We start from the raw sequence: 55,513 nt of genomic DNA, 5'->3' as shown, positions 1-55,513 counted from the left end.
CTTCAGCGAAATCGCGCACTTCTGTTTGCTTTGGTCGGGCAGAATTACCGCATTGTTGCCTTTTCGGCAATTCCTTCAAATGACTTCGTGGAGCAGTGTATGTATATGGTGTATTGGACAATAATTGAGGAAACGGATGACCGTCCGCACGCGCAGGGTTTCGGCACCGAGGAAATGGTGAAGGCGATGGGCTTCATGGAAGACTTGCGGCGCCGCCAGCGCGGCGGCGAGGGAATCCGCTTCATCACGATGTGTTCCGAACACCCGGAGTCAGTTGGGCATCCGGGGGTGGATGTGACGGGGGCGGATTACGACTGGAAGAAGCGGCGGCGGTGAAGCAGGGCGTGCCTTCATTTCATGCCTTTGCGACTTGCCGCTGGATGGGACGGTTCCCAGAGCATCGGGTCTCCCAGTTTCGATCCGAAAACATCGCGACCGATACCCACGTCGATGAGGAATCGATAGGGCGGTTCACGCTTCCAGCAGCCTTCGGTGCACTTAATCCGAAAGACCATACCGTACAGATTGGGAACGCGTAGGCTCGTCTCCTGGGCGTAGCCCGGCTCGAACATCCGGGCATACAGCCGCTTCTTGCCCTCAACCGTCAGGTCGAACCAGGTGCTGTCGTTGTCGGCCCATGGTTCCCAGCCGCCAGTCTTGAACTGGGTTTGCAAGTGTTCAAGGATGGCGACGGACTCGTCGAAGGGCAGCGTGTCGAGCATGGGCGAGGTTGCCAACGTGGAGGCGACGTTCCGCTGATAACTCAGTGCCGCAAACTTTGTCAGCGGCAAGGTGAACCCATGTTCGGAATCGTTGAGGCGAATGATGACTGCCGGCTCCGTCACCCAGGTCCCTCCCCAGCCGGTCTCGGGGTCGGGGACGTTTGACTTCTCCAGGACCGGGAAGGTTGAATCCTTGACTACCCCCTCGAAGGTTTGGCCAGGCCGAAACGATAGAATGGTTGGCTCAGGTGTTCGCAAGCTCCCCCAAACAACTACTAAGACGCAGCCCGCCAAGATGGCAAGGAGAAAGTGTCGGTCTCTCATTTGATACCTCCTCCGGCGGCAATCGCACGGATCGATTCCTCCACGCGAGGCCGCTCGGGACTGTTGAGGAGCTGGTTGAATTGTCTTGCGGCCTGGTTCACGAATAGCATGCGCTCTGCAGCCAACCAAAGCTTCGCGCCCTTGTCCCGGGAGAACCAGGAGGTGAAGCCAGTCTTGGCTTGGCACTGGGCCGACAGAGTCAGCTGTATCTCCTCATAGGCACCCGATGGAAATCTAGTCGCCCACGCGTACTGGTTCATGGCAAGCAACTTGCGCAGCACTTCGTCGTCATACATGATCTTTTGAAGAATGTTCACCTGCTCATGCTGAGCCAGCTTTTCAACGCTGTCAGCCAAGTTCCCTTGCTCGATCAGGTCAAACGCGTCACGAATCTCTACAAAAGGTGTTCCAAACCGTAGCTTGTTCCTGTTAACCGCCCAGTGCACCGAGTGTTTCTCGCTATGTCTCTTGTCCAGATAAGCACTGAACTCCTTCCACCCCCGCTCCATAAAAAACCTGTGCAGCGGATAAATATCCAAAAACAGATGCGCATTCCCGAAACCCAGCTTCTTGACCATGTAGGCCGCGCCGGCCTCGGTAGCCGCCTGCATGCCAACTGCCGCCTCGAACCCCGGCATGGCGCTTGCAATCGACCGCTGCAAGAATTCCCGTTGGCTCCGGTTCTTTTCGATCGTCTCCGCCGAGTGCAGCAAGCCGCACCCCACCTGCTTCGACGCAAAAGCCGCCAGCCCCGCCCACTGGAAACGGTGATCGGCCAGCCATAACTTCGCGTACGCCGCATTGATACGCTTGTTGCGTTCCCGATCGTTGCCTTCGAGACTGCCGTTCACCATGAGGATATGTTCGGCCTCCGCCTGGAAAGTGCCCCACAGGTGTTCGGGCGTGAGGATGGGAACGCCGATGGCTTTTTCCACGGTCGCAGCCGGGCCGACGCAGTGGTGCAGCTTGCATTCCCGAATCGGTGTGATGTTCCGGTTGACCGGGATGCCGTGGTATTTGTGCTTCGCGAACCAGGGATTCGGCGCTCCGGGTACATAAGGGGCCAGCATCGGGCGCTCCTCAGGTGACGGCGTCGTCCACCTGCCAGCGCACGGCGCCGGTCCGCTGCGCGGCGGCGAGCGGCTCGGTTCGCCCCTTGTCGTCGAGCATGTCTTCGAGCGGCCCGTCCGGCAGGTCGAGCCGGTAGGCACCGGTTCCCAATGGTTCGAGCGTGTCCGGATCGAGCAGCACGAGGGGAAGCCGGTCGGCCTCCTGGGCATCCATCGCGGCCGCGTTGGCGAGCGCTGCCGTCTCGGCTGCGGCGGCCACTTTGCCGGCATACCATTCGCTGTCGACCGACTGGCACATGACGTTTTGCGCCGCGACCAGGCGTGGCGGCGGACTGCATGTGCAGACGCACAGGTCGTCGTGCAGGGCGAGCAGGCGGCCGTCGACCGTCTCGTCCAGGCGCGGCCCGTCGGGCACAATGACGCCTTCCGCAAAGCAGGCGGGGCACCAGCAGGTGTCGCCGGCCAGCGCCACCGGCACTCCGTTGATCGTCCTGAAGCGGCTGCCCGACGTAACCTTGCCGCCGGCCGTGGTCGGCGCGCCGAGCGTGATGAAATATCTGTCGATCATGGTGTCCCCGTCAGTCCTGCCCGTTCAGGCAAAGACTCCAATCTAGCGACGGACGAGGCTGCTCAGTTGAGGAAGCGCAGCAGTGGCATGACGAACGTGAAGGGATAACGCCTGCGCCCCGCACAGCGAGGATGCGCGGAAACGACACTTGCGCTGCGCGCGGCTTACGCCCGCGACTAAAACGCGTCCGCGATCGAGACCAATTCCCCCGTGCCGGTGGCGTCGTAGCCGGGCAGGGCGGCCACCAGGCGGTGGTAGGACGGGTCGCGCATCAGGGTCAGCAGCTGCTGCATGGGCGGCTCGTCGACGGCATCGATGCGCAACGCGAAATAATAATCTTCGCGCACCAGCGGCAGGAAATCGAGTTTGAACTGGGCGGCCGCGGCGCGCATGCCGATGCCGGCGTCGGCCATGCCGCTGGCGATGTAGGCGGCCACCGCCGAATGGGTGAACTCGGCGCTGTTGTAGCCGTTGATCGATTCCAGCGGCGGGCCGTCCGCTGCCAGCATCATCTCGAGCAGCATGTGCGTGCCGGAGCCGGCCTGGCGGTTCACGAAGCGCACTTCCGGACGCGCCAGGTCGGCCAGGCCGCACAGGCCGAGCGGGTTGCCGCGCGCCGTGATCAGGCCCTGCTGGCGGCCGGCCACGCGGACCAGGCAATGCTGGTTCGGATCGAGCCAGCGCAGGTACCAGGCAACGGTTGCCGCCTCGAAGCGGCCAAGCGGAATGTGAAATCCTGCCAAGTCGCACTCGCGCCGCGCCAGCGCCGCCACGGCATCGGTACTGGTGCGGTAGCGCAGGTCGAGCGGCATGGTGTCGCGGTCGATGCGGTTGATCAGCGCCGCCACGGCGAAGCCATGGCTGGCGTCCATGCGCAGGGTGCGGATCTTGTTGACGGCCATGCGCCCGAGTTCGCCTTCCAGTTCCGAGGCCAGGCTGTGCAGCGTCGGCGACAGGCGTGCGGCAATCCGGCGGTCGGCCCAGACCAGCTTCTGGGCCAGCGGCGTGAGCGTCGTGCCGCGTCCGCGTCCGGTCTGCAGCAGTTGTTCCTCGAACAGGGTTTCGGCCGCGCGCAGCAGGCCCCACGCATAGCGGTAAGACAGGCCGACGCTTTTCGCGGCCTGGGCGATCGAGCCTGTATCCTGGATCGACAACAGCAGTCCAAGCAGGTCAGCCGTGTCGAGCGGCTTCTCTCCCTTGACGCTGATTTCCCAGTGTGGGCGAATGTGAACTTTGAGCATATGCTTAAAATAGCCTATTTCTATGCAAAAAACATCATGATACCCTCCGAAGGCAATAAAAAATGCCTGATAGATATGCTGTAAAAAGCATATTCAGAAACTAAAATACCGGAGGGGACACATGGGTTTGTTTGATTTTCTCAGTAAGGAGCGCACGATCGCGGGGCCGGGCTTCAACCGCTGGCTGGTACCGCCCGCTGCGCTCGCAATTCACCTATGCATCGGCATGGCCTATGGCTTCTCGGTGTTTTGGCTGCCGCTGTCGAAGGCAATCGGTATCACGGAATCGCTGGCCTGCTCCGCCGACATGGGCTTCATGGCCCAGATCTTCTCGACCAGCTGCGACTGGAAAATCTCGATGCTGGGCTGGATGTATACGCTCTTCTTCGTCTTCCTGGGCCTGGCCGCCTGGCTGTTCGGCGGCTGGCTCGAACACGCCGGTCCGCGCAAGGCCGGTATCGTCTCGGCGGTGTGCTGGTGCGGCGGCCTGGTGATTTCGGCCTTCGGCATCTACACCCACCAGATCTGGCTGATGTGGCTCGGTTCCGGCGTCATCGGCGGTATCGGACTGGGCCTGGGTTATATCTCGCCAGTCTCGACCCTGATCAAATGGTTCCCGGACCGCCGCGGCATGGCGACCGGCATGGCCATCATGGGCTTCGGCGGCGGCGCCGTGATCGGCGCCCCGCTGGCCGACAAGCTGATGAAGCACTTCGCCACCGCCAACTCGGTCGGCGTCTGGGAAACTTTCCTGGTCCTGGCCGCGATCTACTTCGTCTTCATGGTCGCCGGTGCGCTGACCTACCGCGTCCCTGCCACCGGCTGGAAGCCGGAAGGCTGGACCCCGCCTGCCAAGTCGGCCAACACGATGATCACCGCGAAGCACGTGCACGCCAGCCGTGTCTGGGGCATTCCCCAGTTCTGGCTGATCTGGGGCGTGCTGTTCCTGAACGTCTCGGCTGGTATCGGCATCCTGGGCATGGCCTCGCCACTGCTGCAGGAAATGTTCGGTGGCCGTCTGATCGGCGTCGACCTCGGCATTAACGACCTCGATGCGGCCCAGAAAGGCCAGATCGCTGCGATTGCTGCCGGCTTCACCGGTCTGTTGTCGCTGTTTAACATCGGCGGGCGCTTCGTGTGGGCATCGTGCTCCGACTACATCGGCCGCAAGGCAACCTACTTCATTTTCCTGATCCTCGGGTTTATTCTGTATGTATCGATCCCGTCGCTGGCAGCAGCCGGCCAGCTGGCCCTGTTCGTCGCCTGCGCCTGCGTCATCCTGTCGATGTATGGCGGCGGCTTCGCCACCGTGCCTGCTTACCTGGCCGACCTGTTCGGTACGCAAATGGTCGGCGCGATCCACGGCCGCCTGCTGACGGCCTGGGCTGTCGCCGGTGTCGCCGGTCCGCTCCTGATCAACTACATTCGCGAGTACCAGATCGCCAATGGCGTGCCGAAGGCGCAAGCGTATGACGTGACGATGTACGTGCTGGCCGGCCTGGTGCTGCTGGGCGTGCTGCTCAACACGATGATCCGTCCGCTTGCCGACAAGCACTTCATGACCGACGCCGAACTGGCGGCCGAGAAGAAGCTGGCGCATGAACGCGACATCAGCACCATGACCGGCACCCGCGCCGGCGGCAGCAACGGCGGCGTCGCCACCAGCCCGATGTTGACCGCTTTCGCCTGGCTGGCGGTCGGCATCCCGCTGATGTTCGGCATCTGGGTGACGCTGCAGAAGGCGTCGGCGCTGTTCAAGTAATCGCTGTTCGCAGTTCGTACCGCGTGGGCACGAGTGCCCACGCGGTACATCCGTTAAAACACCGCACCGCATCAACAAACCAACGTAACACAGAATACCGGGACACCAATCATGAACCATCCCATCATCCCGATCGCCATCGCCGGCGCGACCCGCCAGCGCAAACGCGAAGCCCCGAAGGGCCGCCGCGTCGATCCGCAGGCACTCGCCGACGTCCAGGCCTTGCTCGGCAGCGAATCGCGCCAGCGCGACCTGCTGATCGAACACCTGCACAAGATCCAGGACCACTTCGGTTGCCTGTCGAGCCTGCACATGGCCGCACTGGCCCAGGAAATGCGCATGGCGCAGACCGAGGTCTACGAGGTCGCCACCTTCTACCACCACTTCGACGTGGTGAAAGAGGGACAAGCCGCCCCGGCCGCGCTCACCGTGCGCGTCTGCGCCGGCCTGTCGTGCGAGATGGCGGGCGCGCGCGACTTGCTGGACAAGCTGCCGGCGCTGCTCGGGCGCGAGGTACGTGTGCTGGAAGCGCCGTGCATCGGCCGCTGCGAGCAGGCGCCGGCCGCGGTGGTGGGACAGCATGCCATTCCGAACGCCACCGTCGAGACGGTCGTGGCCAAGGCCAGCGCCGGTGAAACGACGGACGCGGTCACCGACCACGTCGGCTTCATGGACTACCGCGAAAAAGGCGGCTACGCGCTGCTGCGCGCCTGCGTCGCCGGCGAACATGACGTCGAGCGGGTCATTGGCACGCTCGAGGCCTCCGGCCTGCGCGGCCTGGGCGGCGCAGGCTTCCCGATGGGCCGCAAGTGGCGCATCGTGCGCAATGAAGCGGGCCCGCGCCTGATGGCGATTAACATCGACGAAGGCGAACCCGGCACGTTCAAAGACCGCGTATATCTCGAGCGCGATCCGCACCGCTTCCTGGAAGGCGCCCTGATCGCCGCCTGGGCGGTCGGCATCGAAGCCATCTATATCTACCTGCGCGACGAATACCACGGCTGCCGCGCCATGCTGGAGGCCGAGCTGGAGAAGTTGCGGCTCGACCCGCCGGTGCAGGGCATGCCACCAATTCACCTGCGCCGCGGCGCGGGCGCCTATATCTGCGGCGAAGAGTCGGCCATGATCGAATCGATCGAGGGCAAACGCGGCATGCCGCGCCTGCGTCCGCCGTACGTGGCGCAAGTGGGCCTGTTCGGCCGCCCGACGCTGGAACACAATTTCGAATCCTTGCACTGGGTACGCGAGATCCTCGAACGCGGCGGCGACTGGTTCGCCAGCTTCGGGCGCAACGGCCGCCGCGGCCTGCGCTCGTTCTCGGTCTCGGGCCGCGTGAAGCAGCCGGGCGTGAAGGTGGCCCCGGCCGGCATCACGATCACGGAACTCATCGAGGAGTTCTGCGGCGGCATGCAGGATGGCCACAGTTTTTACGCCTACCTGCCGGGCGGCGCTTCGGGTGGCATCCTGCCCGCATCGATGGGCGACATTCCGCTCGACTTCGACACGCTGCAGCCGTATGGCTGCTTCATCGGCTCGGCCGCTGTGGTGGTCTTGTCGGACCATGACAGCGCCACCGCCGCCGCGAGGAATACCCTGGCCTTCTTCAAGGACGAGTCTTGCGGGCAGTGCACGCCCTGCCGCAACGGCACCGCCAAGGCGCTCGACATCATTCGCAAGCCCGTATGGGATGTGCCGCTGCTCGGCGAACTGTCGCAAGTCATGCGCGACGCGTCGATCTGCGGTCTCGGCCAGGCCGCACCGAATCCCTTCGACTGCGTCATCAAATACTTCCCGCACGAGCTAGCTCGGTAAGCTCAGTTAAGGTAAAACCGCCATGAACGCAATGACTCCCACCGTCGCCTTTGAACTCAACGGCCGCCAGGTAGCGGCGCTGCCGCACGAGACCATCATCGAAGTCGCAGCCCGCGAGGGCATCGAGATCCCGCGCCTGTGCTACAAGGAAGGCTATGAAGCCGTCGGCAACTGCCGCTCCTGCATGGTCGAGATCGACGGCGAGCGCGTGCTCGCCCCATCCTGCTGCCGCCATCCGAGCCAGGGCATGAAGATCAGCACCGACAGCCCGCGCGCGATCGCGTCGCAAAAGATGGTGCTCGAACTGCTGCTGTCGGACATGCCGGAAGCAGAATACACGCGCAAGAACGAAGTCGATGTCTGGGCCGAAAAGCTCGGGCTCGGCCTGTCGCGCTTCCCGCGCACGCGCGCCCAGCCGCAGCGTGACGACACCCATGCCGCGATCACCGTCAATCTCGACGCCTGCATCCAGTGCACGCGCTGCGTGCGCGCCTGCCGCGACGAGCAGGTCAACGATGTCATCGGTCTCGCCTTCCGCGGAGAGAATGCGAAAATCGTGTTCGACCAGGACGACCCGATGGGCGCCTCCACTTGCGTGGCGTGCGGCGAATGCGTGCAAGCCTGCCCGACCGGCGCCCTGATGCCGGCGCGCGACGTGGCGTTGAACGTCCCGGACAAGCAGGTCGATTCGGTCTGCCCGTACTGCGGCGTCGGCTGCCAGCTGACCTACAACATCAAGGACAACAAGATCCTGTACGTGGAAGGGCGCGACGGTCCGGCCAACCTGGGACGCCTGTGCGTCAAGGGCCGCTACGGCTTCGATTACGCGCACCACCCGCACCGCCTCACGAAACCGCTGATCCGCCGCGAAGGCATGCCGAAAACCGGCGACTTCGTCATGGATCCGGACCGCGTGCTGGAAGTATTCCGCGAAGCGACCTGGGAAGAAGCGCTGGCGCTGGCCGGCGGCAAGCTCGCGCAGATTCGCGACACCCATGGCGGCAATGCGCTGGCCGGCTTCGGCTCGGCCAAGGGCAGCAACGAAGAGGCGTATCTGTTCCAGAAGCTGGTGCGCACCGGCTTCGGCACGAATAACGTCGACCATTGCACCCGTTTGTGCCACGCCTCGTCGGTGTCGGCCCTGCTGGAAGGCATCGGCTCGGGCGCCGTCTCGAACCCGGTGATGGACGTCACGCGCGCCGAAGTCATCGTCATCATCGGCGCCAATCCGACCGTGAACCACCCGGTGGCCGCCACCTGGATCAAGAACGCCGTGCGTACCGGCGCCAAGCTGGTCGTGCTCGACCCGCGCCGCTCCGAGCTGGCGCGCCACGCGCACCGCTACCTGCAGTTCAAGCCGGACACCGACGTCGCGCTGCTCAACGCGATGATGCACGTGATCGTCACCGAAAAACTGGTCGACGCCGACTTCATCGCCTCGCGCACGATCGGCTACGAACAGCTGGAAGCGAACGTCGCCGAGTACAGCCCGGACGCGATGGCGCCGATCTGCGGCATCGACGCCGAAACCATCCGCTACGTGGCACGCCTGTACGCGACCTCGAAAGGCTCGATGATCCTGTGGGGCATGGGCGTCTCGCAGCACATCCACGGCACGGATAACGCGCGCTGCCTGATCGCGCTCGCGCTGATGACGGGCCAGATCGGCCGTCCCGGCACGGGTTTGCATCCGCTGCGCGGCCAGAACAACGTGCAGGGCGCGTCGGACGCCGGCCTGATCCCGATGATGCTGCCGGATTACCAGCGCGTCGACAATCCGGTGGCGCGTGCGAAATTCGAGGCCGCCTGGGGCGCCACGCTCGACCCGACACCGGGACTGACGGTCGTCGAGATCATGGGCGCGATCGATGCAGGCCAGATCCGCGGCATGTACATCATGGGCGAAAACCCGGCCATGTCCGATCCGGACGCGAACCACGCGCGCGCCTCGCTGGCCGCGCTCGAACACCTGGTGGTGCAGGACATCTTCCTGACCGAGACGGCGTATCTTGCCGACGTGATCCTGCCGGCCTCCGCTTTCCCGGAAAAGACCGGCACGTTCACCAACACCGACCGCCTGGTCCAGCTGGGCCGCCAGGCGATCGACCCGCCGGGTGACGCGAAGCAGGACCTGTGGATCATCCAGCAGATGGCGAACCGTCTCGGCCTGCCGTGGAACTACGGTCACGTGTCGGACGTGTTCGACGAGATGCGCCGCACGATGGCGAGCATCGGCGGCATTACCTGGGAACGCCTGGAACAGAACGGCGCCGTGGTCTACCCGTGCATGAACGAGGGCGACGTCGGCCAGCCGGTCGTGTTCACCGAGCTGTTCCCACGCGAAGGGGGCAGGGCGCGTTTTGTTCCGGCCGATATCATCCCGGCCGACGAGCGGCCCGATGCCGAGTACCCGTTGGTGCTGATCACGGGCCGCCAGCTCGAGCACTGGCACACCGGCAGCATGACCCGGCGCGCCACGGTGCTCGACGCGATCGAGCCCGATCCGGTGGCGCTGGTGCACCCGCTCGATCTGGAACGCATGGGCATCACGCCGGGCGCGCCGATCACGATCGCGTCCCGTCGCGGTGAGGTCGTGCTGTATGCGCGTGCCGACGACAGCTCGCCGGTGGGCGCGATCTTCGTCCCGTTCTGCTACTACGAAGCGGCGATCAACAGACTGACTAACGCCGCGCTCGACCCGTTCGGGAAGATCCCGGAGTTCAAGTATTGTGCGATCAAGGTGACGGCGGGCGGGGAGGTCGCACACCAGAGCAGCTACGGTGGCGGCCAAATCCTGGCCGGTATGGCACAATTGGCAAGATGAACCGTCCCGACCATCCACGCTACCGCCCACAACTCTCCGATGCGCACGCCCACCTCACGCACGAGGTAAGTTCGCTCGACGAACGGGGTCGCGCCTCGACCATCTCGATTCCGGCCGAAAGGCCGCTGACGGTGTATGTCGACAAGCGCGAGCTGGTCACCCTGATGACGCTTGGCGGCGCGCCGGAAGCCCTCACTTTGGGTTACCTGCGCAACCAGCGCCTGGTGCGTTCGATCGAGGACGTGGTGTCGGTGCAGGTCGACTGGGCCGTCGATGCGGTGGCGGTCGTCACCCGCAGCGGCATCGCCGATGTGGAAGAGCGCACGGCGAAGAAGGTCGTCACCACCGGTTGTGGTCAGGGGTCAGTATTTGGCGGATTAATGGATGAGGTCGAGACTATTTCGCTGAGTGATACTGCGAAACTGTCCCAGTCGGTCGTCTACCGCATCGTCGACACCATCCGCACCCAGCAATCGATTTATAAACAGGCAGGCTCGGTGCACGGCTGCGCGCTGTTTTCGAACACGGGCGAGCTGCTGTATTTCGTCGAAGACGTGGGCCGCCACAACGCGGTCGATGCGATCGCCGGCCTGATGTGGCTGGAGGGGATCGATGGCGCCGACAAGGTCTTCTATACCACCGGCCGGTTGACGTCCGAAATGGTCATCAAGGGCGCCCAGATGGGTATTCCCTTCCTGCTGTCGCGCTCCGGCACCACGCAGATGGGGCACATGGTGGCCGGTAAGGTCGGCATGTCGCTGCTGGCGCGCTGCAGCGGCAAGCACTTCCTGCTGCTGGCCGGGCAGGAGCGGCTCGTGTTCGAGCCCGAACTGCTCGACCTGCCGCACCTTCCCCGGACCGCCTGACAGGCGGGAGCGCATGTCCCTGTTCGACGCCACGGCGCACGCCTTCGCGCTGCTGTTTTCCGGTGATGCGGCGCTCTGGCGCATCATCTGGGTGTCGCTCAAAACCAGCATCATCGGCCTGCTGCTGGCCACGCCACCCGCGGTGCTGCTCGGTTACGCGATCGCCATGCACCGTTTTCCGGGTCGCCGCATCGCGATCTGGCTGGCGCAGTGCGCCTTATCCTTGCCGACCGTCCTCATAGGCTTGTTGCTCTACCTGCTGCTGTCGCGCCGCGGCCCGCTCGGCTCCCTCGAATGGCTGTTTTCGCAGTCGGGCATCATCGCCGGGCAGTTCGTGGTCGGCTTGCCGGTGCTGCTGGCGTTCACACTGGCGGCGGTGCAGGGGCTCGACGCGCGCTATGCCGAGACCGCACGGGCGCTCGGCGCCTCGCGCTGGCGCGTGATGACCACCGTGCTGCATGAAGCGCGCTACGGCGTGATGGCGGCCGTGATCAGCGGTTTCGGACGCGTGATCTCGGAAGTCGGCTGCGCCCTGATGGTGGGCGGGAACATCGAAGGCGAGACGCGCACCATCACCACCGCCATCGCGCTGGAAACGAGCAAGGGCGAGTTCGCGCAGGGGATCGCGCTGGGCATCGTGCTGGTCGCCCTGGCGCTGTTGATGAACGGCGCCCTGATGCTGTTGCAGGGCGAAGCGCATACGGCGGGAGGGCGCGTTTGAGCCCCTTGCTGACGGTACGCGGTTTGAAGAAGCGCCACGGCGAACGCCTGCTGTTCGATATCGAGGCCTTGACCCTGGATTCTGCCAGCGCCTATGTGCTGACCGGCGCGAACGGCGTGGGAAAAAGCACGCTGCTGCGCGTGCTGGCCGGCCTGGATACGGCCCAGGTCGAAGACCTCAGCTTCGAGGGCAAATCCGTGTCCCTCCACCCTTATCCGCAGCTGCTGCGCCGCGCCATCGTCTACGTGCACCAGCATCCGATCATGTTTTCGACCAGCGTCGCGCAGAATATCGGCTATGGATTGGCGGCGCGCGGCGAACCGAAGGCGCGCGTGGCGCAGTTGGTCGCGCAGGCGATGGACTGGGCCGGCGTGGACTATTTACGCGATACGGACCCGACCCGTTTGTCGGGTGGCGAGAAGCAGCGCGTGGCACTGGCGCGGGCCCGCGTGCTGCAACCGCGCCTGCTGCTGCTGGACGAACCCACCGCCAACCTCGACGGCGCCGCGCGCGAACAGGTGATCGCCCTGATTCCGACGCTCGTGCAAGAGGGCAGTACGGTGGTCATGGCCTGCCACGACCGCGACCTGATTGGATTGCCCGGCGTGCGGCGCCTGAAGCTGCGCGACGGGCATCTCGAAGTCCGGGCCGGTAAAATTGAAGCACAAGGAGAACCTGATGAAACGCCGTAATCTACTCGCCGTGCTGCTGTGCGCGACGCTCGCCTCGCCGCTGGCGTTGGCCCAGAACGCGATCCGCCTGTCGACCACGACCAGCACCGAAAACTCCGGCCTGCTGGCGGTCCTGCTGCCGGCCTTCGAAGCGAAGACCGGCATCAAGGTCAATGTCATCTCGGTCGGCACCGGCAAGGCGCTGGAACTGGGCAAGAATGGCGACGTCGACGTGACCCTGGTGCATGCGCGCCCGCTGGAAGACAAGTTCGTGCTTGACGGCTGGGGCATCGAGCGGCGCGACGTGATGTACAACGACTTCATCGTTGTCGGCCCGGAGCGTGACCCGGCCGGCATCAAGGGAAACAAGGACGTGCTCGCCGCCTTCGGGAAGATCGCCGCCAGCGGGACCCGCTTCATTTCGCGCGGCGACAACTCGGGCACCGACCTGATGGAGAAGGGCTACTGGCAGGCGGCGGGAACCAGGCCGGCAGGCACGAATTATGTGTCGGCAGGCCTGGGCATGGGCGAAGTGCTGAACATGGCCGCCGAAATGCGCGCCTACACGCTGACCGACCGCGCCACTTATGGTGCCTACAAGGCGAAGACGGGCCTGGCGATCCTGGTCGAAGGCGACAAACGCATGTTCAATCCGTACGGGATCATTGCCGTCAACCCGGCGAAACACCCGGGCGTCAACTACAAGGGCGCCAAACAATTGATCGAGTGGATCACCTCGCCGGAGGGCCAGGCGCGCATTGCCGCTTTTAAACCAGCCGGGGAGCAGCTGTTTTTCCCGAGCGGGTCACGCTGACCGGGTCACGCTGATCACGTAAAAAAAGCGGCCCAGGCCGCTTTTTTCGATCCGGTGCTGCTTATTTCAACAGGGCTTTACGCTTGCGCACCGTCGCGCCGGCGGCGAGCAGGGCGATGCCGAACAGGGCGAACGAACCCGGTTCCGGTACTTGCGCGCCTTCGGCCAGCTTGAACTGGCCATTCGAACCGATGAAGAAATACTGGCCCGGACGGTTGCGGTAGGTGCCGCCAGTGCAGCCCGGCCCCTTGAAACTGGCGAACTGGCAAGCCACTTCGTTGACCAGATTGCCGGTTGGGCTGCCGATTGTATTCGCATTCGTAAACGCAAACGACAGGATCGACTCGGTCGACAGGTCCTTGCCGGCGCCGTCGAAGAAGTAGCCGGCGTCGAGCATGCCGGGCGCCGCCTGGGCGAAGACGCTGACCTGGCCATTGCGGGTCGGGACGCCGCTTTCATCGACCAGGCCACCACCGCCGAGCACGCTGAACTCGGCGATCATGTTGCCCAGGTTGGCGCCGTAGAGGCCGTTCGTGCCGCCGTACTGACCGCCGTTCGGGTTCTGGTACATGCGCACCGTGCCCTTGCTGAAAGCGAAGCTGCCGCCGAAATTGCCGGTGCCGGTTGCTTCGAAGGTCGCGGTGATATTCCCGCCCTGGTAGTTCAGGGGGAACAGCTTGCCCTTGCTGTCGGCCTGCACGATGTTAAAGACTGCGGTTTCCGTGATGTCGAAGGAAGTGCCGCCGGTTGCGGTCAGCTGGATGAACGCATTACCGTTGATGTCCAGGTATTCATTGACGACTTGACCCTTTGCAAAGCCGCCACCGTTTGGATTGAACACCCAATTGTTGAGGACCGGACTCGCGATTGCGGTACCGGTCGTGCCCACAGCAATTGCTGCGGCGCACATAAGTTTCGTAAGGGAATTCATGGTTAATCTTTCGACAAATAGTCGTCAGGGTGGGTGAACTTTTGGTAAAGCAAAGGTCATGCCAAAAATAAATCTTCTTTTAAATCAATTGCTTAAAGTAATTATTTCTACATTCGTCCTTACGTGTAAAGAATCTCGACAGTCTGCTATTTCTACGTGGAATAAGTTGATGTCAGGATAGCTTTACATTTGTAAAGCTGCGAACGAAATACCGGGCGGCCTAATAAAAACGCCAGCGCGAAGGCTGGCGTTATCAGGTCAGGCGCGCTATTCCGTCACGGCTGCCTTGACTGCAAACCTCCCAACAACATCCCGTGGTATGGCGCCGGCCCGTCGCCGATGACCACGCCTTCATCGGTGATGTCGAAGGTGCGGAACTGGCGGCTGTGCCTGGCTCCCCTGACTTTGATGACGGAAACGACGGTGCGCAGCTCGGCCTGGTGTTCGACATAGCGCAGCATGATCACGGCGTCTGCCAGCACCACGCTGCCGTAGGGGCTGAAGCTGAGGCGGTCGAAGCGGTCTTCCGTCTCGTTCGTCATCAGGAGAGTGACCCCTTTGCTGCCGAGTATGGTTGCCATGCGATACAGCGATTCATTGAAGTCTTCGCGCGCGTCCTGCGTCAGCGACATCAGGAAGCCGGGAATCGAGTCCAGCACCACCCGCGTCGCCTTGATCCGCTCGACGCTGACGAGCAGGTTGTTCAGTATTTCGTCGAACGACAACTCGACCGCGCGGATGCTGGTCAGCACCACCTGGCCGGCCTGCACAAGTTCATCGAGCCGCACGTTCATCAGCTGGGTCGGATTGCGCTCGAACAAGGCAATGACACCGGTTTCGCCGTTGCGTGCACCATTTGCACAAAGGATCGGAAAGAATCGATAAACACCTGGCCGGCGCGTAGAGGCGCACCTGCTCGAGAATATAGTAGAACACCGGGCAGTAATCGGCTTCTTCGACCTTGGCAGCGAGGCTGATGAAATTGACGGAATCGCCAACCTTGTTGAAATCAAAGAAACTGAATTGTTCCTGGTAACGCAGCATCTCAACCGTCGGCTCACCCATGGCGGTAACCAACAGTGCCTTGCCTGTGGGGAGGCGAGGCTGAACATGATTTGCTGGGACAAAGTGGTCTTGCCGCTACCCGGAGCGCCGCCGATGATATTGAACAACAGCTCGCGCAGGCCGTCTCCGAGGATGGTGTTGAATCCGGTACACCCCTCGCTAACTGGCGCAATTCAACGTTGTCGGTCATGATGCAAAACGGCTAAATATTTTTGTTGGTGGCATCATGTGCAAATGCCGCGGCCAGAAATTTGCCTGCCAGCCTCGTGCCGATCAGTTCGGCAAGGATGTCGGTATACGTCGACAGTAATGCACGATTGGCGGCGACGATCTCTTCAACGCTACGGCCGTCGAGGCTTCGTTCGAAGGCCGGAAATGCCGTCCGCACCGAAGCCGGGGCGATCCGCGGCAGCCAGGGAAAGACGGCTTCGTGCATCGACAGGCTGCGCATGAACAGCAGTTCGGCGCTCAAGGGGCCGATCAGGGGGCTGAATTTATCGAATAGCGTCTGCCAGAGACGGGTTGCCTCCAGGGCAGCATCGGCAGCGCTCGTCGCGTCAAGACGTTGCATGATTGTTGCGAACAGCTCGGTCGGTATTGGCATAGCGTTCAGGCAACGGGGACATGGCCGTCAGCGTTGATGGCGCCAATGGGTCAGGTGAATGTGTTGAAGATATCCTCCTATCCGATTGCAGGTCGGCCAGGCTCATTGCGCAGCCGTGGCCCGATGGGAATGTTCACCACCACTTCGGTCCCGTGCGTGTGTGCACCTTTCACGACGAGCTCGCCGCCATGCGCCGTCAGCCGCTCGTGCAGGTCGAGCAGGCCAAAGCTGCTCGGTTTGCGTGGCGTGGTGGGGTCGAAGCCGATCCCATTGTCGACGATGCGCATCGTCAGCCGGTCGGTGCTCCCGTCCAGGCGCACATTGACCCGGCTCGCCAGCGAATGACGGAACACATTGTTGAGGCATTCCTGCAGCACCCGGTAGATGGTCAGCAGTTCTTCTTCGCCGAGCGCGAGGGCGTCGACGGCGGGACTCCCACTGAGCTCGCAGGCAATGCCGCTGGCCCGCGTAAATTTGCGCAATTCCATGTCGACCGTGGCCTGTAAACCCAGTTCGAGGCAGGACGGACGCAATTCGCCGAGCAATCCCTTCACCGTGCGCAGCGTGATATCGACATTGTCGAGCGCAGCGCCGATGCGGTCGCGCAGGCGGTAGTGGCGTTTCGTGGTGTGCTGGTGCAGCATGACGATGTCGATGCGCAGTGCCAGCAGGTTCTGGGCCAGCGAATCGTGCAATTCGCGCGAAATGCGCTTGCGCTCGTCTTCGCGTGTGGCCAGCTGGTGCGCAAGGAGATCGTGCAGTTGTTGCTCGGAAGCGCGCAGGGCCGACTCGGCCCGTTCGCAGGCAAAGATCTTTTCCACCAGCGCCTGGTTGACCATCATCTGTTCATGCGTCAGGCGCAGCATCGCGCGCTCTTGCGCGTCGCTCCCGCTGTCGGTTGCATAAGCGCGTCCGTCCCGCGGACCCATTTCATGCTGGCTGAGCGGCGCATGGTGGCGGCCGGATGATTGTGTGACCATTTTCAGAAGCCCGTTGATTCGCCGCAAAGAACGCTGTGATTTAAACAGCTACCTGATGCAGACGCTAGGGAATTTCAGGTGGCAAGTCAAGGGAATATGACGAATTCGATATAAATGATTCACATGCAGGATGAGGCTGGCGTGGCCTTTCGCGACGGTAGTACAGGTTTGAACATGGTGCGCCGGATGGTTCACCCATGCGTTGCATCGCAGGCGGCTACCGTTCGCCTGCCTGCGCCCCTTCAACGTATAGCCGAGACCCTGCGGCGAGCTCGCCGTTTCAACTGACGCTGATTACCTGTAGAGCGAGCAAATGAACGAACACATTCTGGAGCACAGCTCTTCCCGTATGGTCGAGAAAGTAGCGGGCTAAGCAATTTTTCTCTTCGACCGGGACGGTTCATCCAGACCTGGAACCCGGCAGCGGAAGTCATGATGGGCCGCTGGCGATCAAACTGGCGGCCCCCAAAGGCCCACGTCATGGGCGACGAAAAGCGACTGGTTCAGGTGCTTGCGAATCTCCTCAACAACGCGGCGAAATACACCCCGCTTGACGGGATCATCAGCGTGGAGATGTCGATTACCGACAGTGAGGTGTGCGTCGAAGTCATCGACAACGGCATCGGCATCGCCGTGGGCATGCAAAAGACTGTTTTTAGCTTGTTCGAGCAAGCCCGCGATACATCCGACCGCACCCTGGGAGTCTGGGTATCGGTTTGGCGCTGGTGCACAGTCTGACTATCCGGCATGGGGGCAGGGTGACGTGCCAAAGCGCAGGTCTTGGCCACGGCAGCCGTTTCACGGGGTGCCTGCCAAGGCCCCAGGCGTAGCAGTACCGGAACGGCGTAACGTGGAACGCCTGGTTGAACTGCCGGTGGGGAATCCCAAGCTGTCGTTGCTGGTAGCTGACGACAATATTGATGCGGCCGACATGTTGCAGTTTTTCCTGGGGCCGATGGGATGCGAGGTCAGGCTAGCCCATACGGCCAGCGCTGCCCTGGAAGCGATCGCATTCGCGATGCCGGACGTTTGCATTCTCGGCATCGGACTACCGGACAGTTTGTGAAACCTGCCGACCTCGACGCATTGTGCGCAACCTGGCCGGCGTGCGGCCCCGGAATGCTGACCACTGAACGTGATCAGCGTTGGTCAAACTCCGGTCAGAGTACCTTGCGTCCGGTGATGACGCGCACCAGGATGACAACGACGGCCACGACCAGGAGAATGTGAATCAGACCACCGGCAACCGTGGAGGTGACCATTCCGAGAAGCCACAAAATGATGAGTACAACAGCGAGGGTATAAAGCATTTTTTACTTTCTGATTGTAGGGATAAGGTACAAGAACGCTCGGTGTCTGGCGTTTGCAACCGATGAGTCATCTTGCCTGAACCCCTACGGTTCTTCCGTTCGGCAACACACATAAAATTATTATTTTGTTAATAATTTACATGAGGATGACGTCGTACTGCTCCTGGTGATACCCCTTTTCCACCTGCAGCGAAATCTTCTTGCCGATGAAGTCGCCCAGCATCGCCAGGTGCTGCGATTCTTCTTCTAAAAATAGATCGACCACTTCCTGCGAGGCGAGGATGCGAAATTCACGCGGGTTGAACTGCTTCGCTTCGCGCAGCAGTTCGCGCAGGATTTCATAGCAGATCGTGCGCGAGGTCTTAACTTGTCCCTTGCCGGCGCAAGCCGGGCAGGGCTCACAGAGGATGTGGGCGAGCGACTCGCGCGTGCGCTTGCGCGTCATTTCGACCAGGCCCAGCGCCGAGAAGCCGCTGACCGAGACCTTGGTGCGGTCGCGCCCCAGCGTTCTCTTCAGTTCGGCAAGCACCTGGTTGCGGTGCTCGTTGTTTTCCATGTCGATGAAATCGAGGATGATGATCCCGCCCAGGTTACGCAGGCGCAGCTGGCGCGCAATCGCATGCGCCGCTTCGAGGTTGGTCTTGAAGATGGTATCCGCGAAATTGCGTCCGCCGACATAGCCGCCGGTATTCACGTCGATCGTCGTCATCGCCTCGGTCTGATCAACGATCAGGTAGCCGCCGGATTTCAGATCGACACGGCGGCCCAGCGCGCGCAGAATTTCCTCTTCCACGCCATACAAATCGAACAGCGGGCGCTCGCCGGTGTAGTGCTGCAGGCGCGCCAATACGCTCGGCGTGTAGACCTGGGCGAATTCGACCAGCTTGACGTAGTTTTCGCGCGAATCTACCTGGATCGTCGCCGTCTCGTCGTGCACGAAATCGCGCAGCACGCGCTGGGCCAGGTTCAAATCCTGATACAACAGGCTCGTGGCCGGACGGGTACGTGCCCCGTTCTGGATCGCGGCCCAGGTCTTGCGCAGGTAATCGATGTCGGCGGCCAGGTCGGTGTCGGACGCTTCCTCGGCCTGGGTGCGGACGATGTAGCCGCCTCTTTCCTCGGTCGGCAGTAGTCCCGCCATGCGCGTGCGCAGCAGTTCGCGGTCGGCTTCGCGTTCGATCTTTTGCGAGATGCCGATGTGATTGTCCTGCGGCAGATAGACCAGCATGCGGCCGGCAATCGAGATCTGGGTCGACAGGCGGGCGCCCTTGGTGCCGATCGGGTCCTTGATCACCTGCACCGTCAGCACCTGGCCGTCGAACAGCAGCTTTTCGATCGGCGTGGGCGGGGTGTTGGTGTTGTCGTGGGGGCGCGCTTCCCAGATGTCGGCCACGTGCAGGAAGGCCGCACGTTCCAGGCCGATATCGATGAAGGCCGACTGCATCCCCGGCAGCACGCGCACCACCTTGCCCGAATACACGTTTCCAGCCAGGCCGCGCGTCAGCGTGCGTTCGATGTGCAACTCCTGCACCGCGCCCTGCAGGACCAGCGCCACGCGCGTTTCCTGCGGAGTGATATTGATGAGGATGTCTTCGTTCATGGCACGCTGGGCACAGGATATTGTTCAGAGTGCCATGATACACGCTGGGCAAGGGAGAAGGCGGGGAAGTACGGGCCCACCCGACGGTAGGCCCCGGTCAACGCTTAAATCAACACGCCCGCCCGGCGCAGCAATCCTGCCGTCTCAAATAACGGCAAGCCCATGATCCCCGAGTGGCTGCCCTCGATATGCTCGACAAACAGCGCCGCCAGACCCTGGATGCCGTAAGCACCGGCCTTGTCGTAGGGTTCAGGCGTGGCGCAATAGGCGCGGATCGCTTGCGGGCTCAAGCGGGCAAAACGCACGTTTGACACCTGCGTGACGTGCTCGGCCATGTCGGTGAAATGCACCGCGACCGTCGTCAACACCTGGTGCGTGCGGCCCGACAGGCGCTCCAGCATCGCTGCCGCCTGCGCCGGATCGCCTGGCTTGCCGAGGATCTCGTCCTCCAGCGTCACGGTCGTGTCGGCCGTGAGCACCGGGCGCAGCGGCTGGCGGCGTTGCTGCAGCACCTTCCAGGCGAAGGCGCCTTTTTCGAGCGCGACGCGCACCACGTAGTCGTGCGCCAGCTCGCCGGGGCGCACGTCCTCGGTGACGTCGACGCCGCGCGCCGGGTCGGTGCGCAGCATCAAGAGGTCGAAGTCCACGCCGACCTGGCGCAGCAGTTCGCGCCGCCGCGGGCTTTTCGAGGCGAGGTAGATTTTTTTATCAAGCACTTTCATGGGAGACCTGGTGTCAGACGCGGTGATACGGATGATTCTGGGTGATGGACCAGGCGCGGTAGAGCTGCTCCGCCAGCATGACCCGCACGACACCATGCGGCAGCGTCATGCTGGAAATACGGATCAGGCCCTCGGCGCGCGCTTTCAGTTCCGGGTCGAGGCCGTCGGCCCCGCCGATCAGGAAAGCCGTATCGCGGCCATCCTGCTGCCAGCCCAACAATTGCTGGGACAGACCGACACTTGTCAGGTCCTTGCCGCGCTCGTCGAGCGCGATGATGCGCACGCCTTTCGGCAATGCGGCTTCGATGCGCTCGCGTTCGAGCGCCATCGCGGTGGCGGCCGTCTTGCTGCCGGAACGTTCGACCGGCTTGATTTCCTTGAGCACGATGCGCAGCTCGGGCGGCATGCGCTTCGTGTACTCGGAAAAACCGGTGTCGATCCAGGCCGGCATTTTATGGCCGACTGCGGCGATGATCAGTTGCATTCAAACTTACTGGTAAATTACTCGGCAGCCTTCTTGACGACGCGCTTGATGACTTTTTTCACCGGTTCGGCGTTCGCTGCTGCTGCGGGTGCTGCTGCGACCTTGCGCTTTGGTGGCTTGGCCTTGGTCGCTTCGACGGCGGCGATCTCGGTCCTGCTTGGCGCGACCGTGATGGTCTTGCCGATGGGTTTCGAGACACGCTTGGCAACTGCTTTCTTGGCAGGCGGCTTGCCGGCGGTGGCGCTTGCCTTGGCAGTGGTCGCGCGCTTGGCGGCAGGCTTGCGCTCGTTGACCGGCTTGACTTCCGGCGCGTCCTGATTCGCGGCCAGGTGCTTCGACTTGGCCTTCGGTTCGGCAGCCTCAAGCGCTTCGACGGTCGACTTGCGCTTGGCGGCGCCCAGCTTGACCGGCTTCTCGCCCCAGATTTCCTCGAGGCGGTAGTACTGGCGGATGGCCGGCTGCATGATGTGGACGATCATGTCGCCGAGGTCGACCAGCACCCATTCGCCGGTGTCCTCGCCTTCCATGCCGACGATCTGGCCGCCTGCTTCCTTGACCTTGTCGCGCACCGAGGCGGCCAGCGCCTTGGTCTGGCGGTTCGACGTACCGGAGACGACCGCAATCCGGTCGAACAGGCTGGTCAGCCCGGTGGTGTCGAACACCGTGATTTCCTGGCCCTTGACGTCTTCGAGGGCGTCGACGACGAGCGTTTGCAGTTTTTTGATATCCATTAGCTCTTGTATAAATTATGTTGTTGAATATAGTCTAGCACTACCGGCGAGACGAGCGAGTTCGCGTCCGTGCCCGGCGCGTGCCCGTTGCGTAATGCCGCGCGCACCTGTGTGGCCGAGATGTCGACCGCCAGGGTGTGCGCCAGGCACACCAGGCCGGCAGGCATGGTGCGCACTTGTTCTGGTGGCGCCAAACGTGGCGCCAGCTCATGCGCTACCGCGGGCGGCAGCGCTTCTTGTTCCAATGTATAACCCGGCCGCGCCGCCACCCCGATGTTGGCCAGTTCGAACAGCTGTTGCCAGTCGCGCCAGCTGTCGAGGTTCTGCAACTGGTCGGCGCCCATCAGGAACACGATCGATGCCTCCGGTCCCAGTTCGCTCCGTACGCCACGCAGTGTCTCGACCGTATAGGTCGCGTTGCCGCGCATGAGTTCCCGGCAATCGATGGAAACCGGCAAGCCGCTATCGCGAAACGCCAGTTCCAGCATCGCCACGCGCGCTTCGTCGCTCGCCTGCAAGGAAGATTTCTGCCACGGTTTCGCCGGCAGCACGCGCAGCGCGTCGGGACGCAGCAGATCGCAAAACAGCCGCGCCAACGCGACGTGTCCGTGGTGAACGGGATCGAAACTGCCCCCAAGCAGGGCGATGCATGCGCTCATGCCTTGCGTCACTGAGCGAGCCAGTCCCGGTGCGGCAGGAAGTCAAGGTACAGCGCCGCCTCCGGGCTGCCCGCTTCCGGATGCCAGTCGTAGCGCCATTTCACGATCGGCGGCAGCGACATCAGGATCGCCTCGGTGCGTCCGCCCGACTGCAGGCCGAAGTGCGTGCCGCGGTCCCAGACCAGGTTGAACTCGACATAGCGGCCGCGGCGATAGGCCTGGAAATCGCGCTCGCGTTCGCCATACGGCGTGTCCTTGCGCGCTTCCAGGATCGGCAGGTAGGCCTTCAGGAAACCATCGCCGACACTGCGTACCAGCGCAAACGCGTCATCGAACGGCAGCTCGTTGAAGTCATCGAAAAAGATGCCGCCGACGCCACGTGCTTCCTGGCGGTGTTTAATATAAAAATACTCGTCGCACCACTTCTTGAAGCGCGGGTGCAATTCGTCGCCATACGGCGCCAGCGCATCATGGCAGACCTGGTGGAAGTGGCGTGCATCGTCGACCTCGCCGTAATAAGGCGTCAGGTCCATGCCGCCGCCGAACCACCAGACCGGTTCCTGGCCTTCAGCCGTCGCTTCAAAAAAGCGCACGTTCATGTGGACCGTCGGCGCATACGGATTGCGCGGATGGAGCACCAGCGACACGCCCATCGCTTCCCAGGCGCGGCCGGCCAGTTCGGGCCTGCTTGCTGCTGCCGATGGCGGCAAGTGAGCGCCCATCACGTGCGAGAAATTCACCCCGCCGCGTTCGATCACATTGCCTTCCTCGATCAGGCGCGACATGCCGCCGCCGCCTTCCGGCCGTTCCCAGCTGTCGGTCAGAAACGGTTTGCCGTCCACCCCTTCCACTCCTGCGACGATGCTCGCCTGCAGGTCGAGCAGCCAGGCTTTGATGGCGGAAGGAGAGGGTGTGGACATGAGCGATTGAATCGGGGGGAACAAAAATAAGAGGGGGATTGTACACTGCGGCGGGGCGCGGGTGCTAATGCGGCAGCGTTTGATCGGTTGGGGCGTCCGCGTGGGCACTTGTGTCCACGCGGTACCACGGCTCCGTCATCGAAACGCGTTTGAACTCGGCGTGATTATTTCATCCCGCGCCACCCGATGTCGCGCCGGAACTGCGCGCCATCGAAGCTGATCTTCTCCACCCCTTCATACGCCTGCTTCTGCGCCATCCTGACGCTGTCGCCCAGGCCCACGACGCACAGCACGCGGCCACCATTCGATTGCAGCGTCCCGCCCACGACCGTCGTTCCCGCATGGAAGGTCACGCACTCCGGCGTCTCCGCAGGGATGCCTTTGATGAGGTCGCCCTTGCGCGGATTGTCGGGATAGCCGCTGGCCGCCAGCACCACGCCGACTGCGGTGCGGCGGTCCCATTCGAGTTCCGCCGCATCGAGCGTACCGTTACAGGCGTGTTCCAGCACCGTCACATAATCGCTTTTCAGGCGCGTCATGATCGGCTGGGTTTCCGGATCGCCCATGCGGCAATTGAATTCCAGCGTGCGCGGATTGCCTTCGCTATCGATCATCAAGCCGGCGTACAGGAAGCCGGTGAACACGATGCCGTCCTTGGCCATGCCCTGGATGGTCGGGTTGATGATCTCGCGCATCACGCGCGCATGCATCGCCGGGGTCACGATCGGGGCCGGAGAATAGGCACCCATGCCGCCCGTGTTCGGGCCTTCGTCGTGGTCCTTCAGGCGCTTGTGATCTTGCGAGGTGGCCATCGGCAAGATGTTCTTGCCGTCGCACATGACGATGAAACTCGCTTCTTCGCCGGCCAGGAATTCCTCGATCACGATGCGCGCACCGGCGTCGCCAAACGCGTTGTCGGACAGCATATTGTCGACCGCAGAATGCGCTTCAGCAAGCGACATGGCAACGACCACACCCTTGCCGGCGGCCAGGCCGTCGGCCTTGATGACGATCGGCGCGCCATTCGCGTCGATATAGGCGTGCGCCTGCGCCGCATCGGAGAAGGTCTGGTAGTTCGCGGTCGGGATGCCGTGGCGCTGCATGAAGGCCTTGGCGAAGTCTTTCGAACTTTCCAGCTGCGCCGCTTCGCGCGTCGGCCCGAAGATTTTCAGGCCACGGGCGCGGAACAGGTTGACGATGCCGGCGGCCAGCGGCGCTTCCGGACCGACCAGGGTCAGGGCGATGTGCTCGGCCACGACGAAATCGGCCAGCGCGGCCGGGTCCGTGATCTCGACATTCACCAGGCGCGGGTCGCGCGCGGTGCCGCCATTGCCAGGCGCGACATACACCATCTGCACGCGTTCGGATTGGGCCAGTTTCCAGGCCAGGGCGTGTTCACGGCCGCCAGAGCCGACTACCAGTATCTTCATAGGGCGCTCGCGCTTAGTGGTCGCTCATTCATCGTCGATGACGGCGTTGGTATAGATTTCCTGCACGTCGTCCAGGTTTTCCAGTGCGTCGAGCAGCTTTTGCATCTTGAGCGCGTCGTCGCCGGTAAATGCGGTCCCGGTGGCGGGCTTCATGATCACTTCGGCCACTTCGGCCTTGAACCCGGCTTTTTCCAGCGCATCCTTCACGCTCGAGAAGGCGAACGGATCGCACAGCACTTCGAAGCCGCCTTCTTCGTCCTGCACCACGTCTTCGGCGCCGGCCTCGAGCGCCGCTTCCATCAACTTGTCCTCATCCACGCCGGGCGCGAACAGGAATTGGCCGGTATGCGTGAACATGAAGGCAACCGAACCCTCGGTACCCATGTTGCCGCCAAACTTGCTGAAGGCATGGCGCACTTCGGCCACGGTCCGCACGCGGTTGTCAGTCATGCAGTCGACGATAATCGCCGCGCCGCCGATGCCGTAGCCTTCGTAGCGCACTTCTTCGTAGTTGACGCCTTCGAGTTCGCCGGAGCCGCGCTGGATTGCACGCGTGACGTTATCCTTCGGCATGTTGGCGTCGGCCGCCTTGTCGATTGCCAGGCGCAGGCGCGGGTTGGCGTTGATGTCGCCGCCGCCCATGCGTGCGGCGACCGTGATTTCCTTGATCAGGCGGGTCCAGATCTTGCCGCGCTTGGCATCAGTCGCGGCTTTCTTGTGCTTGATATTGGCCCATTTGCTGTGTCCAGCCATGTCGAGAATTCCTTAGACGGTATGCAAGAATGGCCGATATTCTAGCATGCGCCCCATCTGTAAAGACGACATTCCCCCTTAGGGAAACAGCAACAGGGTTCCCCACGCAACAAGGCCCAGTCCACCGATGCAGGCGACCACCGCACCGCCCGACAGGAGTTTTTCCAGCATCACCAGCGCCGCCAGGCCAAGCAGCGAACCCAGGTTGGTGACGCCGGCGGCGAACAGCAGCAACAACAGCAGCCACCAGCAGCCCACGCAGTACAGGCCGTGCGTGCAGCCCATGCGCAGGGCGCCCCACAGGCCCGGCCGCCAGCCGGTCAGCACGAACGACAGCGGCGCCCGGCAATGCTGCAGGCAGGCGTGCTTGGCGGGTGTCCACTGGTAGAGTCCGGCCGCGACCAGCAACAGCCCGCAGGCATTCGTGTTGACGATGGCCATGCCGGTGTCGAGTGCGCCGGCGTCGTGCAGCGCCCATTGTGCCAGCGTCGCACAGGCGCCGAAACCGACCCAGGCGGCCAGGTAGCCGAAGACGAACACAATGGTCCCGACACTCGGGAAGGGGCTCCCCTGCGCCAGCCGGTTGATGTGGGCAAACAGCAGGATGACCGGCGTGGCCGCAGGCAAGGTGATGGCCGAGAGCATCGCGCCCCAGGTCGCCAGCACCAGCACCAGTTCGGGTGCGCGGTAAGGGGGCTGCGCGCTACCCATGGCCGCGCCGGACAAGGCGGACGGATCGAGCGTCGTGATGCGCAAGGCGCGAAATACGAGGCAGGCCCAGCAGATTGCCACCAGCATCGCCAGGCAGACGATGACAAGCGGCCGCTCGCGGCCGGGCTGGGTGTCGACGCGGATCAGGGCCGTCATCGGGGCGCTCCCGGGCTGGCCGGCGCGCGCGCCCGCCGGCGTGGGCTGGGAGAGGCGAGGCCGGGCGGCTGCTTCATGCTCCAGTTCGGCATTGTTCCTCCGCAGTGATAATGATTGTTCAGGTTGGACTGCGGAGTCGGCCTTGCGTTCCGGCGTTCTGCCGAGCTCGATTTTGTGCTTGGCCGTACAATCGTCGGATGAGCCAGCTTGAATCCGCCGCGACGGCGACCTCCATGCCACGTTCCGCCTTTGTCGCCGGCCTCGCGATTGCCATCGGCGGCGCCGTTTTGTTTTCCACAAAGGCCGTCGTCGCCAAACTGCTGTATCGATACCACATCGATGCAGTGACATTGATCGCGTTCAGAATGCTGTTCTCGCTTCCGGTGTTTGCCGCCGTCGCATTCTGGAAGATGCGCACCGAGGCGCCGCTGGGCGCATCGGACCGCTGGCGCATCGTCGGGCTCGGCCTGATCGGCTACTACCTGTCGAGCACGCTCGATTTCCTGGGCCTGCAGTACATTTCCGTCGGGCTCGAGCGGCTGATCCTGTTCCTCACCCCGACCTTCGTGCTGGTCATCACAGCCACCTTCTTCAAGCGCAATATCGGCCCGTTCGAATGGGGCGCGCTCGCTCTGTCGTACTGCGGCATCGTGCTGGTGTTCATGCACGATCTCAGGGCCGGACAAGCCGACAGTACGGTGCTCGGTGCGCTGTTCGTGCTCGGCTCGGCCGTTTGCTATGCGATTTACCTGCTGGGCACGGGCGAAATGGTGCGTCGCGTCGGCTCGCTGCGCCTGGTGGCGTATGCGATGTGCGTCTCGAGCGTGGCCTGCCTTGCGCAATTCTTCATCCTGCGGCCCGCCTCCTTGCTGGTGCAGCCGCTGCCGGTCTATGGGCTCTCGCTGGTGAACGGCGTTTTCTGTACTATCTTCCCGGTGTTCATGACCATGGCCGCGGTGGGGCGCATCGGCGCGGCCACCGCGTCCCAGGCCGGCATGATCGGTCCGGTATCGACACTGTTCCTGGGCTATCTCGTGCTGGGCGAACCGGTGACCGCGGTGCAGCTGATCGGCACTGGCCTGGTGCTGGCTGGCATCACCCTGCTGTCCCTGAAAAAATGAGGATAGGTGCAACAATGAAACCACGCATCGCGCTCATCGCGCACGACAAGAAAAAAGACGACATGGTCAAGCTCGCGGGGCAATACCGCGACTTCCTGGCCGGCTGCACGCTCACCGCGACCGGCACCACGGGCGCGCGCCTGATCAATGAGCTCGGCCTGACGGTCGACTGCAAGCATTCGGGCCCGTTCGGGGGTGACCTGCAGATCGGCGCCCAGCTCGTCACGGGAAACATCGACTGCGTGATTTTCCTGCGCGACCCGATGACGCCGCAGCCGCACGAACCCGATATCAACGCGCTGGTGCGCGCCTGCGATGTCCATGACATCGCTTGCGCCACCAATGTATCCACGGCCCACCTGGTGCTGGGCCAGCTCATCACGATCAACAAGGAGATCACAGCATGAAGGCCAAGGCAATCCGCATGACCCGCACCGGCGGGCCGGAAGTACTGGAGTACGTCGACGTCGAGGTGGGAGAACCGGGGCCGGGCGAGGCGCGCGTGCGCCAGCATGCGATCGGCCTGAATTTTATCGACGTGTATTTCCGCACCGGTTTGTACCCGATGCCCTTGCCCTCCGGCCTGGGCCAGGAAGCTGCGGGCGTGGTGGAGGCGGTGGGCGAGGGCGTCACCCATGTCCAGCCGGGCGACCGCGTCGCCTATGCCGGGCGCCCGAACGGCGCCTACAGCCAATTGCGCACCATGCCCGCCGACATCCTCGTGCGCCTGCCCGAGGGCATCGGTTTCGAGACCGCGGCGGCCATGATGCTGCAGGGGCTGACGGTGCAATACCTGTTCAACGGTACTTATCAAGTCAAAGCGGGCCAGACCATCCTGTTCCATGCGGCGGCCGGCGGCGTCGGCCTGATCGCTTGCCAGTGGGCGCGCGCACTCGGGGTGAACCTGATCGGCACGGTGGGGTCCAAGGAAAAAGCGGAGTTGGCCTTGGCGGCTGGCGCCGCGCACGTGATCAACTACAACGAGGAAGACATCGTGGCGCGCGTGCTTGACATCACAGATGGGAATAAGGTGCCGGTCGTCTACGACTCGGTCGGCAAGGACACGTTTATCCGCTCGCTCGACTGCCTGCAGCCGCGCGGTTTGATGGTCAGCTTCGGCAATTCGTCGGGGCCGGTACCGCCGTTTTCCGTCGGCGAGCTCGCTTCGCGCAATTCGCTCTATATCACGCGGCCGTCGCTGGCGGCCTATGTGTCCACCCGCGCCGAACTGGAAGAACGCGCGGCGGACCTGTTCAACATGGTGGAAAGCGGCAAAGTGAACATCGATATCCACCAGCGTTTCGCGCTGGCCGAGGCAGCCGCCGCCCACACTGCGCTCGAAGCGCGCCGGACGACCGGCTCGACGATCCTGCTGCCATGAGAGAGTTCAGCGACGATAAGGAGCCGCAAGAGCCTGACACCGTGGGCGCGCCCAAGTTCGGGCGTTTATTGATCGTGCTGGTGCTCGCGGTGCTGCTGTTGGTGGCGATCACCTTCGCTTCGGAGGCGTATTTTTCGTAATTTACTTCCACAAAAAAAGCCGGGACGCGAACGTCCCGGCTTCATGTCCAACTGGGATAGGCTCTTACCCATCCTTGCGCTGCAATTCCACCCGCCGCGCCACGCCGCTCGGTCCCGGGAAGCCCGCGAACGCGCTGTGCACCAGCGCCGGCATCAGCATCGGCGTCGACAGCTCGCCGCTCATGTTGTGCACCGTGACGTCAAACAGGCGCTTGTCGGTCTTGTCCTTGATCGATACCTGCAGCTCGCGCCGGTACTGGTGTTCGATCGAGACCTGGTAGGCCGGGTAGGGACTCCAGAACGGATCGTAGAACGGGTGGTGCCAACGCGCAAAGCGCCCGCGTGGACCGAAGCGCGGGTGGAAACGCGGGCCAAAGCGGTAGTACCCGAAGTCATCAAACATCGGCACCGCTGGTTGGACGACGCGCACCGGCACATCGGTGGTCGTAAAGCGCATCGCCACTTTCAGTGCTGCCGGACTCGTATTGGCCTCACGGAAACCCAGCTGCGCCAGTTGCCCGCGCACCAGGTTTTGATAGCTCTGGTATTCGAGCGTATTGTCGAAGCGCGGCGGCGCCTCGAAGACATAGCTCTTGTCCTCGATCTGGGCCGGCCACTGGTGGAAGGTGGTCACGTCCGAGCGAATGGTGGTGGCACACCCCCCCAGCAACAGCGCCGTGAGCGCCATGCTCACTGCAATCAAGCGTTTCATGCGTTTTCTCTCCCATTTTTTGACGGTCTCTGCCCAGCGTCAGAGTGCGCTTTTCCGTCAATTCTCGCAGATAAATTTACACATCGTTACCAAGGCCACAATGCGACACATGCGGCCCCAATGAAATCGCGCGAGCACGGCGAAACCTTGTTGGTAAAATATGAGCTTCTTCGACTGTTTTTCGGACATCCCATGCGCACCGACACGCCCCAGACGATTTACAGGAAAGATTACACCCCGCCCAGCTACCTCGTGGACACCGTCGAACTCGGCTTCGACCTCGATCCCGCGCGCACCATCGTCGCCAACCGGATGACGATGCGGCGCAACCCCGACAGTGCCCAGCGCGAGATCGAGCTCTACGGCGAGAACCTGGAACTGGTGGCGCTGCGCATGAATGGCAACACCCTCGGCGAGAACGATTACCGCATCGAGGGCAACCTGCTGACGATTTCGAATACGCCAGAGGAAGTCACGCTCGAGATCGAATCGATCTGCGTGCCGGAACAGAACACCACGCTGAGCGGCCTGTACACGTCGAACGGCAGTTTTTATACCCAGTGCGAAGCCGAAGGCTTCCGCGCGATCACGTATTTCCCGGACCGCCCGGACGTGATGGCCGTCTTCACCGTCATGCTGCGCGCCGATAAGAAAAACTACCCGGTGCTGCTGTCGAACGGCAACCTGGTCGAAGAAGGCGAACTCGGCGATGGCCGCCACTATGCCAAGTGGGAAGACCCGTTCAAGAAGCCGTCCTATTTGTTCGCCCTGGTCGCCGCGCGCCTGGTGTGCCAGGAAGAAACCTTCCGCCTGAAGGATGGCCGCGATGCCCTGCTGCAGGTCTGGGTCGAAGAGGGCAACCTCGACAAGACTGACTATGCGATGCAGTCGTTGAAGAACAGCATCCGTTGGGACGAAGAACGCTGGGATCTTGAATTGGACCTGGACCGCTTCATGATCGTTGCCGTCGGCGACTTCAACATGGGCGCGATGGAAAACAAGGGCCTGAACATCTTCAACACGAAATTCGTGCTGGCCAATCCGCGCGTGGCGACCGACATCGACTTCCAGGGCATCGAAGCGGTCGTCGGCCACGAATACTTCCACAACTGGACCGGCAACCGCGTGACCTGCCGCGACTGGTTCCAGCTGTCGCTGAAGGAAGGACTCACTGTTTTCCGCGACCAGGAATTCTCGGCCGACATGATCGGCACCGAGAGCGGGCGCGCGGTCGGCCGCATCGACCAGGTGCGTACCTTGCGCCAGGCCCAGTTCCCGGAAGACGCCGGCCCGATGGCGCACCCGGTGCGTCCCGACTCCTTCGTCGAAATCAATAATTTTTATACGGTCACTGTGTACGAGAAGGGCGCCGAAGTCGTGCGCATGGTCCAGACGCTGCTGGGCCGCGAAGATTTCCGCAAGGGCATGGACCTGTATTTCGAGCGCCATGACGGCCAGGCCGTCACCTGCGACGATTTCCGCCGCGCCATGGCCGACGCGAGCGGCCGCGACCTGTCCCTGTTCGAGCGCTGGTACAGCCAGGCCGGCACCCCGGTCGTGCGTGCCGAAACGCGCTACGACGAGCTGGCCAAGACCTGTACGCTGACCTTCTTCCAATCCTGTCCTCCGACGCCGGGCCAGACCAGCAAACTCCCGTTCCACATCCCGATCGCCGTGGGCCTGCTGGGTGCCGATGGCCGCGACATGGCGCTCAGGCTCGATGGAAAAGAGGCAGGCACCACTACCGTGCTGGAACTGACGGAAAACGAGCAAAGCTTCGTCTTCGAGAACGTGCTCGAGCAGCCGACGCCGTCGATCCTGCGCGACTTTTCCGCGCCGATCATTCTCGACTTCAATTACGGCGACGCCGACCTGCTGCACCTGTTCAGCAATGACAGCGATGCCGTGAACCGCTGGGAAGCCGGCCAGCGCCTGGCCATGGGCCGCCTGCTGAAACTGACGGGAGAGGCAGGCGTCGATGCGCCTTTGCTGCTGGATGATACTTTCCTGCTGGCGCTGGGCAAGATGCTCACCGACGAAACACTCGACCCGGCTTTCCGCGAGCAGGCCTTGATGCTCCCCTCGGAAGGGATGGTTGCCGAGCAGATCGAGGTCGTCAATCCGATGTCGATCCACCTGGCACGCCAGTTCATGCGCGCCAACATCGGCGCGCGCCTGCGCACGGAATTGCTGGCGCAATACGCGGCAAACGCGACCCCGGGCGACTACAGCCCGGACGCGCTGTCCGCCGGCAAGCGCGCACTCAAAAACCTGTGCCTGACCTATCTCACCGCAGCGCAGGATGAAGAAGGCCTGGCGCTGGCCCAGCAGCAATTCGATGAGGCCGGCAACATGACCGACCGCGTTGCCGCGCTCTCCGCGCTGGTCCATGCGCGGGCGCCGGGCGCTGAAGCGTCCCTGCAGCGTTTCTACGACGAGTTCCAGGACGAGCCGCTGGTCATCGACAAATGGTTCGCGATGCAGGCATCGTGTGCGATCACCGATGTGCCTACCGTGCGCGGCCTGATGCGCCACCCGGCCTTCAACCTGCGCAACCCGAACCGCGCGCGCAGCCTGATCTCGAATTTCTGCGCCGCCAATCCGGTGCAATTCCACGCCCCGGACGGCAGCGGCTACGCCTTCTGGGCCGAGCAGGTAATCACGCTCGACGGCCTCAACCCGCAAGTGGCAAGCCGCCTGGCGCGCACGATGGACCGCTGGCGCCGGTACACGCCGGAGCTGCAGGAGCAGATGAAGAAGGCATTGCAGCAAGTCGCCGGGCAACAGCGCTTGTCGAACGACGTGCGCGAAGTTGTCGGAAAAGCGCTGGCCAACTAACACCACATATTCAATCCAAGCAAAAGGAAGTTCATGAAACGCGTCAGTCTCACGCAACACCTGGTAGAGCAACAACGTCTCCACAATTCCATCCCGGCCGAGCTGCGCCTCCTGATCGAGGTCGTGGCCCGCGCCTGCAAGCGCATCAGCTATGAAGTCAGCAAGGGCGCGCTGGGCGACATCCTCGGCAGCGCCGACACCGAGAACATCCAGGGCGAAGTCCAGAAGAAGCTCGACGTGATCTCGAACGAGATCCTGCTGGAAGCGAACGAGTGGGGCGGCCACCTGGCGGCGATGGCGTCGGAAGAGATGGAAAGCATCCACCCGATCCCGAACCGCTATCCGAAGGGCGAGTACATGCTGCTGTTCGATCCGCTCGACGGCTCCTCGAACATCGACGTCAACGTTTCGATCGGCACCATCTTCTCGGTGCTGAAGGCCCCGGAAGGCATGGGCGAGCCGACCGAGGAAGCCTTCCTGCAGCCGGGGTCAAGCCAGGTTGCCGCCGGCTACGCCGTGTACGGCCCGCAGACCATGCTGGTCCTGACCACCGGCGACGGCGTGCACTGCTTCACGCTCGACCGCGAGCAGGGTGCCTGGGTGCTCACACAAAGCAACATCCAGATCCCGGCCACGACCAAGGAATTCGCGATCAACATGTCGAATAAACGCCACTGGCATCCGCCGGTGCAGCGCTATGTCGACGAAATGTTGGAAGGCAAGACCGGCGCGCGCGGCAAGGATTTCAACATGCGCTGGATCGCCTCGATGGTGGCCGACGTGCACCGCATCCTGAACCGCGGCGGCGTCTTCATGTACCCGGCCGACATGCGCGACCCGGCCCAGCCGGGCAAGCTGCGCCTGATGTACGAAGCCAACCCGATGGCGATGATCGTCGAACAGGCCGGTGGCGCCGCCACCGACGGCACACAGCGCATCATGGACATCGCGCCGCACAAGCTGCACCAGCGCGTGCCGGTGTTCCTCGGTTCGAAGGAAGAAGTCGAGATCGTCACCCGTTACCACGCTGAATAATTGAAATTCTGGCAAATCCGGTGAGAAATTGCAGAGTCGCACTAGCAAGTTTGGTGGGTTGTTTGCTAGAATACAGCTCTTCGTCGGGTTTGCCCGCTTAGAGCCGCTGTAGCTCAGTTGGTAGAGCAGCGCATTCGTAATGCGAAGGTCACCAGTTCGATTCCGGTCAGCGGCACCAGAACAAGTTAGTCAGATTAAGGGGTTACATGCTTTTGCGTGTAACCCTTTTTTCTTTTTACTTCCTGCTTGCGGCCTGTGTAACCGCCATGTAACCCGGAGCACTCAACCATTCGCGAAGCAAGACGAGGTAGATTGGATGCGGATCTCAACTGGCGTTGGCTTCAAGCTCCGTGAGGCAGGCCGAGGCTCTGGTTTGCCGGAACCGCGACGTCGATCATCTTCGGCTTGGGTAGATCGAGTTCACTCATCAACTTGCGGAAGTCGTCGCGGCTGCGATTGGCCAGCCGGGCGTTGTGCTGTTTCTCCCAGCCGATCGTCGACACTGCTTGGCCCTTGTAATCATGGCCTGGCCACATGCGCGTATCGTCAGGCAGCCTAAACAGCTTGGTGTTCACGCTGTCATACAGCGCATCGCTGCTGCCGCTCTGGAAGTCGGTGCGACCGCAGCCGTCGATCAGCAGGGTGTCGCCAGTAAAAACATTGTCACGCCAGACATAGCTCATGCTGCCAGCAGTGTGGCCTGGAGTGTGCAACACTTTGATCTCTTCGGCATCTCCGAAGCGGATAACATCTCCGTCGTTCAGTTGCACCTCCGCTGGCACTATGCCGCAGCCGCCAGGCACTGCCGCCTTGGCGCCTGTCAGCTCGCGCAGCCTTCCAGCCGACGTGATGTGGTCCGCGTGCGCATGGGTTTCAAGCACGTAAACCAGTTCCAGTCCCAGTCGTTCGAGATGGCGCAGGTCGCGCTCCCAGTGATGGTCGACGGGGTCGATGATGACGGCCTGCGTCGAGCCGGGTGCCGTCAGGAGGTAAGTAAAGGTTGACGACTCGGTGTCGAATAGCTGGATCGGATTCAGGCTCATCTTGATCTCCTTGAAAAAATGCGAACAGTACTTCTCTACGACAGCGCCTTCACGATCATCGCGAGAGCGACCAGCGCGGCGACGGCTGCGAATCCTTTCTGCAGCTGTGGGCCGGCGAGGCGGGCGGCGAGCGAGCGGCCACCGAGCATGCCCGCCAGCGCGCCTCCGGCGAAGGGCAGGGCCATCCTCCAGTCCATGCGTCCGCTGGCGGCGGTAGCGACAACGCCGGCCAGCGAGATCAGCGCGATGACTGCCAGCGACGTCGCCACGGCCGATTTCATGGGCAAGTCGGTGTGCCGCTGCAACGCAGGCACCATCACGAAGCCCCCGCCTACACCCAGCAGCCCGGACAGCAGGCCGGCCAGGGCACCCGACAGCGTCATTGCCAAGGCGCATGGGCGTGTCCAGATAAAGCGACGGGTATCGGCGTCGCGCCTGCATACGGCGTCAGGCGCGGCGCCTGTAAAGCCTTCTCCTGCCGCCGCCTGTCTGAACGTGTTCAGTGCCACATACAACAGCACCAGAGCGAACAGCACGGACAGCCAACGGCCGTCGATCTGCCTTGCGACCCATAATCCGGCAGGCGACAGCAGCATTCCGGTCGCGGCGATTAGCAAGGCGGCGCGGTAACGCACGTTCCCGGCTCGCAGTCCCAGCACTGCCCCTAGCGTGGCCGCCATACCAACAGCCATGAGGCCGACAGGTCCGGCTTCAGCGACAGTGGCGCCCGCACCGAAGACCAGCAACGGGACCGCCAAAATGCCCCCACCGGCGCCGGTCAGCGCAAGGATTATCCCAATCACACCGCCCAGAACGAGAGTCGTCAGCACGACTGCCTCGGGAGGCGCGCAACCCCATCTAGCGCCGAGGGTGATAGCAATAAGACCTTCATGCTCAAGCCTGGGTACGGGTCCGTGCGGCCGACACGCGATCAAGAAGCTCAAACAGGGCCATGCCGGCTAACATCGCCAGCGTGAAGATCATTGGCTTGGTGCCGCCGTAAGCAAGCGATGCCAAGGCTGGGCCGGGGCAGTATCCTGCCAGTCCCCAGCCGGCGCCGAAAGCCAGTGAACCCATTACCAGCCGGCGGTCGATATTGGTGGCTGTCGGTAGGCGCATAACGGCGCCGAGGAGCGAGCGTTCGCGCTTGCGGGCGAAGCCGAAGGCGACAACGCCCACCAGGATGGCCCCGCCCATCACGAAGGCGAGCGACGGGTCCCATTTGCCGGCCAGGTCGAGGAAACCGATCACCTTGGCCGGGTTGGTCATGCCCGATACAATCAGTCCAATGCCGAAGATCAGGCCGGCCATCAATGCCATTACGATTTGCATGCCGTTCCCTTCAGGTGAGTGCGTGGCGGACGATGTAGACCGTGATGAAGCCAGCGAACATGAATGTCGCCGTTGCGATCAGCGAGCGCGGTGACATGCGCGAGATGCCGCATACGCCGTGGCCGCTTGTGCAACCGGCACCGTACCGGGTTCCGACACCAACGAGCAAACCAGCGACCAAGAGGGTTCCTTCACCGGCGTTGACCGTAACTTCAGGGAGTGCAGCGACCAGCCCGTACAAGACAGGAGCAGCCATCAGGCCAGCCAGGAATGCCATGCGCCAGCCTACGTCGCCCGGATGCGCGCGCAGCAAGCCGCCGAGGATGCCGCTGATGCCGGCGATCCTGCCGTTGAAAAGAACGAAAACAGCAGCAGCCAGACCGATGAGCAAGCCCCCGGCCAGTGCTGTCCAGGGCGTGAAATTAATCCAGTCAATCATCCTTGCGCTCCTTTGCCCGGTTGGCAGAACAGTTCATAAAGGACACCCATGATTGCGATGGCTTCCTTGCTGTCGATCTTGTAAAAAATCTGCTTTCCCTCGCGCCGCGTACTCACGAGACCTTCATCGCGCAGGACACCAAGCTGTTGGGACAAGGTCGGCTGCTGGATGTGCAGCAGGGTCTCAAGCTCGCTGACGCAATACTCTCCCTGTGTCAGTTGGCAAAGCAGTAACAGCCGGTCAGGATTGCCCAGTACTTTCAACATGCCGCACGCCCGTGTGGCGGCCGCTTGCATTGCATGTAGGTCCAGTTTTTGTGTGTCGGTCATCATCGGTTCCTTCTTGTGGCTCGATTTATCTGCTGATAGTATATTAACTTACGATATATATTTCAATAGATTGTTGTTCGATAGGGCGAACAGGACAACAAATGAATATCCGTTACCTCGATAAGAACTTCGCGATTGCTCCCCAAGTCACGCCCGACGCACTGCGCGGACTGCGCGATGCGGGTCTTGCCACCATCATCTGCAATCGGCCCGACGGGGAGGGTGGCGATCAGCCTTCGTTCGCTGACATCGCGTCGCAGGCAGCGCAGTACGGCATCGAGGCGCATTACCTGCCGGTAGTACCTGGCAAGATTACACAAGAGGATGTCGAGGCGTTTGCCGCGATAATTGCTGACGCGCCCAAGCCGGTACTAGCATATTGCCGGACTGGGCTGCGCGCCCAGACCTTGTGGCAGATGTCGGCAGCTCTGCGAGAAGGGTAAGGAATTGGAGTGACGATCCTCAAGGCCAGGATGAGCGTCCAAGTGCACGTCCGCGATCATCAAGATAGTCGAGTGCGGATGGCCGCGTTAAAGTAGCAAACATGACAAGTTTCTCCTCTCCCTCTGTTCACACATGCCCCGGCTGCGATGCTTTTTTTTCTTCGTCGGCAACTACGTAGCGCCAATTTTTTCGGCGTCCAAAACTGGTCGGATGGGAAACCGACCTGGACATGGCGCGAGGAGCCGTTGGCCCGCTGCAAAGCCTGCGCGACGCTGTTCTGGCTGGACGACATCGGGTCGGTAGGGATCATGCCCAAAATGCCAGGGCCAACCGGACAGTTTACTCGTGCATGGCTGCGATGGCGTGGCGACCCTCAAGGACTACTTCAGGATCAGAAGGAGTGGTCCGAGGCTATCTCGTCTTGGGGGCATGCACAGTATGTCGACCGTGTTAATTTCGACGACGTGGAGTACGTGTTGGCGCGATCCAAAGGGGTGAGCAGGGATCGGGTTCTGTGGCTGAGGAATCGCATCTGGTGGGGTTTGAACGACCGCTACCGCAGCAAATTCGATGGTTCACCCTTGCCCCGATGTGCCTACCTGGGCACGGGCGGCTGAGCGCAAGAACATGGAGGCGATTCTGGATATGCTGCGCGACGGTGAAGTAAAGCCATGAAACATGATCCAACAAGGTGAGCTGCTGCGCTTGCTAGGTCGGTTCGATGAAGCCGTCGCCATCGTCAATGCTGTGCCGGCAGACGGTCATAGCGAGGTCAGGGCGGTCAAGGTTGAAAATCTCGCTAAAAGTGGCGGCCCGCAAGTGCGGGAATCAAGCCCGCGGACATGGTGAAGTTTTTTCCGGATTGACTCTCTCATTCTACTGCCGCAGATCAGCCAAGCTGACAGGCAGTTTTCGGCGTGGGGTCGAGATATGCATTAAATTCTGGCAGGCATTTGGATTCACTGATCGGCATTAATAAATGTGCGTTGCGACAGACGGCTCCGATATTGCGGTCTGGTCTACACAGATGCCGTACTGCTGGCGCGTACGGGCGGATCGTCGTCGTCCGGGCTACGAAAGCGCATCTTGCAAGGGGGCTGAACAGGCAGCCCTGCGTCTGGTCGCAGCGATGCTCCAGCAGGAAGCGCTCGGTCCCTGAGCTGCTTTTTATGCCAGAACGTCCAGCATCTCCTGCGACCATCGGATGGCAAGCTCTTCGTACAGGATGCCTTTTTTGAGGATCATGTGCTGGATGCGTGCTTCGCGCGTGAGGACACGGCCATGCAGGAAATCCCGCTCTTCGATGGTCCGGTAGTGCGCCAGCTTCTCCTGATGGTGTTCGATCTGGCGCCGGATGTCGGGGCGCAGATTCACTTCACTCAGTGTGGCGTCGGCGCGCAGTTTGACCATGAATTCGTCCCGTAGATCCATCGGAGGCGATGGCGCATGCGCCCACCGGATCAGTTCCGCGCGGCCTGCGGGAAGCACGCGGTATTCCCGCTTGCGGGTCTTTCCGGCATCCGGCGCCGAACTCGATTCGATCCAGCCCGAGGCCTCCATGCGCGCCAGCTCGCGGTAAATCTGCTGGTGGGTGGCGTGCCAGAAATAGCCGATGGACTTGTCGAAGCGCCGTGCCAGTTCGTAGCCCGAAGAGGCTTTTTCGAGCAGGGAAGTGAGAACGGCATGGGCGAGCGACATAGGTGGCCAGTCTAAACGCAGGCGAGTCTCTATGCAACTGGTTGCGCAAATCCGAATTGCCATCTAGACTAATGCAACTGGTTGCATAGTTTGTCCGCTTTCCGTCAAAGCACATTCATACAAGGACCCCGCGATGAACGCTTACCCCCGCATGCTGGCCCCGCTCGATCTGGGCTTTCTGACCCTCAAGAACCGCGTGCTCATGGGCTCCATGCACGTGGGGCTGGAGGAGGCCAAGGACGGTTTCGAGCGCATGGCCGCCTTCTACGCCGAACGCGCCCGCGGCGGGGTCGGCCTGATCGTAACCGGCGGCATCGCCCCCAACGATCGCGGGCGCCCCATGCCCGGCGGTGCCGCCATGACCACCCAGGCCGAGGCCGACAAGCACCGGGTCGTGACGCAGGCCGTGCACGAGGCCGGCGGCAAGATCTGCATGCAGATCCTGCACTTTGGCCGTTACGCCTACCATCCTGAACTGGTGGCGCCGAGCGCCATCAAGGCGCCCATCAGCCCGTTCCGACCGCACGCCCTGACGTCCGATGAAGTGGCCCGGACGGTGGAGGACTACGCCAACGCCGCTGCCCTGGCTCAGAGCGCGGGCTACGACGGCGTGGAAATCATGGGCTCCGAGGGCTACCTCATCAACGAATTCATCGCCGCGCACACCAACCAGCGCGACGACGAGTGGGGCGGCTCCTACGCCAACCGCATTCGCTTCCCGCTCGACATCGTGCGCCGCACGCGCGAGCGCGTGGGCCCCAACTTCATCATCATCTTTCGCCTGTCGATGCTCGACCTGGTGGAAGGCGGCTCCACCACCGAGGAAGTGATCGAGCTGGCGCAGGCCCTGGAAAAGGCCGGCGTCACCATCCTCAACACCGGCATCGGCTGGCACGAGGCGCGCATCCCGACGATCGCGACCAAGGTGCCGCGCGCGGCCTATGCCTGGGTGACCAGGCAGCTCAAGGGCAAGGTTGGCGTTCCGCTGGTGGCGACGAACCGCATCAACACCCCCGAAGTGGCCGAGCAGGTGCTGGCCGAGGGCTGTGCCGACATGGTGAGCATGGCGCGCCCCTTCCTGGCCGACCCTGATTTCGTGAACAAGGCCGCCGCCGGCCGAGCCGACGAGATCAACACCTGCATCGGCTGCAACCAGGCCTGCCTGGACCACACCTTCGGCGGCAAGATCACCTCGTGCCTGGTCAACCCGCGTGCCTGCCACGAGACCATCCTCATCCATCGGCCCGCCACCACGAAGGACCGCATCGCCGTGGTCGGCGCCGGCCCGGCCGGCCTGGCCTTCGCCACGACGGCGGCACAGCGTGGCTTCGACGTGACGCTGATCGACGCCGCGCCGGAGATCGGCGGTCAGTTCAACGTGGCCAGGCAGGTGCCGGGCAAGGAGGAGTTCAACGAGACACTGCGCTATTTCGGCAAGCAGGTCGAGTTGACCGGCGTGAAGCTGCAGTTGGGCCGAAAGGTCAGCGCGCACGACCTGGTGGGTGAAGGCTACCGGCACGTGGTGCTGGCCACCGGCGTCGTGCCGCGCAAGCCCGAGATCGAAGGCATCGACCACCCCAAGGTGCTGGGCTACCTGGACGTGCTGCGCGACAAGAAGGCCGTGGGCCAGACGGTGGCCGTGGTCGGCGCGGGCGGCATCGGCTTCGATGTGTCCGAATACCTGCTGCACGAAGGCACCAGCCCGAGCCTGGATGCGGCCAGGTTCTTCGCCGAGTGGGGTGTGGACACCACGGGCAGCGCGCGGGGGGGCATCCAGGCGGCGCGCATCGGTGCCATTCCGCGCAAGATATACCTGCTGCAGCGCAAGACCAGCAAGGTCGGCGACGGCCTGGGCAAGACCACAGGCTGGATCCACCGCACCTCGCTGAAAAACCGCAAGGTCGAGATGATTGGCGGCGTGATCTATCGCAAGGTGGACGACGCCGGCCTGCACATCACCGTGGACGGCAAGGACATGGTCCTGAACGTGGACAACGTCATCCTCTGCGCGGGCCAGGACCCGCAGCGCGAACTGCAAGCCGGATTGCTGGCAGCGGGCTGCACCGTGCACCTGATCGGCGGCGCCGACAAGGCAGTTGAACTCGACGCCAAGCGTGCCATCAAGCAGGGCACGGAACTGGCCCTGGGCTTCGATACCAGCGCCACGACGCAGAAGTCCCCTCCGGCCGCCGGCTTTGCGCAGGGCGTGACGCCCGCGGTAGCAGCAAGTCTGGAGAAATGGCACGACATGGTGGCACAGGCCAACCTGGCCGAACTGCCCGCCATCCTGCACCCCAGGGCCGTTTTCCGCTCGCCCATGGCACACACGCCATACCCCGGCGCGCAGGCTGTGCAGCTCATCCTGGGGACGGTGGTCAAGGTGTTCGAGGACTTCACGTATCACCGCCAGTTTGCCGACGCCGACGGGCTCAGCGTGGTGCTGGAGTTCTCGGCCAAGGTGAATGGCAAGGAACTCAAGGGTATCGACATGATCCGCTTCGATGACGAAGGCAAGATCGTCGATGTCGAGGTCATGGTGCGTCCCATGAGCGGCCTGCAGGCCCTGGGCGACGAAATGGGCAAGCGCCTGGCTCCCTACCTTGCGGCCATGCAGGGCGTGAAGTCCTGAAATCGCTGTCAAACGACTAGATGATGGCGCCTGCTGCTCGGGCGCCGCAGGCAAAAACATCCAAAGGAGATCGGCTATTGTTAATCCACAGTTAAGAATTGATTGAGTTTTCAATCGTTTGTTCGTCCCTTCTGGCGGGTAGAGTGCACTCACGACACCACCAACTCAGAACTGGAGACAGCAATCATGAAGACCTACAACATCGCAACCATCCCTGGCGACGGCATCGGCAAGGAAGTCGTCCCGGCAGGCCGGGAAGTGCTGGCAGTCCTTGCCGCATCGAGCAAGGCCTTCCAGTTCGAATTCGAAGACTTCGACTGGGGCGGCGACTATTACCGCCAGCATGGCGTCATGATGCCGGCCGACGGCCTGGACGCGTTGCGCGGCAAGGACGCCATCCTGTTCGGCTCGGCCGGCGATCCGGACATCGCGGACCACATCACACTGTGGGGCCTGCGCCTGAAAATCTGTCAGGGCTTCGACCAGTACGCCAACGTGCGCCCAACGCGCATCCTGCCGGGCATCGACGGTCCCCTGAAACGCTGCGCGCCGGAAGACCTGAACTGGGTCATCGTGCGCGAAAACTCGGAAGGCGAATACTCCGGCGTGGGCGGGCGCGTCCACCAGGGCCATCCGATCGAGGCGGCGACCGATGTGAGCATGATGACGCGCGTCGGCGTCGAGCGCATCCTGCGCTACGCATTCAAGCTGGCGCAGTCGCGGCCGCGCAAGCTGCTTACCGTCGTCACCAAGAGCAACGCCCAGCGCCACGCGATGGTGATGTGGGACGAAATCGCGTTGGAGGTCTCGCGCGAATTCCCGGACGTGAAATGGGACAAGGAGCTGGTCGACGCGGCGACTGCGCGCATGGTCAACCGTCCGGCCACGCTGGACACCATCGTGGCGACGAACCTGCACGCCGACATCCTCTCCGACCTGGCCGCCGCGCTGGCCGGCAGCCTCGGCATTGCCCCGACCGGCAACATCGATCCGGAACGGCGCTATCCGTCGATGTTCGAGCCGATCCACGGTTCGGCCTTCGACATCATGGGTAAAGGTCTGGCCAACCCGATCGGCACCTTCTGGTCGGTGGTGATGCTGCTCGAACACCTGGGCGAGGACGCCGCTGCCCGGCAGGTGATGGCGGCCATCGAAAGCGTCACGGCGAACCCGGCCCTGCATACCGGCGACCTCGGCGGCAGCGCGACCACCGTGCAAGTCACCAAGGCCGTCTGCGATTTCCTGAGCGGTCAGCAGCAGCGCGCAGCAGCCTGACGCGCGCCTCCGAGAACAACAGGCACGGGAGACATCATGCCGAATGAGGTGAGGGGAGAAGGGCTGGGCGCTGGCGCGCCGGGCGGCGAACGGGCATTGCTCGAGACGCTGTTCAGGACCGCCATCGCGGCGGCCCAGCCGGCCTTGTGCGTCCCGCCGCACCTGCCCAAGCCTCCCGCCGGGCGCCTGATCGTCATCGGCGCCGGCAAGGCTTCGGCGGAGATGGCGCGGGCTGTCGAGGATCACTGGCAGGGCGCACTCGAAGGGCTGGTCGTCACGCGCTACGGCTACGCGGCGCCGTGCCGGCACATCGAGATCGTCGAGGCGGCGCACCCGGTTCCCGACCAGGCAGGCGAGGCGGCCGCCAGGCGCATGCTCGACTTGGCGGGCGGCCTGACAGCCGACGATACGGTGTTGTGCCTGATGTCCGGCGGCGGCTCGTCGCTGCTGCCTTTGCCTTTGGCCGGGATCACGTTGGCAGACAAGCAGGCCGTCAACCGCGCCTTGCTGGCGTCCGGCGCCAGTATCGGCGAGATGAACTGCGTGCGGCGTCACCTCTCCGCGATCAAGGGCGGGCGCCTGGCTGCGGCCTGCTACCCTGCCCATGTGGTGACGCTCCTGATTTCCGATGTGCCGGGCGACGCGCCGGCCGATATCGCGTCCGGTCCGACCGTCGCCGATGCGACTACCTGCGCCGATGCCCTGGACATCGTGCGCCGTTATGGCATCGCCTTGCCCCCGAGCGTCAGGCAGGTGCTGGAAAGCGGCCTGGGGGAATCGGTCAAACCGGGCGATCCACGCCTGGCCGGACATGAAGTACGGATGGTGGCCGCGCCGCAGATGGCGCTGGAGGCCGCCGCGCGCGTCGCACGCGAAGCCGGGTTCAATACCTACATCCTGGGCGACAGCATCGAGGGCGAGGCGCGCGAGGTCGGCAAGGTGATGGCCGGCATCGCACTCGGCATGGCCCGCCACGCCCAGCCGTTCGCCGCGCCCTGCATCCTGCTTTCCGGTGGCGAAACCACGGTCACGGTGCGCGGCGACGGCAGGGGCGGGCGCAATGTCGAATTCCTGCTCGCCGCCGCCCTTGCCTTGCGCGGGCAGCCCGGCATCCATGGGCTGGCAGGCGACACCGACGGCGTCGACGGACAGGAGGAGATCGCCGGCGCGTATTTTTCGCCGTCGAGCCTCGCACGCGCATTCGCGCTGGGACTGCGGCCCCAGCAGAGCCTGGACCGCAACGATGGCCATGGATTCTTCGGGGCGCTGGGCGACGCGGTCGTCACCGGGCCGACTCTTACCAATGTCAACGACTTCCGCGCCATCCTGATCCAGGCGGGCGCACCAGATGCGCTTACCCCCTAGGCGCCGGTTCGCTCGACGGCCAGCGCGCCACTTCCTGGCCCGTCGGCGTGGCGGAAGAAAAGGCGTCGGCCACGAAGTCGACGAACGAGCGTACGCGCGCCGCGGTCTGGAGCTGATACGGGTAGACGGCATAAATGTCCGCCGGCGGCGTCGACCAGTTCGGCAGGACCTGGCGCAGGCGCCCGCTTTCCAGGTATTTCGCGACATCCCATTCGGACCGCATGATCAGGCCGTGTCCTTCGAGCGCCCAGTTGACGGCAATTTCCCCGTCGTTGGTACTCAGGGAGCCGCGCACCTTGACCGTCTCGCTGCGCTGCCCGTACTTCAGGTGCCAGATCCCATAGCCTTCCTCTCCCTGGCGTATCCCGATGCAGCTGTGCTGCGTCAGGTCGTTCGGCACGCGTGGCGTGCCATGCGCCGCGAGATAGGCCGGCGAACCACAGATCAGGCGCCGGTTCGAGGCGATGCGCTTTGCGATCACCCTTGTGTCGGGCGGCTCGCCGAACCGGATCCACACATCGCAGGCGTCCTCGATCAGCGACGGTGGATTGACCGTCAGCTGCAACTGGACATTCACGTCCGGATAGCGTTTATGGAAAGCCGAAATCAGCGGGGCGATATGGCTGCGCCCGAAGCCAAGGGTCGCGTTCACCCTGAGCAGGCCCTTGGGCGCCGTCCCGGCGCTGAGGATCAGCTGCTCCATGTCTTCGATATCGGCCAGGATGCGGCGCGAATGTTCGAGGTACATTTCGCCTTCCGCCGTCAGCCCGATGCGGCGCGTGGTCCGGTGCAGCAAACGGGCGCCAAGGCGGGCCTCCATCTGGCTCAGGCGCTTGCTGACGCCTGCCGTGGTGACGTTCATCTCGCGTGCGGCAGCCGAGAGCGTGCCGGCGCGCACCAGCAGGCTGAAAAACGCCATTTCGGAGTGGGCATTGATGGGAGTGGACATTGTTAATTCAAACTTGATAATGGTTCAACTTTAGCGTCATGTTTTAACTGGCGCAAGCCGTATATTCCGTTCTGACACAGTGAAAAAAATGCGGGCGCGGCTAACCGGGCGCGTACCGCCAACACACATCTAAAAATCGCTATCAGGAGACAAGCATGCGAAAGCAAGCCCTGCACTACAAGCGCATCATGCACACCGCCGCCATGGCGGTCCTGCTCGGAACCGGCACTGCGGCCATGGCGCAAGCCTGGCCCGCCAAGACCATCAGCATCGTCGTTCCCTTTGCCACCGGCGGCACCACCGATGCGATCGCGCGTACCCTCGGCCAGGAACTCTCGAAAAGCCTGGGCACGCCTGTGATCGTCGAAAACAAGCCGGGTGCCGGTGCGACCATCGGCGCCGATTATGTCGCCAAGGCCAAGCCCGACGGCTACACGATCCTGCTTGGTGCGGTCCACCACACGATCGCCAGCAGCGTCTACAAGAAGCTGCCCTACGATTTCCAGCGCGACTTCGCACCGGTGACGACGGTGGCCCTGGTACCGAATGTGCTGGTGGTGAATGCGAGTGTGCCGGCGAAGAACGTCACTGAACTCATTGCCCTGGCGAAGAAGACCCCGGGCAAACTGACCTTCGGGTCGAACGGGAATGGTACCGGGCAGCATCTGATTGGTGCCCAGTTCGGCATCGCGAGTGGCGCCGAGATCATGCATGTACCCTACAAGGGCAGCGGTCCGCTGACGATCGACTTGTTGGGCGGCCAGATCGACATGTCCTTCGATACCGTGACGCCGGTGCTTTCCCATATCCGCGCGGGCAAGCTGCGCGCCCTGGCGGTGACCACCATCAAGCGTTCGGCGGCGCTCCCCGACGTGCCGACACTCGACGAAGCGGGACTGAAGGGGTTCGACCAGGGCACCTGGTTCGGCGTGCTGGCCCCAAGCGCGACGCCCAAGGAGGTCGTCCTTCGCCTGAACGCGGAGATCGTGAAAATCGTGAACTCGCCGGACTTCCGCAAGCGTATGGACGAGATCGGCGCAGTGCCGATCGGTAACAGTTCCGTACAGATGGCGGCGCAGATCAAGACCGACACCGAACGCTTCGCGAAGTTGGTGAAGGACGCCAAGGTCACGATCGACTAAGCAGGCGCTCAGCCACACTGCGCAGGTTGGCGGTTGGCGGCATCACGGATTCGCACTGACGCCCAGCTTCGGCTGGGTTTTTCGTTTTGCGCGTACCGCTTCTTTACGTCGCCTTTCTTTCTGTCAGGCTGCTTTAATTTCCCAAATTCATCGAAACGCCAGTGAACACGCTGTCTTTCGTGCCTATTTTTGCCCGATCGTCATTGATCCCCCAGTTCTGTTAGTCAACGCACGGTCCGGCTAACTCATTTGTTATATTTTTTGTATCGCGACGTGGTAACCCGACAGCTGCAATCGTGCGGCACGCCTTAACGGCGTACTCTTGCAAAACGGGATGCGAAAGTGACGTGGCTTGTTGAAGGAACTTTTGAGCGTGTTTGAGGTCGTCGGTGAAAATCGTTGACCAAAGGCATAATCGGAACGCTCCATTGATGTAGCGCAGTTCATTTTTGCGCCTTCGTTTTGTTTTGAGCGAAATCGAGGAAGAATGTAGTAATGGTCGGGTACCGGTCTACTCCGCGTTGGTCTACATTTTACAAGGACAAAAGTCATGGATAATCAGAAGTCGAACGAGGGAAAAGGCGTTGATGCCAGCAAGCCAGGCAACAGCATGAATAAAGATCAGTCGAGCCTGGGCAAGGACGACAAGTCGAGCAACCTGAACAAGAGCAACCCCGGTTCGTCGGCCAGCGCCGGTTCGTCGGGCAGCCTGTCGGGCGGTTCGTCGTCGAGCACCAGCCCATCGACGGGTTCGAGTGTCAGCGGTACCAGCAATGCTGGCGCAACCGGTGGCATCGGTGGATCGTCGGGCGGCGCGAGCGGCTCGTCGGGTTCGGGTTCGTCGATCGGTTCGACCGGCTCGTCCGGCGCGTCGTCGTCGGGTGCCAGCGGTTCGCCAGCCGGCGGTTCGGGTAGCTTGTCCGGTTTGGCAGGCGGTTCGTCGTCGGGCGCGATGGGCGGTTCCACCGGCGCCAGCGCTGGTTCGAGCAGCGATTCGTCCGCGAAAGAGGGCATGCTGGCCTCGATCAAGCCTGAGGAAATGCACAAGACGATCGACAAGGCTGCCGAAGCAGCCCAGCCGGTGGTCGAGCGCGTCGTGAGCAGCGCTCACGCCGGCGTCGACAAGCTGAGCGGCCTGCTCAGCGGCGCGTCGGAAACCTTCAGCAACCGTTCCGCACAAATGAACGACACCTACCAGCAACTGGCTGATTCGGGTCGCGAATACGTGCGCACCAAGCCAGGCACTGCCGTGGCAATCGCCCTCGGCGCCGGCTACATCCTGGCCAAGCTGCTTGGCGGCAGCCGCCGTCGCGACTACTAATCAGTAGCGCTTCACCGGACGCATCCCGGCCGACATTACGCTCGGCCGGGGTCCGGTTTCACGAAGAAAAATAAACGAGGGTATCTCTATGCTAGCTCAATCATCGAGTACGACGGCGCACGTCCCTACTCATGGCGCCGATGCAGTCGAAACGGCGCGCTCAGGCGTCTCCTGGGGCGCCATCCTTGCCGGCGCCGCCGCAGCCAGCGCGCTGTCGCTCGTGCTCTACCTGCTCGGTTCGGGACTCGGCCTGTCAGCCGCCTCCCCATGGTCCAATAACAGCGGCGTTGCCTTCGGCATCGGCGCCATCCTCTGGCTCACCTTGACCCAGCTGGCCGCCTCCGCCATCGGCGGCTACATGGCCGGCCGCCTGCGCGTGAAATGGGCCAGCATTCATACCGATGAAGTCTATTTCCGCGATACCGCGCATGGTCTCCTGACCTGGGCCGTCTCGACGATGCTCGCCGCCGCGCTGTTTTCGGGCGTGATCAGCAAGATGACCGGCGCGGCAGTCGACGCCGGCGCCGGTGTGGCGAAAGCAACGATGGCCAGCGGCGTAGCTGCAACCGCAGCGGCAGCCAATGACGGCGGCGACAGCGCCGGCGGCAATCCGCTCGACTACTTTTCGGACATGATGTTGCGCACCGACAAGCCTGACATGGCCGCCGGCAGCGGCGACCTGCGCCACGAAACCATGCGCATCCTCGCCAACAGCGTCAAGAACGGCAGCCTGGCCGCCGACGACCGCGCTTATCTGGCCAGCCGCATCGCCGCCCGTACGGGTCTCGACCAAGCCGCGGCCGAAAAGCGCGTCGACGACGTCTATGCCCGTGGCGCTGCTGCCGCCGCAAAAGCCAAGGCCACCGCCGAGGAAGCCGCCGACACCGCCCGCAAGGCCGCTGCCGGTACCGCACTCTGGCTGACAGTTGCCCTGCTGCTCGGCGCTTTCGTCGCCAGCTGGTGCGCCACCCTGGGTGGCAAACTGCGCGACGGCGTTGCCGGCGTGTCCCATCGTTAATCCAAGGAGGACCTCATGCGTTCAATTCTTTTGTGGCTCGTAGGGATTCCGATTCCGATCATCATCCTGATCGCGATTCTGTTCTGAACAGGTAACAGGTAGTGACGAGAACGCCGGCATGCATGCCGGCGTTTTTGTTTGTAGAGTTTAAGACGCGGCAACGGCGTCTCGTAGCGTGGGCTCTTGAGCCCACTCGGTTTCACCATCAAAGCCAAGGCGAACCCGGAAACGATCGATAACGCCGGCACGGCTTACTTCATCGCCGTCGGCTCACTCACCCGCACCGGCTCACCCTTCGGATGCTTCTCAATCAGTGCACCCCACGATCGAGCAGAAGCTTGAAATCATTCACATACGTAAATACCGCCGACACCACCAGCAAACTCAACAGTGTTGACGTAATGAAGACCCCCGATCACCGCAATCGCCAGCGGCGATCCTGAAACTCGCGACCTTGCACTGTGTAGCATCAGCGAAACAAGGGTTCCCACTGGGCGTTCTCTCTCAATGTTGAGCGAGCTCAAAAGGCGGAGAAATCACCGGAACAGTCAAACCGAAATGCCTAAAATCAATCCGCAAGATTCAAGGCAGCTCGGCGTATCCAAATCCGTCTTGCTACCGCAACGTAAGAAGATGAACGATTAAGCAATCTCCAGCTACGACTTCATAGAAGTTCATCTGCCGCTAAATATCGTGTTGTCACACTTCATTTTTTTTGTGCTGCTCCTGCTCGCTCATTCAATCTGAATACAAGGTAACCATTTCCATGGCCGATCTAAAAAACTTCCAGTTTTTAAATGAAGCGCTTATCGGCCAACAAAACCGTCTCATCAAACTGACCACCCCTCTCGGCGACGACGTCCTTTTACCACAACGCGTGTTTGCCCAGGCGCGACTTAGCAGGGGGTACGAATACACAATTGATTGCCTGTCCATATGTGACAACATCGAGCTTAAAAAGCTCATTGCACAGCCCGTCACACTTTGGATACAGGAGGCTGCTCGGAACTACTTACCCGTCCACGGTTATGTGCATACGATGAAACGCTTGGGCAGTGACGGGCAGTTCGCTTTCTGTCAGATGTCATTTGCACCGTGGATGCATTTTCTGAAATTTCGCAAAGACGCCCGTATATGGCAGGACAAGACAGCCGACGACATCCTTAGCGACGTATTTAACGGGCATCCTCAGGCCCAGGGCAATTTCCGCTTTGAACTGATGGAGCCGGCGGGCCAGCGTTCTTACTGCACCCAATACGAGACAGACTGGCATTTTGTCCAACGCGTGATGGAAGAAGAAGGCTGGTATAGCTACTACGAACAAAAAGCCGATGGTTCTGGTCATGTGCTTGTGATTACCGATACGACATATCAGCTCAAGGCCGCCACTCAGGAAAAAATCTATTTCCACCGCGCAGGCACTGAAGACGAACTGAATAAAATTGTGCACTGGAGCGCCGATCGAAGTTTGGCTCCCTGTCGATTCATCGCCCGAACCAACGATTACAAGGCACCGCACGTCCCGAAGGAGAGCAACACCTTCGTGCGGCCAGAGCATGGCAATCTGCCTGGCCAGCTGGAAGTGTACGAATACACCGGCGCTTATGCCTATTCAAAACAAACGCAAGGAGATAGACAGTCACGACGCCGAGTAGAGCAATGGGAGTCGAGTATGAAGCGGTTCTCTGCCGTTTCGGGTGTGCGCTCTTTGTCGGTAGGAGGCTGGTTCACGCTCGAAGACCACCCGGCACATCGGTCTGATCCGCTCGAAGACCGCCAGTTTATTATCATTGAGGCGGAATGGTGTATCGAAAATAACCTGCCTCTTTCTAACGATGGGAAAAATTTTCCCGGTAGCCTCCTGCCTCAGCTGGAAGCGTCCAAAGCCGCCATGGGTCACAGCCAGGCGCAAGGCAAAGCGAACACTGGAAGCACTGCTGGTAACGAGCACACCGGCCATTGTTTTAATCGTTTCGAGGTGCAGCGCCGTAAAGTCCCCTACCGTAGCGCATTCGAGCATGTCAAACCGACACTGCATCCGCAGACCGCCGTGGTTGTCGGCCCGGCAGGCGAAGAGATTTACATCGATCACATTAACCGCGTGAAAGTTCAGTTCCGTTGGGATCGACAAAACCCTGGCGATGAACGCGCTTCATGCTGGGTGCGAGTGAGCTATCCCAACGCTGGACAAGGCTGGGGCGGACTCAACGTGCCCCGCATCGGGCAAGAGGTCATCGTTACTTTTCTCGATGGGAATGCAGACCGGCCCGTGGTGACCGGGCGGCTGTTCAACGAAGATCAGACGCCGCAATGGCATACAGATGGCACGCTATCAGGCTACAAATCCAAAGAATACAAGGGCAGCGGCTTCAATCAGCTGGTGCTTGACGATACAACCGGGCAAAACAGGATTCAGCTCTATAGCACCAACACCCATGCACAACTGAACCTCGGCTATCTGGTCAGCCAGCATGGCAACAAGCGGAACAGCTTCTACGGGTCAGGTTTTGCATTGAGCACCGATGACTTCGGCGCAATCGTCACCCATAAAGGTCTCTACCTTAGTACGCATGGGCGCCCGGGGCCACAGGGTGCCCAGCTTGACGCCATCGAAGCCACAACTCAGCTCAAAGCAGGCGCATCGCTCACCAAGAACCTGTCCGATAGCGCATCGAAGGCAGGTGCGGAAACGCTTGCCGGACAGGACGGCCTCAACGACTTCATCGACGCCACGCGCGAGTCATACGACGGCAACGGCCGGGGCAATGCTAACCGGTTTAAAGAACCGATACTGCTGGCAGCTTCCCCGGCAGGTATCGGCCTGGCAAGCGCCAAGGGGACGCACGTTCATGCGGGGGCGGAAGTGACGCTGTCTTCGGGCAGCGACACCAATATCGCTGCAGGTAAAAGTTTGCTCGCCAGCGTCGCTGAAAAAATCAGCCTGTTTGCCTGCAACGCCGGTATCAAACTATTTGCTGCGAAAGGCAAAGTCGAAGTACAGGCCCAAAGCAGCGACCTCGATCTCATCGCGGAAAAAGTAGTGCGCCTGTTATCGACAACGTCGCGCATTGAAATCCACGCCAAAGAAGAGGTCATGATCTCCTCAGGGGGCTCTTTTGTGAAGATCAACGCCTCTGGCATTACCAACGGGACGTCCGGCACCTGGACCGCGTAAGCGTCGATGCACACCATGCCGGGACCTGCGACGAAGCCTTATGTCATGCCGCACCTGCTCAAGCCTGAACTACAGAAGACTGATCTGGAATTCCGTCATCTCACGGATTGGGGATCACCTTTGGCCGGTGCTGCCTACAAAGCCACACTGAGCGACGGCAGCATACGCAAGGGCATGCTCGACGCGCAAGGCATAGGCCGCCTTAGTGTTCTACCGCCAGGAACGGGTGCAAAGATCGAATATGACTACAAACCAATTCAGGCAAGCTCCACCGTTAGCAGCGAACTGGACGACGACGTACACGAATTGCTGAACTGGACGCCGCGCGGCACGGCAACGAAAGGTCAAGCATGACCCAACGCCCGCCGGAACAGAATATCCTCGACGATGCGTGGGACCATGTTGTTGGCGGCATGGACTGGCTCAAGTCTGTCTTCTTTGGCGAATTTTCCGACCATCGGCCGCTCTCGGCTGTCGTGGCCGATATGCTGGTCAGTTATATTCCAGGCGTCGTCATCGTCACCAGCGCACGCGATGCGGTCGCTGTCATTTTGCGGTTGGCTAACCATCCCGAAAAGCGTGAAGAACTCATGGAGTGGGTGTTGCTCAGTGCCTGCCTGATCGTCGTTGCATTACCGGTTGCGATGGCTGCAGGCGGTGCAGCAGTGGCGGGCGTCGGTGCCATCGTTGGCGGCCTTGCAGGATCAGAACTGGGCGCTGCCTTGCGAGCGGTGATGCTCATGTTGATCAAAGAAGCGTCGAAGCTGGTGGAACTGGTCCGCTTCCTGCAAAAGTTCATCAAGGGTGACATCCTGAAATTTTTGCGTTCAGTCCAGTTCGCCAAATACGAAAAACCGCTGATGCAGGCCATGAACAAAATTACTGGCAAGCTGGTGGCAGTCGTCAAGACACTACGCACTCACCTGGAGACCCTGCAGTATTTCGATAGTGTTAAAGCCACGATTGTCAAACTGATACAGTGGGAGAAGCGTTTTTATGCGGTGCAGCAGGATGCGCTTAAACAGATGCCAAAAGCGCTTGCCGAGCTGGACGTCCGACTGGCAAAAGTGGTGGCGCAGACGGCACCGAAAGAAGCCCATACGGTGGCAGCGGGTGTTCAGACGGACAAAACAGTGGCCGCCTTGCCGGCGAGCCAGCGGGTCAGGGACACGCCGGGTAATGTTCTGGCTATAGCGATAAACGATGCACCAGCTGTAAAGCTGAAGGGCAACACGAATCCAAAATCACAGCCAAAAGAACGACCAAAAGCGCCTTATGAATTATCCCTAAAAGACAAACCCGACCCCGTCAAACCGCCCGATGAGGGCCTGAATACGAAAAAGCAAGCCGTAGCTGATACAACCATTGCGGCAGATCGGGAACGCATTACACAATTGTCGAAGGAAGGAAAAATTGCTGAAGCACGGTCTTTTTTGCAACCTCATGTCAATGCAGCCAAACTTGCAAAAAATCCTATCGAAAAAAAGGCGGCAATGGACGAAATTGTTGCAAGGCTTGACGTAACTTCTGACAAAGAAAAAATGTTCTGGTCTGGCAATAAAGATCTGGCTGCAAAAATTGCAACACACAAGGGGAAAACAATCTTAGAGCAAACGCCGGGGGGAAAGGTGGCTGATGGGTGGGGCGATCTGAACAATACTTTTTCCTGGAATGCAACTGACATGGAGCCCCATGGTTGGGACTTGTGGGGTGATATTTCTGCAAACTACTCGAAAGACGCTTTTGGGGAAATTGACGTTATCCAAGATGTCACAAAATTTCCTGGTGGAGGTGTTTCTTGGCGGGGTAGAGAGTGGCCGACTATCGTAAATGAAGGGAAGGTCAGCTCCATAAATATTTTTAGTATGGACGACTCAGGTAATATACTTGAGACCATGAAGATGGAACCTGACAGTGCATTAGCTAACACAATTTTCGGGGGTGTAAAATGACAGTGGCGTTTGATAAGTTTATGCGGCAATACAAAATGACGGGCAGTGAAAAAGCTGACGGTTATAGTCGAGATGTGTTCGTTGGCCTTGATCCACAGGAAAAAGAAGAGGTGTTTAGGCTGTTGGTGACGGAGCTGCCGTTCTCGACAGAATGGCTTTTTTTTCTGGATAAAGAAAAAGCTTTAGTCATTGTAAAAGAAAAAGAAGAAAAGTTGCGCGGCAATAGCTATTCGCATGTCTATATGATTCAGGAGGAGCTGCTCAAATATTCTGGAGGCATGTCCTATCAGGACCGAATGATTGAGGATTATCCAAGTTACGTTGACTACCTCAGACCGCTAGTTGTCGATTCAATTGGCCGCACACCTGCCAACATGGCTGCAGTTAATTTTTTCAAGCAAGTCATCTTGACAGAAACCAATGACGATGCGGTCGCTCGAGCGGCGCGTAAATTATTAGGGGTGCTGAAGTTTCCCCGTGACACAGAAGCTAACGATAAGTATTACAAGAGATTGGTGAGCGAATTGCGTAGCGAGAGCACTATACTTAAGTTGCAGGCACTTAGTCAAATTGCGAAGTACGAAAAAAATCTACCAGTCGACGGATAAGTAAAAAATTGTTTAGAAAAACATCTGATGCAAATGATGCTGTTTTGCTGCAACATTGTTAACTAATGTGCTCTAACAGGAGATATATAGGTGCCAATGCAATGAGCGCATACCAAAATCTTTTAAATTTCTTTTTAGTTCATGATAAAGAGCGTCTGAATGGTTTGAGTGTAAGCTATTTTTCTGATCTTAACGAGGGCGAAAGGGGAGAAGCTTGGAATTTATTAAAGATGGTTTTTATTTATCTGAGGACCGCATGACTGGATTATTTTCTCTCGATAAAATAAAGGCAATCGATTTATTCAAACAGGTAGTTAGTTAGTGAGCCTGTTGGAGGTTCGCCGTTTCCTGCGGAGCAACAAGCCCTAGAAAGCAGTCGTTTGTTAATGCTAAAATATATCAGTAGTGTCGATTCTGTCAAAAAATACATTGCAGCCATGGGCGAGTTTGCAAGCAGTGAATTCCCGAAGATACGAGCTCAATACGCACATCATTACTGACCCGACAACTAACGCGTAGCGCAGTTAACGCTCTTAAAGGAATGATTTTACTGAAACGGAACGCGTTCCTTTGACATCTGATATAACCAAACTTATGGCAATTCACGGAATGGATTACGATATGAACGATCCGTTATATAAGTCTATCTACTTATCTCTAAGGTCAGAAAATCACAAAGAAAAGATTTTTGGCATGAATAGACTGAAGGCTGACGAATTGCCCGATGAGATTTAGGTGAAATCTTGTAGGTGGCTCTCGGCAAATAAGCTGGTCAAAGATCAATAAAGTTAAAAAGTAGTCTAAAGGGATTAAATATGTCACTCCCAATCGTCCGCCTGGGTGATCTCACATCGCATGGCGGCAAGGTGATCACGGCATCTGCAACACACAGCATCGGCGGAATTGGTATCGCGCGTGTGGGCGATAAAGTAAGTTGCCCCATGCCGGGTCATGGCGTGACTGTAATCGTCGCGGGCACTCCAACTTATTTGATTGGCGGGCGTATGGTCGCTTTGCATGGTGATCGCGGTGCGTGCTGATGCACATTAATTGCCAGCATAGCTAATGCAACGTATGGATGACGCAGCGCGTCGTTAGGTAAAGATCACCCTTAGT

General features: G+C 61.4%; 56 protein-coding genes, 1 tRNA gene and 2 pseudogenes (1 of these 59 cut by a window edge). 31 read left to right on the top strand and 28 right to left on the bottom strand.

Annotation, left to right across the window (positions count from 1 at the left end; translation table 11 throughout):
• On the top strand, positions 1–336 hold the 3' portion of the coding sequence (locus ACHAC9_RS03930; RefSeq protein ID WP_435757355.1) for a hypothetical protein. Its footprint begins 39 nt before the window's first position; 336 of the gene's 375 nt are visible here — the last part of the coding sequence; the start codon falls outside the window, past its left edge; it ends in the stop codon at positions 334–336.
• A 14-nt stretch (positions 337–350) separates the two neighbouring features.
• On the opposite strand, the gene ACHAC9_RS03925 is transcribed toward ACHAC9_RS03930, so the two are convergent.
• The 4 genes from ACHAC9_RS03925 to ACHAC9_RS03910 all read right to left on the bottom strand — a co-directional run bounded on the left by ACHAC9_RS03925 (position 351) and on the right by ACHAC9_RS03910 (position 3,925).
• Positions 351–1,046 (bottom strand): hypothetical protein, encoded by a 696-nt coding sequence (locus ACHAC9_RS03925; RefSeq protein WP_435757353.1) that lies wholly within the window; start codon positions 1,044–1,046, stop codon positions 351–353.
• Positions 1,043–2,116 (bottom strand): DUF2515 family protein, encoded by a 1,074-nt coding sequence (locus ACHAC9_RS03920; protein ID WP_435757351.1) that lies wholly within the window; start codon positions 2,114–2,116, stop codon positions 1,043–1,045. Before ACHAC9_RS03920 ends, ACHAC9_RS03925 begins: the two co-directional genes overlap by 4 nt.
• Positions 2,117–2,126: 10 nt before the next feature.
• A complete protein-coding gene (locus ACHAC9_RS03915; protein ID WP_435757349.1) occupies positions 2,127–2,684 on the bottom strand; it encodes a PAAR domain-containing protein in 558 nt (185 codons plus the stop codon).
• Positions 2,685–2,860: 176 nt separating this feature from the next.
• Positions 2,861–3,925: a substrate-binding domain-containing protein gene (locus ACHAC9_RS03910; protein ID WP_435757347.1), complete on the bottom strand. Its 1,065-nt coding sequence runs from the start codon at positions 3,923–3,925 to the stop codon at positions 2,861–2,863.
• A 121-nt stretch (positions 3,926–4,046) separates the two neighbouring features.
• Here ACHAC9_RS03910 and ACHAC9_RS03905 point away from each other — a divergent pair, with 121 nt between their 5' ends.
• From ACHAC9_RS03905 to ACHAC9_RS03875, 7 genes are all read left to right on the top strand, one after another.
• Complete coding sequence (locus ACHAC9_RS03905; RefSeq protein ID WP_435757345.1) at positions 4,047–5,687, top strand: OFA family MFS transporter; 1,641 nt, start codon at positions 4,047–4,049, stop codon at positions 5,685–5,687.
• A gap of 111 nt (positions 5,688–5,798) precedes the next feature.
• Positions 5,799–7,499: an NAD(P)H-dependent oxidoreductase subunit E gene (locus ACHAC9_RS03900; protein ID WP_435757343.1), complete on the top strand. Its 1,701-nt coding sequence runs from the start codon at positions 5,799–5,801 to the stop codon at positions 7,497–7,499.
• A 22-nt stretch (positions 7,500–7,521) separates the two neighbouring features.
• Positions 7,522–10,323: a formate dehydrogenase subunit alpha gene (gene fdhF / locus ACHAC9_RS03895; RefSeq protein WP_435757341.1), complete on the top strand. Its 2,802-nt coding sequence runs from the start codon at positions 7,522–7,524 to the stop codon at positions 10,321–10,323.
• Positions 10,320–11,189: a formate dehydrogenase accessory sulfurtransferase FdhD gene (locus ACHAC9_RS03890; RefSeq protein ID WP_435757339.1), complete on the top strand. Its 870-nt coding sequence runs from the start codon at positions 10,320–10,322 to the stop codon at positions 11,187–11,189. The genes fdhF and ACHAC9_RS03890 overlap by 4 nt, the downstream gene beginning before the upstream one ends.
• A 13-nt stretch (positions 11,190–11,202) precedes the next feature.
• Positions 11,203–11,910: an ABC transporter permease gene (locus ACHAC9_RS03885; RefSeq protein WP_435757337.1), complete on the top strand. Its 708-nt coding sequence runs from the start codon at positions 11,203–11,205 to the stop codon at positions 11,908–11,910.
• Positions 11,907–12,602, top strand: a complete 696-nt coding sequence (locus ACHAC9_RS03880; RefSeq protein WP_435757335.1) for an ABC transporter ATP-binding protein — start codon at positions 11,907–11,909, stop codon at positions 12,600–12,602. Before ACHAC9_RS03885 ends, ACHAC9_RS03880 begins: the two co-directional genes overlap by 4 nt.
• Positions 12,589–13,395 (top strand): extracellular solute-binding protein, encoded by an 807-nt coding sequence (locus ACHAC9_RS03875; RefSeq protein ID WP_435757333.1) that lies wholly within the window; start codon positions 12,589–12,591, stop codon positions 13,393–13,395. Before ACHAC9_RS03880 ends, ACHAC9_RS03875 begins: the two co-directional genes overlap by 14 nt.
• 61 nt (positions 13,396–13,456) lie before the next feature.
• Here ACHAC9_RS03875 and pepA read toward each other — a convergent pair whose 3' ends face one another.
• The 5 genes from pepA to ACHAC9_RS03850 all read right to left on the bottom strand — a co-directional run bounded on the left by pepA (position 13,457) and on the right by ACHAC9_RS03850 (position 16,975).
• On the bottom strand, positions 13,457–14,326 hold the full coding sequence (pepA, locus tag ACHAC9_RS03870) for a flocculation-associated PEP-CTERM protein PepA (RefSeq protein WP_435757331.1): 870 nt from the start codon (positions 14,324–14,326) through the stop codon (positions 13,457–13,459).
• 275 nt (positions 14,327–14,601) lie between these two features.
• Entirely contained in the window at positions 14,602–15,147 is a 546-nt protein-coding gene (locus tag ACHAC9_RS03865) for an RAD55 family ATPase (RefSeq protein ID WP_435757329.1), read from the bottom strand.
• Positions 15,101–15,391, bottom strand: a complete 291-nt coding sequence (locus ACHAC9_RS03860; RefSeq protein WP_435757327.1) for a hypothetical protein — start codon at positions 15,389–15,391, stop codon at positions 15,101–15,103. Before ACHAC9_RS03860 ends, ACHAC9_RS03865 begins: the two co-directional genes overlap by 47 nt.
• 202 nt (positions 15,392–15,593) lie before the next feature.
• Positions 15,594–15,962, bottom strand: coding sequence for a hypothetical protein (locus ACHAC9_RS03855; RefSeq protein WP_435757325.1), 369 nt, complete (start codon positions 15,960–15,962; stop codon positions 15,594–15,596).
• Positions 15,963–16,072: 110 nt separating this feature from the next.
• Entirely contained in the window at positions 16,073–16,975 is a 903-nt protein-coding gene (locus tag ACHAC9_RS03850; RefSeq protein WP_435757323.1) for a sensor histidine kinase, read from the bottom strand.
• Positions 16,976–17,455: 480 nt separating this feature from the next.
• On the opposite strand from ACHAC9_RS03850, the gene ACHAC9_RS03845 reads away from it, so the two are divergent.
• A complete protein-coding gene (locus tag ACHAC9_RS03845; RefSeq protein WP_435757322.1) occupies positions 17,456–17,713 on the top strand; it encodes a sensor histidine kinase in 258 nt (85 codons plus the stop codon).
• 112 nt (positions 17,714–17,825) lie between these two features.
• On the top strand, positions 17,826–18,041 hold the full coding sequence (locus tag ACHAC9_RS03840) for a hypothetical protein (protein ID WP_435757320.1): 216 nt from the start codon (positions 17,826–17,828) through the stop codon (positions 18,039–18,041).
• A gap of 94 nt (positions 18,042–18,135) precedes the next feature.
• Here the strand turns inward: ACHAC9_RS03840 and ACHAC9_RS03835 are convergent, their stop codons facing one another.
• The 10 genes from ACHAC9_RS03835 to ACHAC9_RS03790 all read right to left on the bottom strand — a co-directional run bounded on the left by ACHAC9_RS03835 (position 18,136) and on the right by ACHAC9_RS03790 (position 26,451).
• The gene (locus ACHAC9_RS03835) at positions 18,136–18,285 is read right to left on the bottom strand and encodes a lmo0937 family membrane protein (RefSeq protein WP_435757318.1); all 150 of its coding nucleotides are present in this window, start codon (positions 18,283–18,285) and stop codon (positions 18,136–18,138) included.
• A 136-nt stretch (positions 18,286–18,421) separates the two neighbouring features.
• A complete protein-coding gene (rng, locus tag ACHAC9_RS03830) occupies positions 18,422–19,885 on the bottom strand; it encodes a ribonuclease G (protein WP_435757316.1) in 1,464 nt (487 codons plus the stop codon).
• A gap of 104 nt (positions 19,886–19,989) precedes the next feature.
• Positions 19,990–20,607 (bottom strand): Maf family protein, encoded by a 618-nt coding sequence (locus tag ACHAC9_RS03825; protein WP_435757314.1) that lies wholly within the window; start codon positions 20,605–20,607, stop codon positions 19,990–19,992.
• Positions 20,608–20,620: 13 nt separating this feature from the next.
• Positions 20,621–21,091: a 23S rRNA (pseudouridine(1915)-N(3))-methyltransferase RlmH gene (gene rlmH / locus ACHAC9_RS03820; protein WP_435757312.1), complete on the bottom strand. Its 471-nt coding sequence runs from the start codon at positions 21,089–21,091 to the stop codon at positions 20,621–20,623.
• Between the two features lie 17 nt (positions 21,092–21,108).
• Entirely contained in the window at positions 21,109–21,822 is a 714-nt protein-coding gene (rsfS, locus tag ACHAC9_RS03815; RefSeq protein ID WP_435757310.1) for a ribosome silencing factor, read from the bottom strand.
• Positions 21,822–22,481, bottom strand: coding sequence for a nicotinate-nucleotide adenylyltransferase (locus ACHAC9_RS03810; RefSeq protein ID WP_435757308.1), 660 nt, complete (start codon positions 22,479–22,481; stop codon positions 21,822–21,824). Before ACHAC9_RS03810 ends, rsfS begins: the two co-directional genes overlap by 1 nt.
• Positions 22,482–22,489: 8 nt before the next feature.
• Positions 22,490–23,401, bottom strand: a complete 912-nt coding sequence (gene hemF / locus ACHAC9_RS03805; RefSeq protein ID WP_435757306.1) for an oxygen-dependent coproporphyrinogen oxidase — start codon at positions 23,399–23,401, stop codon at positions 22,490–22,492.
• Positions 23,402–23,565: 164 nt separating this feature from the next.
• On the bottom strand, positions 23,566–24,831 hold the full coding sequence (purD, locus tag ACHAC9_RS03800) for a phosphoribosylamine--glycine ligase (RefSeq protein ID WP_435757304.1): 1,266 nt from the start codon (positions 24,829–24,831) through the stop codon (positions 23,566–23,568).
• A gap of 24 nt (positions 24,832–24,855) precedes the next feature.
• Positions 24,856–25,584, bottom strand: coding sequence for a YebC/PmpR family DNA-binding transcriptional regulator (locus tag ACHAC9_RS03795; protein ID WP_435757302.1), 729 nt, complete (start codon positions 25,582–25,584; stop codon positions 24,856–24,858).
• 78 nt (positions 25,585–25,662) lie between these two features.
• Positions 25,663–26,451, bottom strand: coding sequence for a DUF2182 domain-containing protein (locus tag ACHAC9_RS03790; RefSeq protein WP_435757300.1), 789 nt, complete (start codon positions 26,449–26,451; stop codon positions 25,663–25,665).
• Between the two features lie 233 nt (positions 26,452–26,684).
• On the opposite strand from ACHAC9_RS03790, the gene ACHAC9_RS03785 reads away from it, so the two are divergent.
• The 4 genes from ACHAC9_RS03785 to ACHAC9_RS03770 are packed head-to-tail and all read left to right on the top strand — an operon-like array spanning position 26,685 to position 29,093.
• Positions 26,685–27,572 (top strand): DMT family transporter, encoded by an 888-nt coding sequence (locus tag ACHAC9_RS03785; RefSeq protein ID WP_435757298.1) that lies wholly within the window; start codon positions 26,685–26,687, stop codon positions 27,570–27,572.
• A gap of 14 nt (positions 27,573–27,586) precedes the next feature.
• Entirely contained in the window at positions 27,587–27,979 is a 393-nt protein-coding gene (locus tag ACHAC9_RS03780; protein WP_435757296.1) for a methylglyoxal synthase, read from the top strand.
• Entirely contained in the window at positions 27,976–28,953 is a 978-nt protein-coding gene (locus tag ACHAC9_RS03775; protein WP_435757294.1) for a quinone oxidoreductase family protein, read from the top strand. Before ACHAC9_RS03780 ends, ACHAC9_RS03775 begins: the two co-directional genes overlap by 4 nt.
• Entirely contained in the window at positions 28,950–29,093 is a 144-nt protein-coding gene (locus ACHAC9_RS03770; RefSeq protein ID WP_435757292.1) for a hypothetical protein, read from the top strand. The genes ACHAC9_RS03775 and ACHAC9_RS03770 overlap by 4 nt, the downstream gene beginning before the upstream one ends.
• A 64-nt stretch (positions 29,094–29,157) precedes the next feature.
• Here ACHAC9_RS03770 and ACHAC9_RS03765 read toward each other — a convergent pair whose 3' ends face one another.
• On the bottom strand, positions 29,158–29,805 hold the full coding sequence (locus ACHAC9_RS03765; protein ID WP_435757290.1) for a DUF4136 domain-containing protein: 648 nt from the start codon (positions 29,803–29,805) through the stop codon (positions 29,158–29,160).
• Positions 29,806–29,997: 192 nt separating this feature from the next.
• Here ACHAC9_RS03765 and pepN point away from each other — a divergent pair, with 192 nt between their 5' ends.
• The 3 genes from pepN to ACHAC9_RS03750 all read left to right on the top strand — a co-directional run bounded on the left by pepN (position 29,998) and on the right by ACHAC9_RS03750 (position 33,856).
• Positions 29,998–32,643, top strand: a complete 2,646-nt coding sequence (pepN, locus tag ACHAC9_RS03760; RefSeq protein WP_435757288.1) for an aminopeptidase N — start codon at positions 29,998–30,000, stop codon at positions 32,641–32,643.
• A gap of 33 nt (positions 32,644–32,676) precedes the next feature.
• Positions 32,677–33,678, top strand: a complete 1,002-nt coding sequence (locus ACHAC9_RS03755; RefSeq protein WP_435757286.1) for a class 1 fructose-bisphosphatase — start codon at positions 32,677–32,679, stop codon at positions 33,676–33,678.
• A gap of 102 nt (positions 33,679–33,780) precedes the next feature.
• Positions 33,781–33,856, top strand: a tRNA-Thr gene (locus ACHAC9_RS03750).
• A 163-nt stretch (positions 33,857–34,019) separates the two neighbouring features.
• Here ACHAC9_RS03750 and ACHAC9_RS03745 read toward each other — a convergent pair.
• From ACHAC9_RS03745 to ACHAC9_RS03725, 5 genes are all read right to left on the bottom strand, one after another.
• Complete coding sequence (locus tag ACHAC9_RS03745; RefSeq protein ID WP_435757284.1) at positions 34,020–34,721, bottom strand: MBL fold metallo-hydrolase; 702 nt, start codon at positions 34,719–34,721, stop codon at positions 34,020–34,022.
• Between the two features lie 35 nt (positions 34,722–34,756).
• A complete protein-coding gene (locus tag ACHAC9_RS03740; protein ID WP_435757282.1) occupies positions 34,757–35,551 on the bottom strand; it encodes a sulfite exporter TauE/SafE family protein in 795 nt (264 codons plus the stop codon).
• Between the two features lie 64 nt (positions 35,552–35,615).
• Positions 35,616–36,053 carry a YeeE/YedE family protein gene (locus ACHAC9_RS03735; RefSeq protein ID WP_435757281.1) on the bottom strand — a complete coding sequence of 146 codons (438 nt, stop codon included), beginning with the start codon at positions 36,051–36,053 and terminating at the stop codon, positions 35,616–35,618.
• Between the two features lie 10 nt (positions 36,054–36,063).
• A complete protein-coding gene (locus ACHAC9_RS03730) occupies positions 36,064–36,492 on the bottom strand; it encodes a YeeE/YedE family protein (protein ID WP_435757279.1) in 429 nt (142 codons plus the stop codon).
• Positions 36,489–36,824: a metalloregulator ArsR/SmtB family transcription factor gene (locus ACHAC9_RS03725; RefSeq protein ID WP_435757277.1), complete on the bottom strand. Its 336-nt coding sequence runs from the start codon at positions 36,822–36,824 to the stop codon at positions 36,489–36,491. The genes ACHAC9_RS03730 and ACHAC9_RS03725 overlap by 4 nt, the downstream gene beginning before the upstream one ends.
• A 98-nt stretch (positions 36,825–36,922) precedes the next feature.
• Here ACHAC9_RS03725 and ACHAC9_RS03720 point away from each other — a divergent pair, with 98 nt between their 5' ends.
• Together ACHAC9_RS03720 and ACHAC9_RS03715 are read left to right on the top strand one after the other, a co-directional pair.
• A complete protein-coding gene (locus ACHAC9_RS03720) occupies positions 36,923–37,264 on the top strand; it encodes a TIGR01244 family sulfur transferase (RefSeq protein ID WP_435757275.1) in 342 nt (113 codons plus the stop codon).
• A 679-nt stretch (positions 37,265–37,943) separates the two neighbouring features.
• Entirely contained in the window at positions 37,944–38,114 is a 171-nt protein-coding gene (locus ACHAC9_RS03715) for a hypothetical protein (RefSeq protein WP_435757273.1), read from the top strand.
• A 318-nt stretch (positions 38,115–38,432) separates the two neighbouring features.
• Here ACHAC9_RS03715 and ACHAC9_RS03710 read toward each other — a convergent pair whose 3' ends face one another.
• Positions 38,433–38,963: a PadR family transcriptional regulator gene (locus tag ACHAC9_RS03710; protein WP_435757271.1), complete on the bottom strand. Its 531-nt coding sequence runs from the start codon at positions 38,961–38,963 to the stop codon at positions 38,433–38,435.
• A gap of 133 nt (positions 38,964–39,096) precedes the next feature.
• Here ACHAC9_RS03710 and ACHAC9_RS03705 point away from each other — a divergent pair.
• The 4 genes and pseudogenes from ACHAC9_RS03705 to ACHAC9_RS03690 form a co-directional block, all read left to right on the top strand.
• Positions 39,097–41,106: pseudogene (locus ACHAC9_RS03705) on the top strand (FAD-dependent oxidoreductase); the annotation flags it as partial.
• Positions 41,107–41,169: 63 nt separating this feature from the next.
• A complete protein-coding gene (locus ACHAC9_RS03700) occupies positions 41,170–41,592 on the top strand; it encodes a nuclear transport factor 2 family protein (protein ID WP_435758078.1) in 423 nt (140 codons plus the stop codon).
• A 186-nt stretch (positions 41,593–41,778) separates the two neighbouring features.
• Positions 41,779–42,867: a tartrate dehydrogenase gene (locus tag ACHAC9_RS03695; RefSeq protein ID WP_435757269.1), complete on the top strand. Its 1,089-nt coding sequence runs from the start codon at positions 41,779–41,781 to the stop codon at positions 42,865–42,867.
• Between the two features lie 36 nt (positions 42,868–42,903).
• Entirely contained in the window at positions 42,904–44,232 is a 1,329-nt protein-coding gene (locus ACHAC9_RS03690) for a glycerate kinase type-2 family protein (RefSeq protein ID WP_435757267.1), read from the top strand.
• On the opposite strand, the gene ACHAC9_RS03685 is transcribed toward ACHAC9_RS03690, so the two are convergent.
• Positions 44,222–45,181: a LysR substrate-binding domain-containing protein gene (locus tag ACHAC9_RS03685; RefSeq protein ID WP_435757265.1), complete on the bottom strand. Its 960-nt coding sequence runs from the start codon at positions 45,179–45,181 to the stop codon at positions 44,222–44,224. The genes ACHAC9_RS03690 and ACHAC9_RS03685 overlap by 11 nt on opposite strands.
• A 188-nt stretch (positions 45,182–45,369) precedes the next feature.
• On the opposite strand from ACHAC9_RS03685, the gene ACHAC9_RS03680 reads away from it, so the two are divergent.
• The 3 genes from ACHAC9_RS03680 (at position 45,370) to ACHAC9_RS03670 (ending at position 48,662) form a co-directional block, all read left to right on the top strand.
• Complete coding sequence (locus ACHAC9_RS03680; protein ID WP_435758077.1) at positions 45,370–46,323, top strand: Bug family tripartite tricarboxylate transporter substrate binding protein; 954 nt, start codon at positions 45,370–45,372, stop codon at positions 46,321–46,323.
• 550 nt (positions 46,324–46,873) lie between these two features.
• The gene (locus ACHAC9_RS03675; RefSeq protein ID WP_435757263.1) at positions 46,874–47,644 is read left to right on the top strand and encodes a DUF883 family protein; all 771 of its coding nucleotides are present in this window, start codon (positions 46,874–46,876) and stop codon (positions 47,642–47,644) included.
• An 88-nt stretch (positions 47,645–47,732) separates the two neighbouring features.
• A complete protein-coding gene (locus ACHAC9_RS03670; protein ID WP_435757261.1) occupies positions 47,733–48,662 on the top strand; it encodes a hypothetical protein in 930 nt (309 codons plus the stop codon).
• A 251-nt stretch (positions 48,663–48,913) separates the two neighbouring features.
• On the opposite strand, the pseudogene ACHAC9_RS03665 reads toward ACHAC9_RS03670, so the two are convergent.
• A pseudogene (locus tag ACHAC9_RS03665) lies at positions 48,914–49,099 on the bottom strand (hypothetical protein); the annotation flags it as partial.
• Between the two features lie 329 nt (positions 49,100–49,428).
• Here ACHAC9_RS03665 and ACHAC9_RS03660 point away from each other — a divergent pair.
• From ACHAC9_RS03660 to ACHAC9_RS03640, 5 genes are all read left to right on the top strand, one after another.
• On the top strand, positions 49,429–51,837 hold the full coding sequence (locus tag ACHAC9_RS03660; RefSeq protein WP_435757259.1) for a type VI secretion system Vgr family protein: 2,409 nt from the start codon (positions 49,429–49,431) through the stop codon (positions 51,835–51,837).
• Between the two features lie 45 nt (positions 51,838–51,882).
• Entirely contained in the window at positions 51,883–52,191 is a 309-nt protein-coding gene (locus tag ACHAC9_RS03655; RefSeq protein WP_435757257.1) for a hypothetical protein, read from the top strand.
• Complete coding sequence (locus tag ACHAC9_RS03650) at positions 52,188–53,789, top strand: hypothetical protein (RefSeq protein WP_435757255.1); 1,602 nt, start codon at positions 52,188–52,190, stop codon at positions 53,787–53,789. Before ACHAC9_RS03655 ends, ACHAC9_RS03650 begins: the two co-directional genes overlap by 4 nt.
• A 35-nt stretch (positions 53,790–53,824) precedes the next feature.
• Complete coding sequence (locus ACHAC9_RS03645; protein ID WP_435757253.1) at positions 53,825–54,397, top strand: hypothetical protein; 573 nt, start codon at positions 53,825–53,827, stop codon at positions 54,395–54,397.
• Positions 54,398–55,212: 815 nt separating this feature from the next.
• Complete coding sequence (locus ACHAC9_RS03640) at positions 55,213–55,437, top strand: PAAR domain-containing protein (protein ID WP_435757251.1); 225 nt, start codon at positions 55,213–55,215, stop codon at positions 55,435–55,437.
• The last annotated feature ends 76 nt before the right edge of the window (positions 55,438–55,513 follow it).

This window comes from Massilia sp. CMS3.1, assembly GCF_051262535.1.
In the GTDB taxonomy this organism is placed as follows: Bacteria; Pseudomonadota; Gammaproteobacteria; order Burkholderiales; family Burkholderiaceae_D; genus Telluria.
Note: the sequence above shows the minus strand (reverse complement) of the source record. Positions and strands in the feature narration are given on the sequence as shown.

Bases quoted from the DNA above. Each gene is read 5' to 3' on its own strand.
- ACHAC9_RS03745 (WP_435757284.1), bottom strand. From the start codon at position 34,721: ATGAGCCTGAATCCGATCCAGCTATTCGACACCGAGTCGTCAACCTTT.
- ACHAC9_RS03640 (WP_435757251.1), top strand. From the start codon at position 55,213: ATGTCACTCCCAATCGTCCGCCTGGGTGATCTCACATCGCATGGCGGC.
- ACHAC9_RS03685 (WP_435757265.1), bottom strand. From the start codon at position 45,181: ATGTCCACTCCCATCAATGCCCACTCCGAAATGGCGTTTTTCAGCCTG.
- ACHAC9_RS03810 (WP_435757308.1), bottom strand. From the start codon at position 22,481: ATGAGCGCATGCATCGCCCTGCTTGGGGGCAGTTTCGATCCCGTTCAC.
- ACHAC9_RS03835 (WP_435757318.1), bottom strand. From the start codon at position 18,285: ATGCTTTATACCCTCGCTGTTGTACTCATCATTTTGTGGCTTCTCGGA.
- ACHAC9_RS03690 (WP_435757267.1), top strand. From the start codon at position 42,904: ATGCCGAATGAGGTGAGGGGAGAAGGGCTGGGCGCTGGCGCGCCGGGC.
- ACHAC9_RS03925 (WP_435757353.1), bottom strand. From the start codon at position 1,046: ATGAGAGACCGACACTTTCTCCTTGCCATCTTGGCGGGCTGCGTCTTA.
- ACHAC9_RS03755 (WP_435757286.1), top strand. From the start codon at position 32,677: ATGAAACGCGTCAGTCTCACGCAACACCTGGTAGAGCAACAACGTCTC.
- ACHAC9_RS03770 (WP_435757292.1), top strand. From the start codon at position 28,950: ATGAGAGAGTTCAGCGACGATAAGGAGCCGCAAGAGCCTGACACCGTG.
- ACHAC9_RS03795 (WP_435757302.1), bottom strand. From the start codon at position 25,584: ATGGCTGGACACAGCAAATGGGCCAATATCAAGCACAAGAAAGCCGCG.
- ACHAC9_RS03860 (WP_435757327.1), bottom strand. From the start codon at position 15,391: ATGGGTGAGCCGACGGTTGAGATGCTGCGTTACCAGGAACAATTCAGT.
- ACHAC9_RS03670 (WP_435757261.1), top strand. From the start codon at position 47,733: ATGCTAGCTCAATCATCGAGTACGACGGCGCACGTCCCTACTCATGGC.
- ACHAC9_RS03790 (WP_435757300.1), bottom strand. From the start codon at position 26,451: ATGACGGCCCTGATCCGCGTCGACACCCAGCCCGGCCGCGAGCGGCCG.
- fdhF (WP_435757341.1), top strand. From the start codon at position 7,522: ATGAACGCAATGACTCCCACCGTCGCCTTTGAACTCAACGGCCGCCAG.
- ACHAC9_RS03915 (WP_435757349.1), bottom strand. From the start codon at position 2,684: ATGATCGACAGATATTTCATCACGCTCGGCGCGCCGACCACGGCCGGC.
- ACHAC9_RS03765 (WP_435757290.1), bottom strand. From the start codon at position 29,805: ATGAAACGCTTGATTGCAGTGAGCATGGCGCTCACGGCGCTGTTGCTG.
- ACHAC9_RS03900 (WP_435757343.1), top strand. From the start codon at position 5,799: ATGAACCATCCCATCATCCCGATCGCCATCGCCGGCGCGACCCGCCAG.
- ACHAC9_RS03875 (WP_435757333.1), top strand. From the start codon at position 12,589: ATGAAACGCCGTAATCTACTCGCCGTGCTGCTGTGCGCGACGCTCGCC.
- ACHAC9_RS03785 (WP_435757298.1), top strand. From the start codon at position 26,685: ATGCCACGTTCCGCCTTTGTCGCCGGCCTCGCGATTGCCATCGGCGGC.
- ACHAC9_RS03695 (WP_435757269.1), top strand. From the start codon at position 41,779: ATGAAGACCTACAACATCGCAACCATCCCTGGCGACGGCATCGGCAAG.
- ACHAC9_RS03855 (WP_435757325.1), bottom strand. From the start codon at position 15,962: ATGCAACGTCTTGACGCGACGAGCGCTGCCGATGCTGCCCTGGAGGCA.
- ACHAC9_RS03680 (WP_435758077.1), top strand. From the start codon at position 45,370: ATGCACACCGCCGCCATGGCGGTCCTGCTCGGAACCGGCACTGCGGCC.
- ACHAC9_RS03845 (WP_435757322.1), top strand. From the start codon at position 17,456: ATGGGCGACGAAAAGCGACTGGTTCAGGTGCTTGCGAATCTCCTCAAC.
- ACHAC9_RS03710 (WP_435757271.1), bottom strand. From the start codon at position 38,963: ATGTCGCTCGCCCATGCCGTTCTCACTTCCCTGCTCGAAAAAGCCTCT.
- ACHAC9_RS03645 (WP_435757253.1), top strand. From the start codon at position 53,825: ATGACGGGCAGTGAAAAAGCTGACGGTTATAGTCGAGATGTGTTCGTT.
- ACHAC9_RS03735 (WP_435757281.1), bottom strand. From the start codon at position 36,053: ATGCAAATCGTAATGGCATTGATGGCCGGCCTGATCTTCGGCATTGGA.
- ACHAC9_RS03905 (WP_435757345.1), top strand. From the start codon at position 4,047: ATGGGTTTGTTTGATTTTCTCAGTAAGGAGCGCACGATCGCGGGGCCG.
- ACHAC9_RS03850 (WP_435757323.1), bottom strand. From the start codon at position 16,975: ATGGTCACACAATCATCCGGCCGCCACCATGCGCCGCTCAGCCAGCAT.
- ACHAC9_RS03775 (WP_435757294.1), top strand. From the start codon at position 27,976: ATGAAGGCCAAGGCAATCCGCATGACCCGCACCGGCGGGCCGGAAGTA.
- ACHAC9_RS03650 (WP_435757255.1), top strand. From the start codon at position 52,188: ATGACCCAACGCCCGCCGGAACAGAATATCCTCGACGATGCGTGGGAC.
- ACHAC9_RS03660 (WP_435757259.1), top strand. From the start codon at position 49,429: ATGGCCGATCTAAAAAACTTCCAGTTTTTAAATGAAGCGCTTATCGGC.
- purD (WP_435757304.1), bottom strand. From the start codon at position 24,831: ATGAAGATACTGGTAGTCGGCTCTGGCGGCCGTGAACACGCCCTGGCC.
- hemF (WP_435757306.1), bottom strand. From the start codon at position 23,401: ATGTCCACACCCTCTCCTTCCGCCATCAAAGCCTGGCTGCTCGACCTG.
- ACHAC9_RS03730 (WP_435757279.1), bottom strand. From the start codon at position 36,492: ATGATTGACTGGATTAATTTCACGCCCTGGACAGCACTGGCCGGGGGC.
- ACHAC9_RS03720 (WP_435757275.1), top strand. From the start codon at position 36,923: ATGAATATCCGTTACCTCGATAAGAACTTCGCGATTGCTCCCCAAGTC.
- ACHAC9_RS03890 (WP_435757339.1), top strand. From the start codon at position 10,320: ATGAACCGTCCCGACCATCCACGCTACCGCCCACAACTCTCCGATGCG.
- ACHAC9_RS03675 (WP_435757263.1), top strand. From the start codon at position 46,874: ATGGATAATCAGAAGTCGAACGAGGGAAAAGGCGTTGATGCCAGCAAG.
- rlmH (WP_435757312.1), bottom strand. From the start codon at position 21,091: ATGCAACTGATCATCGCCGCAGTCGGCCATAAAATGCCGGCCTGGATC.
- rsfS (WP_435757310.1), bottom strand. From the start codon at position 21,822: ATGGATATCAAAAAACTGCAAACGCTCGTCGTCGACGCCCTCGAAGAC.
- pepA (WP_435757331.1), bottom strand. From the start codon at position 14,326: ATGAATTCCCTTACGAAACTTATGTGCGCCGCAGCAATTGCTGTGGGC.
- ACHAC9_RS03655 (WP_435757257.1), top strand. From the start codon at position 51,883: ATGCCGCACCTGCTCAAGCCTGAACTACAGAAGACTGATCTGGAATTC.
- ACHAC9_RS03715 (WP_435757273.1), top strand. From the start codon at position 37,944: ATGATCCAACAAGGTGAGCTGCTGCGCTTGCTAGGTCGGTTCGATGAA.
- ACHAC9_RS03725 (WP_435757277.1), bottom strand. From the start codon at position 36,824: ATGATGACCGACACACAAAAACTGGACCTACATGCAATGCAAGCGGCC.
- ACHAC9_RS03920 (WP_435757351.1), bottom strand. From the start codon at position 2,116: ATGCTGGCCCCTTATGTACCCGGAGCGCCGAATCCCTGGTTCGCGAAG.
- pepN (WP_435757288.1), top strand. From the start codon at position 29,998: ATGCGCACCGACACGCCCCAGACGATTTACAGGAAAGATTACACCCCG.
- ACHAC9_RS03825 (WP_435757314.1), bottom strand. From the start codon at position 20,607: ATGAAAGTGCTTGATAAAAAAATCTACCTCGCCTCGAAAAGCCCGCGG.
- ACHAC9_RS03885 (WP_435757337.1), top strand. From the start codon at position 11,203: ATGTCCCTGTTCGACGCCACGGCGCACGCCTTCGCGCTGCTGTTTTCC.
- ACHAC9_RS03910 (WP_435757347.1), bottom strand. From the start codon at position 3,925: ATGCTCAAAGTTCACATTCGCCCACACTGGGAAATCAGCGTCAAGGGA.
- rng (WP_435757316.1), bottom strand. From the start codon at position 19,885: ATGAACGAAGACATCCTCATCAATATCACTCCGCAGGAAACGCGCGTG.
- ACHAC9_RS03780 (WP_435757296.1), top strand. From the start codon at position 27,587: ATGAAACCACGCATCGCGCTCATCGCGCACGACAAGAAAAAAGACGAC.